Genomic DNA, 56,327 nt, shown 5'->3' on the forward strand with positions numbered 1-56,327 from the left:
GGTAGCGGACCGACACCTCGTCGCTGGTCTCGGCGGTACCGACGTAGTGTTCGACCTTCAGGCTGGCGAGGTCGTCCAGCCCGAGGAAGTCACAGAGGCAGCGGCCGGCGAACCAGCCGCCCCGAGCCAGCGCGACGACCACGTCCGGCTCGAAGTCGGCGGCTTTCACGTCGTCGGCGACTGCCCGACACCGCCCGTAGATGTACTCCCAGTTGGTGATGGTACACGAGAACTCGTCCGGTAGCTCGCCCATACGGGGTGGCGGGTGCGCGCCGACTTAACCGTTTCAGGACGGCCAGCGGTCGTGCGCGGCCACGGGGAACAGTTAACCCGGCGCTGGCACAACCCGGAGCCATGGAGACCAGAGCGGTCGCACTCGTCGACGCGTTCACGACGGAGCCGACGGCGGGCAACCCCGCCGGCGTGGTGCCCGATGCCGAGGGGTTGACCGACGACCAGATGCAGGCCGTCGCCGCCGAGTTGGGGGCCAGCGAGACGGCCTTCGTCCGGCCGAGCGAGGAGGCCGACCGCCGGCTGCGCTTTTTCACCCCCGAGCGGGAGGTCCCCCTCTGCGGGCACGCCGCGGTCGCGGCCCACGCGCTCTTACGCGAGCGCGGCGTCGTCGACGACGGCGAGCACACGATGACGACCGGGACGGGGACGCTGGCCGTCGAGACGCAGGCCGACGGGACGGTCTGGACCGAGCAGGGCGTCGCGGAACTGACCGAGGTCGACCTCGAACTATCCGCGGTGGCCGACGCGCTGGGACTGGACGTGGCGACGCTGCGGGACGTGGGTGCGGACCTGCCGCTCGTGACCGCGGACACGGGGGTCCCGTGGCTCGCGGTCCCGGTCAACTACTTCGAACACCTGAGCGACGTGTCGGTCGACACGGCGGCCGTCGAGCGGCTCTGCCGGCAGGCAGACGCGACGGGGCTGTACGCCTTCACGTTCGACACGCTGAGCGGCGACGCGACGTTCCACGGGCGGGCGTTCGCGCCGCTTGCGGGCGTGCGCGAGGACCCAGTCACCGGCACCGCCGCCGGGGCCGTCGCCGCGTACGTCCGCCGGTACGGGGCCATCGACGGGACGGTCGAGCCCGTGGTCGCCGAGCAGGGCCACTTCCGGAACCGGCCCGGCACCGTCGAGGTCGACACCGACGGCCACGAGGTGTGGATAGGCGGCCGGGCGGTCACGACGCTGACCGGCGAACTGACCGTTCCGGAGGCCGCGAGCGACGACGGCATCATCGAAGCCTGAATCACTCGAATTCGAGTGAATCGGCGCTCGGGTAATGTCGTAATCGGAAGCTCCTTATCCATCGTTCGTGATTTTCCGAACGAGTCCATGCCAACACTGTGGCTCGATGATATCGACGCCGACGACCTCGATACGGTCGGCGGCAAGGCGGCGTCTCTGGGCGAATTGACCGCTGCGGGACTGCCGGTCCCGTCGGCGTTCGTCGTCACGGCGGACACGTATCGCTCGTTCCTCGAAACGACCGGCATCGACGAGGAGCTGTTCGAACTCGTCGACGTCGACAGCGACGACTCGCGCGCGCTGGCCGAGGCGGCCGAGCGCGCGCAGGAACTGATTCTGGAAACCGACACGCCCCCCTCGGTCCGCGAGGACCTCCTCGCGGCCTACGACGAGATGGGCGACGAGGACGTGGCGGTTCGCTCCTCGGCGACCGCCGAGGACCTGCCCGACGCCTCCTTCGCGGGCCAGCAGGAGACCTATCTCAACGTCTCGCGGGCCGACCTCCTGCGGCGCGTCAAGGAGTGTTGGGCCTCGCTGTTCACCCAGCGGGCTATCTACTACCGCAACGAGCAGGGGTTCGACCACGACGTGGTGGACATCGCGGTGGTCGTCCAGCAGATGGTCGACGCCGAGAAGTCCGGCGTCCTCTTCACGAGCCACCCCTCGACGGGCGCGCCGACGGCCATTATCGAGGCCGCGTGGGGACTGGGCGAGGCCGTCGTCTCGGGCTCGGTCTCCCCGGACAACTACGTCGTCGACCGCGAGAGCGGCGACATCGACGAGGTGACCGTCGCCGAGAAGAAGGTGATGTGCGTCCGCGACGAGAACGGCGAGACCATCGAGCGGGCCGTCCCCGAGGAGAAGCGCTCCGAGCGGGTCCTCTCGGCCGACGAGGTCCACCGCCTCATCGAGGTGGGCGAGCGCGTCGAGAACCACTACGGCGAGCCCCAAGACGTGGAGTGGGCCATCTACAAGGGCGAGGTGTACCTCCTGCAGTCCCGGCCCATCACCACCATCGACGAGGAGGCCGCCGCCGCGGAGGCCAGCGACGAGGGCGGCGTCGCCGACGGCGGCGCGATGCAGTCCGAGGCCGACACCGTCCGCCTCGACGGCATCGGCTCCGCGCCCGGCACCGCGACCGGAACGGTCCGCATCGTCGACAAGCTCGACAACCTCGACAAGGTCGAGGACGGCGACATCATCGTCGCCGAGATGACGACCCCCGACATGGTGCCGGCGATGAAACGCGCCTCCGGCATCGTCACCGACGAGGGCGGGATGACCAGCCACGCGGCCATCGTCTCCCGCGAACTGGGCGTCCCGGCCGTCGTCGGGACGGCCGACGCCTCGACGCAGCTCCGGGACGGCCAGACGGTCACGCTCGACGGAGAGCGCGGCGTCGTCGAGGAGGGCCCCGAAACCGAGAGCGAGGGCGAGGCCGGCGACGCCGAGGAGGCGGACGACGGGCCGACGCGGGAGCGTGCCGTCGACACGGGAACGACGGCCCACTCGCCGGTCAAACCCATGACCGGGACGGAGGTGAAGGTCAACGTCTCGATTCCGGACGCGGCCGAGCGCGCCGCCGAGACGGGGGCCGACGGCGTCGGCCTGCTGCGCATCGAGCACATGGTGTTGTCGACGAACAAGACGCCGGCCCGCTACGTCGAGGACCACGGCGAGCGCGCCTACATCGAGGAGCTCGTCGAGGGCATCCGGACCGTCGCCGACGCGTTCTACCCGCGGCCGGTTCGGGTCCGCACCCTCGACGCCCCCAGCGACGAGTTCCGCCAACTGGAGGGCGGCGAGGACGAGCCCAACGAACACAACCCGATGCTGGGCTACCGGGGCATCCGCCGGTCGCTCGACCGCCCCGGCGAGTTCAAGCTCGAACTCCGGGCGTTCCAGCGCCTGTGGGACCTCGGCTACGACAACGTCGAGCTGATGCTCCCGCTGGTGACCGACGCCGAGGACGTCCTGCGGGGCAAATCGCTCATGCAGGAGGTCGGCATCGACCCCGAGAAGCGCGACTGGGGCGTGATGGTCGAGACGCCGGCCAGCGCGCTCGGCATCGAGTCCATCTGCGAGGCGGGCATCGACTTCGTCTCGTTCGGGACGAACGACCTCACGCAGTACACACTGGCCGTCGACCGCAACAACGGGGCCGTCGCCGACCGGTTCGACGAGCTTCACCCCGGCGTACGGGACCTGATGGCGCAGGTCATCGGTACCTGCCGCGAGCACGACGTGGCGACGAGCATCTGCGGACAGGCGGCCTCGAAGACCGAGATGGTCGACTTCCTCGTCGACGAGGGCGTCACGTCCATCTCGCCCAACATCGACGCGGTCCGTGACGTGCAACACGAGGTCAAGCGCGTCGAACAGCGCCTCCTGCTCGAATCCGTCCGCTGACGCGGACGCCACGCTTTTGCTGTCGCCCGCCGTCGGTCCGCTATGGATTCTCCCACCGCACCGGCGGCCAAGAGCATCAGCGAGGGGGTCTCGTACATCCCCTTCGGCGTCCCGGGTCTGGACGGTCACGTCCGCGGGATTCCGACCGGGAGCGCCGTTTTGCTGGCCGGCGCACCCGACGCCGGAGGTGACGCCTTCACCTATACGAGCCTCGCCACGCTGATGCTGGCGAAGCACGAGCCGGAACTCGTCCCGCGGTCCGTCTCGGAGCGGCGAGACCGGATTCCCGACTCGGTGACGTACGTCACGCTCTCGCACGACCGCGAGCACGTCTACAGCGAACTCGACGCGGTGCTCGACGGTCACCAGTTCGAGGCACTGACCGAACACCTGACCGTCGCGGACTTCTCCCAGCGGTTCATGGAACTGCTCCCGGTCCCGCCGGCGCTGTTCGACGCCCGCCGGCGAACCGACGACATCGAGCGGGCGGAGGACGGCGCGGCCGACGACGGCGAGCCAGACGTAGCGACGTTCCAGAGCCTGCTGGACGACGTGAGCGAGCGCATCGCCGACGCCACCGACGACCTCGTCGTCGTCGACTCGCTGTCGTCGCTGGAGCGGGCCGTCCAGTTCGGCCTGCCGAAGGGCCACGAGGTCGCCTTCCTCGTGGGGCTGCGCGAGGCGGTCGTCAACTGGGGCAACGTCGCCTACGTCAAACTCGACCGCCCCGCGGCCGCCGTCCGGGAGGACAGCCTCGTCAACGGTCTGTTGCACGGCGCGGTGTACTTCTACTCCAACGACAAGGGGTTCGAGACCTACCGGACGATGCGGGTCGGCTCCTTCGGCGGGGCGCTCGACGCGGAGCGCCAGACCGTCTTCGAGTCCCTCGTCGGCCCGACGGGCTTCCGGGCGAAAGCGACCAAGAAGGTCGGGCCGTCGAACTGGTGAGCGAACCGGTCCACCGAGGCCGGGCCGAACACAACGGCTAAACCGCTCGCTCTCGTGGGCTCGCGTAGGAATGCTCCAGCGGGCCGAGCCACAGGCGTTCGAGCGCGTCCTCTCCTCGATGTGTACCGAACCACATCCGGCGGCCCGCGAGGCGGCCGAGCGCTTCCTCGCCACGAACCCCGGCGACCCCGGCACCTACGAGACGGTCGCCGACCTCGAACGCGAGGCCGTCGACTACTTGGGTGACCTGACCGGCCTCGCCGACCCCGCCGGCTACGTCGCCTCGGGCGGGACCGAGGCCAACATTCAGGCGGTCCGTGTCGCCCGCAACCGCGCCGACACCGACGACCCCAACGTCGTCGCGCCGGTCCACGCCCACTTCTCGTTTACCAAGGCCGCGGACGTGCTGGGCGTCGAGTTGCGGACCGCGCCCGCCACGGACCACCGGGCCGACCCCGACGCGATGGCGCGGTTGGTCGACGAGGACACGGTGTGTGTCGTCGGCGTCGCCGGCTCGACGGAGTACGGCTTCGTCGACCCGATTCCCGCCATCGCCGACCTCGCGGCCGACGCCGGCGCGCTGTGTCACGTCGACGCGGCGTGGGGCGGCTTCTACCTCCCCTTTACCGACCACGACTGGCACTTCGGCCACGCCGACGTGGACACGCTGACCATCGACCCCCACAAGGTCGGACAGGCGGCCGTCCCCGCCGGCGGCCTGCTGGCCCGGGACCGCTCGCTGCTCGACGACCTCGCCATCGAGACGCCCTACCTCGAATCGACGAGCCAACTGACGCTGACGGGCACCCGCTCGGGCGCGGGCGTCGCCTCCGCCGTCGCCGCGATGGAGGCGCTGTGGCCCGGCGGCTACCGCGAGCAGTACGAGCGCTCGATGGACAACGCCCGGTGGCTGGCCGACCAACTCGACGCCCGCGGCCACGCCGTCGTCGGCCCGGAGCTCCCGCTGGTCGCGGCGGACCTCTCGGTACCGATGACCGACGAACTCCGCGAGCGGGGCTGGCGCGTCTCCAAGACCGGGGCCGGCGAGATGCGCGTCGTCTGCATGCCCCACGTCACGCGGTCGATGCTTCGGTCGTTCGTGGCCGACCTCGACTGGTACTGAGCGGACGGGCCGCTCGCCGACGGCCAGCGGGTCGCTGTCGCCTCCTCTCGGTGTGGACCCGGCAGCGGTAGGGAGCGCTCCCGAGAGAACATACCAAAGCTTACCACCCGGTACTAGCTATGGAGCGGTGTGGACCCCGTCGCCCCGATACCGTTGGTCGCGTTCGTCGGCGAATGTACGTCCTCCGGGACGGCGCTGTCCCCGTTGGAGGAGGCCGTCTGCACGGCGACGGGGCCGACCGGACTCGGAATCATCGCCGTCTACTCGTTTCTCATCGCCTTCGTCCTCCCGCTCCCGAGCGAGGTCGTCCTCGTGCCGGCCGAGACGCTCCGGCTGGGTCTCTCGACGACGGGCAACATCGCCGCCATCGTCGTCGTCAGCGCCCTCGGCAAGGCCGCCGGGAGCCTCTTCGCGTTCCACATCGGACAGGAGGCCAAGGAGTACGGCCCGCTCGTCCGGCGAATCAAGCAGTCGCGGTTCGACCTCATCGAGTGGTCCGAGCGCAAGACCGTGACGCTCGCCAAACAGTACGGCTACGTCGGGCTCGCGCTGGCGCTGTGTGTCCCCTTCTTCCCCGACACCCTCTCGATTTACGCCTTCACCGTCCTCGAGGAGGACTACGGTCGATTCGCCGCCGCGACCTTCGCCGGCAGTGCCGGCCGTCTGGTCGTGACGCTCGGGCTGGCCGGCGGAACGCTGGCGCTGCTGTAGGGTCGAGGCGAAACCAACCGCCTTTTGACCCGCCGGTGGTTCAGACGGAGGTATGAGCCACGACGAGTTCCCGACCGACCGCCCGGCGGTGGTCACCTGCGGGCTGCCCTACGCCAACGGCGACCTGCACGTGGGTCACCTCCGGACGTACGTCGCCGGCGACGCCCTCTCGCGGTCCCTGCGTCGCATCGGCCAGCAGACGGCGTTCGTCTGCGGTTCGGACATGCACGGGACGCCGGTCGCCGTCAACGCCGCCGAGGAGGGCGTCGAGCCCCGCGAGTTCGCGCTGGAGTACCACGAGAGCTACGCCGAGACGTTCCCCCAGTTCAACGTCGAGTTCGACAACTACGGCCACACCGACGACGAGACCAACACCGAACTCACACAGGAGTTCGTCCGCTCGTGGGTCGACAACGACCACGTCCACGAGAAGGAGATTCAGGTGGCGTGGGACACCGCCGAGGACCAACCCTTGCCCGACCGCTACGTCGAGGGCACCTGCCCGTACTGCGGCGAGCAGGCCCGCGGCGACGAGTGCGACGAGGGGTGTCAGCGCCACCTCGAACCCGGCGAGATAGAGGACCCCGTCTCGACGCTGACGGGCAACCCCGCCGAGTACCGCGAGCGCGAACACGAGTTCCTCCGACTCGCTGACTTTCAGGAGTACCTGCAGGGCTTTCTCGACCGGCTTGAGGGGACCGACAACGCACAGAACCAGCCCCGCGAGTGGGTCGAGGGCGAGCTACAGGACCTCTGTATCACGCGGGACATGGACTGGGGCATCGACTACCCCGCCCGGGAGAGCGAGGGGGAGACGACCGAGGACCTCGTGTTGTACGTCTGGGTCGACGCCCCCATCGAGTACGTCGCCTCCACGAAGCAGTACTCCGAGCGGGTAGGGGCCGACGAGTACGACTGGGAGGACGTCTGGAAGGTCAACGGCGAGACCCGCCACGGCACCGCGTGGGACGACGCGTGGGACGACACCGGCGAGATAGTCCACGTCATCGGTCGGGACATCATCCAGCACCACGCCGTCTTCTGGCCGTCGATGCTGCGCGGGGCGGGCTACAACGAGCCGCGGGCCATCCTCGCCAGCGGCTTCGTCGGCATCGACGGGAAGGCCCTCTCGACCTCGCGCAACCGCGCCGTCTGGGCCGACGAGTTCCTCGACGCCGGCTTCCACCCGGACCTGTTTCGCTACTACATCGCGGCCGGCGCGGAACTGGATTCGGACGTGGACTTCTCGTGGGACCGCTTCGGACAGCGGGTCAACGGCGAACTGGTCGGCAACGTCGGCAACTTCATCTACCGCTCGCTGCTGTTCGCCGAGCGCAACTACGACGGCACGCCCGACGTGGCCGTCAGCGACGACGTGCGCGAGCGCATCACCGACGCCATCGACGAGTTCGAGGCCGCGGTACGGGCGTACAACGTCCGGGCGCTGGCCGGCGTCGCCGTCGACCTCGCCGACTTCGGCAACGAGTACATCCAGCGCAACGAGCCGTGGAACCTCGTCGGCGACGACCCCGACCGGGCCGCACAGGTCATCCGCGACTGCGTCCAGCTGACCAAGGCCGTCGCGGTCCTGATGCAGCCAGTCCTGCCCGGCAAGGCCGAGCGCCTGTGGGGCCAACTGGGCGAGCAGGGCTCGGTCGCCGACGTGACCCTCGACACCGCGCTGGAGGCCCCGCCGGCGTCGTTCGACCCGCCGACGGAGCTGTTCGAGCAGGTGGAGGACGACCACGTCGCGGCGCTGAACGACCAGCTCCAGTCCCGGGTCGCGGCCGCGAGCGAGGCCGACGCGGACGGCGACGGCTCGGACGAGGGCGACGCGGACACCCCCGACCTCGAACCGCTGGTCGAGGAGCGCCTCGCCTTCGACGACTTCGAGGGCGTCGACATGCGCGTCGGCGAGATAGTCACCGCCGACCCCGTCGAGGACGCCGACAAGCTGCTGCGTCTGGAGGTCGACATCGGCCACGAGGTGCGACAGGTCGTCGCCGGCCTCGCTCAGCTACACGACGCCGCGGACCTGCCCGGGACGCGGGTCATCCTGTTGGCGAACATGGAGAAAGCGGAGCTGTTCGGCATCGAGTCCAACGGGATGGTGCTGGCCGCCGGCGACGAGGCCGACCTGCTGACCACCCACGAGGACGCCCCGCTGGGGACGCGCGTGAAGTAGACGGCGGGTTCTTTTGTAGCCCCGCCACGTACGCCGGGTATGGACGACGACGGAGGCGACGACGGGCCGGTCGACGGTGACGCCGAGTCGCGCGTCGAACCGACCGACGACGACGCCGAGACGGACTCGTTCGTCGAGGAGTACGAGTACGCCACCGAGGCCGACGTCATCCGCGTCGAGGACGACGAACCCGAGGAGGCCGTGGCGGGGTCGTTCTCGCCCGACGTGGCCGTCGACCCCGGTCGGCCGGCCCCCGAAAACGTCCTGTTCGTCGCGCTAGGGGTCTACGTCGGCATCCTCGCCATCGGCGGCATCCTCGGGTCGGCGCTGTACCGGCCGACGACGCTCGCCGTCCTGACGGCCGCCGTCGCCGTCGGGACGCTCCTGTTGTACGGGCTGTTCGTCCGAACCGACCCGGACACTTAATCCCGCGCCGCCCCTACAGTAGCGTATGGTTGGCCCGCTGACGATTGCCGCCCTCGCCCCGGCGCAGGTCGGGTCGCTGTTCAACACGTCGCTGTCGCTACTGCTGTTTCTGGCCGGTGCCGGGCTCATCGTCGCGGAGGCACTGGCACCGGGCGCGCACTTCATCGTCCTCGGCGTCGCCCTGCTGACCGCGGGGCTGGTGGGACTGTTCATCCCGGCGAGTCTGGGCATCTTCGCGCCCGTCATCCTCACCGTCGTCGTCCTCGCCACCACCGCGCTGACGCTGTGGGGCTACCGGCAACTGGACTTCGCCGCGTCGGGCCGCGGGCAGACGCTCAGCTCTGACTCCCTGCAGGGCCAGTTCGGCACGGTCACCGAGCGCGTCACCCGCGACGGCGGCGAGGTCAAACTCGAAGACGGCGGCTTCAACCCCTACTATCAGGCCCGCAGCGGGCGGGGCCCCATCGAGGAGGGGACGGAGGTGATGGTCGTCGACCCCGGTGGCGGCAACGTCCTCGACGTAGAGCCAGTCGCCGCCGGTGACGACATCGACCGCGCGCTCGAACGCGACCGCCAGCAGTCGGCCGACGACGCCCCGACCGACACCGAGACGGAGTCCGAACGGGCCTGAAATCCCGGCGCGTGTGCGACGCTGGTGTGTCACACTCACACAGAAGTCTTTTCTTTCGGCGACCCCGAAGTCCGGACGTTATGTTCCCCGCGTTCGCACCGCTACAGGTGTTCGGAGGCATCATCGGCTTCGTGGCGGTGATATTCCTCCTCATCGCCATCGCGCTGGTGTACTCGAGCGTCGTCATCATCCGTCCCTACCAGAAGGGAGCCTACACCGTCCTCGGGACGTATCGCGGCATCCTCGACCAAGGGATTCACTTCGTCTATCCCTTCGTCTCGGACGTGACGCGCTTCGACATGCGCACACAGACGCTGGACGTGCCTCGACAGGAAGCCATCACCCGGGACAACTCGCCGGTCACCGCCGACGCCGTCGTCTACATCAAGGTGATGGACCCCAAGAAGGCGTTCCTCGAAGTCGACAACTACGAGCGGGCCGTCTCCAACCTCGCCCAGACCACCCTGCGGGCCGTGCTGGGCGACATGGAACTGGACGACACGCTCAACAAGCGACAGGAGATAAACGCCCGCATCCGGAAGGAACTGGACGAACCGACCGACGAGTGGGGCGTCCGCGTCGAGAGCGTCGAGGTCCGCGAGGTCAACCCCTCGAAGGACGTCCAGCAGGCCATGGAGCAACAGACCTCCGCCGAGCGGAAACGCCGCGCCATGATTCTCGAAGCGCAGGGTGAACGGCGCTCCGCCATCGAGACCGCGGAGGGTGACAAGCAGTCCAACATCATCCGCGCGCAGGGTGAGAAACAGAGCCAGATTCTGGAGGCACAGGGTGACGCCATCTCCACCGTCCTCCGCGCGAAGTCCGCCGAGTCGATGGGCGAGCGTGCGGTCATCGACAAGGGGATGGAGACGCTCGCCGACATCGGCGGCTCCGAGTCGACGACGTTCATCCTCCCACAGGAACTCACCTCGCTGGTCGGCCGCTACGGCAAGCACCTCACCGGCTCCGACGTCAAGGAGAACGGCCACGTGCTCGACGGCTTGGACTTCGACGACGAGACCCGCGAGATGCTCGGCCTCGACGACATCGAGGAGATACTCGGCCAGATAGACGAGGAGGCCGAGGTCGACGTGGAGGCCATGGAGGAGGAGGCCCAGAAAATAAAGCAGGGCGAGGACGCCGGCCTCGACAGCGCCGACGAGGTCATCGAGGAGATGGACGCCGAAATCGACGGGAGCGGCGGCAGCGACGTCGCTGGCGGCCCGGACGACACCCGCGACGGACAGGCCTAGTCGAAGACGTTTTACCGCGGAATCTCCTCCCTCCGACTATCGATGAGCCGCGAGGGCGACGTCGACGAGGACAAGCGGGCGACGCTGCGCCGGTTCGCCGCCCTCGGCGCTGCGAGCCCGCTCGCCCGCTTCACCGACGACGGGAGCGACAGCGACGCCCCAGACGCCATCGCCGGCTACGTCTCTGCCCACCCCGGTACCCACTTCTCGAAGCTCCGGGACGACCTCAAACTCGGGACCGGCGAGGCCCAACACCACCTGCACCGACTGGAGAACGACGGCGTCGTCGCCTCCCGCAAGGACGGCGACTACCGACGGTACTTCGCGGCCGGCCAGTTCAGCGAGTTCGAGCAGACGGCGCTCGGGTACCTCCGCCGGGCGACGCCCCGGGGGATGCTCGTGGCCCTGCTTCGGGACCCCGACGCGACCGCCTCGACGCTGGCCGACCGACTCGACGTCTCGGCCCCGACTATCAGCAACTACGCCGGCGACCTCGAAGCGGCGGGCCTGCTCTCCCGGACCGGTGGCTACGCCGTCGCCGAACCGGAGACGGTGCTGACGCTGCTCGTCCGCTACGCGGACTCCTTCGGCGGCGACGCCGCCCGGCTGGCGAGCGAGGCCGACTCGCTGGTCACGTACGACCCGTAGGCGTCGTCGTGGTCGAGACTTCGCAGTCGAGAGCGGAGCAACCGGCCCGCGGACCCGTCTCAGGCGTCGACCATCCACGTCGTCGACGAGGAGTAGCCCCACTTCTCCACGTCCGGGCCGTGGTCGCTGTCGGCGATGGCGGTCATGTTCGTCCCGACCTCCTTGGCCGAGAGGCCGAGTTCGTCGCCGATGAGCCGCGACTTGAAGTACGTCTGGTCGTCGGCGTTTGCCCGCAGGTAGTCGAGGATGCGCCGCTGTTTCTCCGACAGCGCCCCGCTGGCTCGTGCGCTCGCGCTCATTGGTACAGGCTTACGTAGGCGCAAGCCGCCCTTAGTGAGTTTGGTACAGTCGGTTAACCGGCCGCAGTCGTGCGGTTCTTCGCTGCCGGGTCGCTGTATCGACAGCCCCTCGGGACACTGACCGCCGCGGTTGGTACAGCCGGGAAACCGGACGGCCCGACTGTCCCCCGCTCCGGCAGTACTTTAGTCGTGGCGGCTCATTACGGCGAACGGAGGTCTACTACAGTGGAAATCTCGGACGAACTCCTGTGTCTGTTCAGCGCCGACGTGACCGACGAGGGCGACCGGTACGTCGTCGAGGTCCCTCGTCGTGAGGTCGAGACGGGTGCTATCGAGGCCGGCGACACCTACCGCGTCGCGCTCATCTCCGCGGAATCGGCCGACGGCGGCGAGCAGGAATCGACGGCGGAGACACCCCCCGACCAGCCCCAACCGCCGGTCGAACCCGGCGAGACACGCTACGTCGAAATCGAGGATATCGGCAAGCAGGGCGACGGCATCGCGCGCGTCGAACGCGGCTACGTCATCATCGTCCCCGGGGCCGACATCGACGAGCGTGTCAAGATAGAGGTCACCGAGGTCAAGTCCAACTTCGCGGTCGGCGAGATTCTCGACGCCGACGTCTGACTCACTCGTCGATAGCCGTCCCGTCGGGCCGTTTCGCTCCCTCCGAATCGTGGACGACGACGCCGTCGGTCTCGACCGGCGCGTAGTTGTCCCGGACACCGATGGCTTCCTCCAGTTCTCGGACCGCACGCGTTTTGAGCGCCGCCGCCAGCTCCTCGGCGTCGGCCCGGGAGATGTCCCGCCCCAGTCCCTCGCACTCGTGGGCGCGGACCAGTCCCTCGCCGTCGACGGCCTCGCCCATGGGTTGGCTCGTCCCGCCGAGCGCGACGCTGAACGGGTAGGTCCGACAGATGAGCGGCCGGTCCCCGTGGACTGTGCAGGCCCCGGTTCCGTCGGTCTCCTCGTAGAACGTGCAGTCCCCGCAGTCGTCGGTCCGGAGCGCCCACTCGAACGTCTCGCCTTCAGGGCCATCGGGCGTCTCGGTCAGCCCGTAGGGCATCGGCCGGGCCACGTCGCGGAAGTCGTAGTCGCCCGCCGCCGTCAGCCGCCGTATCTCGTCGGGAAACACCGTGGCGGTGTGGGCGTCGCCCGTCGCGTCGCCTTCGCCCGCCGCGTCCCCATCGCCGTCCGTCGCGTCCGGGCTCTCTCCACACCCGCCGTCGGCGGCCTTACAGCAGGCTCCACAGCGCGTACACTCGAAGCCGATGGTCTCGATGGCGTCGGCCAGCGACGCCACGTCGAGGTCGCGGGCGCGGGCGAGTTCGGATTCGAGCGACTCCACGCCCTCCCTTTCGCGTCGAGCGGCAAAAGCGACGCGGCGGACGCGCCGTCCACCTCGACCCCCGAACGGGGAGCGCCGTTCACGCGACCGGGCGGGCGCGCTCGCCGTCCCAGTCGAGGCGGTCCTCGACGGCGAGTTTCGCTAGGTGCGCCCGTGCAGTCGCCCGCGCGAGGTCGCGGACGCCGTCCAGCGACTTCCCGTAGGCGGCGTCGACTACCGCGTCGAGCGTCGCCGCGCCGTTCTCGACCGCCTCGCGGACGCGACGCTCCCGGTCGAGTCGGTGCGCGAGCAGGCGCTCGCAGGTGCCGGCGGGGTCCTCGATTACCGGGCCGTGGCCGGGGAACAGGCGCGGCGGCGCTCGCGCCCGGACGCGGCGCAGCGAGGTCAGGTACGCGCGAACGTCGCCCTCGGGCGCGCCGACGACGACGCTGCCCTCGGCGACGGCGAGGTCGCCGGCCACGAGGCCGTCAGCGGCGTCGAACGCGACGTGTTCCGGCGCGTGACCCGGCGTGTCCAGCACCGTCACCGGCCCGTCGTCGGTCGGTATCACCGTCCCCTCGGCGAAGGTCCGGTCGGGGGCGACCCCCGTCGCGGCCTCGAAGTCGTCGGCGCGGCCACGACGCGCCCACACCGTCGCGTCCGCACCGTAGCGGGCCACCGCACCGACGTGGTCCGGGTGGTGGTGCGTGACGGCGACGTGGGCGAGCGAGCGGTCGGCGAGCGCGTCGTCGAGGGCCGCGTCGGGGGCGGCGGGGTCGACCAGCAGGGCGCGCTCGGTCCCGCGCAGGTACGCGGCGGTCCGGCCGGTCGGTGCGCGCGTCGCGACGGGGACGCCGATGCGGGTCCAGCCCATCGGCCGACGCTACGTCACGCCGTCAGAAAGTAGACCTGCTTTCGGGCGTCGGTGAAGCTGTACCGGGAGTCAATGAGGTCGGACTCCTCCAGCCGGTTGAGCGCGTACCGCACCGTCCGGTCGGGGAGCAGGGAGGCGTCGGCGAGTTGGCCCTGCGAGAGCGGTTCCTCGTCTTCTAGCACCTTGGCGACGAGTTTCGCGCTCGGGGGCAGCTCCCGCAGTCTGTCGCGAAAGTCCTTGTCGGTGAACGGGGCCGCCTTCGCCTCGTCGGTAGTCGTACTCATACTGCACGATATTCCAAGTCTACTGGTAAAACTTGGCTATATGTGTGACCAAACAATACTGAGTGTTTTGTTTGTTTAATGAGGCCTTATACATCGCGGCGACGGGCCGCCGCGCTCGTCGGACCGGCGGCCGAGCGTCCACGGGGCTGGGATTCCAGTATCGTTTTATCCTCCCGGCGGTGACCGTGCAAGCGTGAAAGGGCAGGAGTGGTACCAGGCCGACACCGTGGCCGAGGAGTACGAGGCCAAGCGCTTCTCCCGGGGCGGCCGACTCATCGACCGCCGGGAGAAGCAGGCCGTCCTCGACGGCATCGGTCCCGTACAGGACAAGAACGTCCTCGAAGTCGCCTGCGGGACCGGCCGGTTCACGGTCATGCTCGCCGAGCGCGGTGCCGACATCGTCGGCTTGGACATCTCGGGGCCGATGCTCCAGCAGGGCCGCGAGAAGGCCCGCGCCGCGGGCGTCGCCGACCACGTCGAGTTCATGCGCGGGGACGCCGCGCGCTTGCCGTTCCCCGACGACTACTTCGATACGGTGTTCGCCATGCGCTTTTTCCATCTGGCCGACACCCCGGCGGCGTTCCTCTCGGAGATGCGTCGCGTCGCCAAGGAACAGGTCTTCTTCGACACGTTCAATCGCTTCTCGACGCGCTCCATCTACAACTGGGCGCTCCCGATGGGGTCGCGGCTCTACTCCCGGTGGGAGATAGACCGGTTGCTCGACGGGGCGGGACTGGAACTGACCGCGTCGGACCACGACTGGATACTCCCCTACGGCTTCTACCGGAAGATTCCCAACGAACTCGCGGCGTCGTTCCGGTCGCTCGACGCGGCTATCGGCGGGACGCCGTTGGGGGACAAGCTCGCGTCGGTCTCGTACTGGGATACGCACGTCTAGGTATCGACGCGTCCGTTCGCCCGCGACTTTTAAGCGGTTCCGGGGTGCTACCCAGAGGTATGGAGCTCTCGGTGGTGGTCCCGACGCTGAACGGCCGGGAGGAGCTGGCCGGCTGTCTGGACGCGCTCGCCGAGGAAGCGCCCGACGCGGAGGTGGTCGTCGTCAACGGCCCCTCCGCCGACGGGACGACCGGGATGGTCCGGGACCGCGACGACGTGGACGTGCTCGTCGAGGTGGCCGACCGCTCGGTCACCGTCTCGCGGAACGCGGGCATCGACCGCGCGACCGGCGAGGTGGTCGCGCTGGTCAATCAGGGTCTCGCCGTCGAGGCGGGGTGGGCGGCCGCGGTGGCCGACGCCATCGACGGGGCCGCGGCCGTCACCGGCCCGACACACGAGCGCCTCGCCGCCGGCGTGACGACCGAGTCGGCCGAAGAGCGCACCATCGCCGGCCGCGACGTGACGTACTTCAACCCCGGCAACGTCGCCTTCCGCCGAGCAGTACTCGACGCGCTCGACGGCTTCGACGAGTACCTCCCCGTCGGCGGCTCCCGCGACGTGGCCCACCGGCTCGCGACGACCGGTCACGAAGTGGTCTGGGACGGCGGGATGAGCGTCGGCCGGGAGTTCGAGGCCGACGGCGGCATCCGCGAGACGGACTGGAACTGGAAGTACCGCTCGCTCACCTACCGGCTGGTCAAGAACTACGGCGTCCGTCCGACCGTGGCCCGCCGCGTCGCCAGCCACGCGGTCCGGGACGGCGTCGAGGCGCTGAAGGACGTCGCCCGCGGCGAGACCCAACTGTCGCAGTGGACCGGCACCGGGCGGCAGGTGGTCCGCGGCGTGGCGTCGGGCGTCAAAGACGGGCTCGGTGCCCGGTTCGCCGACCGCTCCGAGCGGCGCAACCCCAACGGGCGGTCGGACCGCGCCGACCGGGCCGTCGCCGTCTACGACCGCCGGTAGTCAGGGGCCGAGTTCCGGGACGACCCGCCCGGGGTTGTTCGAGAAGGCCTTCGTCATCGCGTCCTCGGGCACGTCCAGCGTGAGTATCTCCATGACGGCCACGTTCGGGTGGGACTGTGGCGTCCCGCTGCCGAACACGACGCGGTCGGGGTGTTTCAGCAGCGCCCGTTCGAGGTAGTTCCGGTACCTGACGACGCTGGTGTCGAGATACAGTTCGTCGTGGCTGTCGAGCAGTTCGATGGCCTCGTCCATCAGCTCCGTCCGCAGCGGGTGCGCGCCGAAATGCGAGAGGACGACGGGGAACTCGTAGTCGAGCAGGTGCTCGGCGACCGCCGCCGGCGGGAACGATTCGCCGCCGTGGACCAACACCGGCAGCGACACCTCGGCCAACTCCGCGAGTACGTCCTCGTCGGGCAGGCCGTCGGCCGGCGGGTGGAGCTTGAACCCGCAGAACCGGTCGTCGTAGGCGTACTGCTCGATATCTTCGGGCGACGTGTGTTCCTCGGTCCGGTTGGTGGTGAGGTTCCGGAGCGTCGACCCCGGGCCGCTCCCGGGGTCGCGCGCGCCGTTGACCCGCGCGAACGCCACCAGCGGTCGGCCGACGGTCATCCGCGCGACGGCGTTGTTCGCCGAGAGGTAGCTCCCCTCCCGCGGTGCCGGGTGGACGACCGCCCGGACGACGCCGGCTTGGTGCATCTCGCGTTCGAGCTGTTCGGGGCCGCCAAAGCCCTCGCGGGGCCGCCGCTGCTCGTCGGGTTCGAGCTGCGCGTGTACGTCGACCACCCGGAACCCGTGTTCCAGCTCGAGCATCTACCAATAGGTGGATGCAACCGCCTAATAAATCATCGGCTGTGGTCGGCCCGCTCGGGGCTGCCCGCCTCGCGGACGCCGTGGGTCATAGTCACGGACGCCGGGGCGGTGCGTTAGAAAGGTTTATATAGAACCGCTTACGATGATTTAGGTGAGGTTACACAGCTATGTCATCCGGCCAGCGCCGCATGGGCGGCCAGCCTCTCTTCATTCTCGACGAGGACGCCCAGCGCACACACGGAAAGGACGCACAGTCGTCGAACATCTCCGCCGGTAAGGCCGTCAGCGAGTCCGTACGGACGACGCTTGGCCCCCGCGGGATGGACAAGATGCTCGTCTCCGACGACGGCGACGTCGTCATCACCAACGACGGGGCGACCATCCTCTCGGAGATGGACATCGAACACCCGGCGGCCCAGATGATAGTCGAGGTCGCCGAGACACAGGAGGACGAGGTCGGCGACGGCACCACGACCGCCTCCGTCCTCGCCGGCGAACTGCTCGCCAAGGCCGAGGACCTGCTCGACGACGACGTCCACCCGACGACCATCGTCGAGGGGTACTCCGCCGCCGCGCAGCTGGCACAGGAGTCCATCGAGGAGTCCACCCTCGACGTCGACCTCGACGACGACACGCTCGTCGAGGTCGCAGAGTCCTCGATGACCGGGAAAGGTACCGGCGACGTCGAGGCCGGCCGACTCGCCGAGGTCGTCGTCGAGGCGGTCCGACACGCCAAGTCCGACAACGGCGTCGTCCGTGACAACATCGAGGTCCACACCCAGACCGGTGCCGCCACGTCCGCGACCGAACTGGTCGAGGGCGTCATCATCGACGAGACGCCGGTCCACGACAACATGCCGACGACGGCCGAGGACGCCGACATCGCCGTCCTCGACGCGGAACTCGACGTCCGCGAGAGCAACGTCGACGCCGAGTACAACGTCTCCAACGTCGACCAGCTCAACGCCGCGCTGGACGCCGAGGAGTCCGAACTGGCGGGCTACGCCGACGCCGTCGTCGACAGCGGTGCCGACGTGGTCTTCGTCACCGAGGACGTGGCCGACCGCGTCGCCTCCCGGCTCGCCAAGGAAGGCCTCTTCCTCGCCGAGAGCGTCAGCTCCTCGACGGCCAAGGACATCGTCGAGGCGACCGGTGCCAAGCGCGTCGGCTCCGTCGACGCGCTGGACGCCGACGCACTGGGCCACGCCGACAGCGTCGCCGTCGAGAAACACGACGACGAGGCGACGGTCATCACCGGCGGTGCGACCGCCGAGTCCGTCACCGTCTTCGCCCGCGGCTCGACCGACCACGTCGTCGACGAGATAGAGCGCGCGCTCAACGACGCGCTCGACGTCGTCGTCGCCGCGCTCGACGCGGGCGGCGTCGTCCCCGGTGCCGGCGCGACCGAAATCGCAGTCGCCGACCACATCCGCTCGGAGGCCGCTTCCGTCGAGGGCCGCAAGCAGTTGGCCGTCGAGGCCTTCGCCGACGCCGTCGACGTACTCCCGCGCACGCTCGCCGAGAACACCGGGCTCGACGCCATCGACGCGCTGGTGGACCTCCGCTCGGAACACGAGAGCGAGGGCATCGCCGGCGTCATCAGCGAGGGCCAGACGGGCGTCGTCGGCGACCCCGTCGAGTACGGCATCCTCGACCCCGCCGCGGTCAAGCGCGAGGCCGTCGACTCCGCGACCGAGGCCGCGACGATGATCGTCCGCATCGACGACGTCATCTCGTCGAGCTAACGCCGTCTCACACCACCAACCGCTTTCTTTCGCGCGCCGCCGGCCCGTAGCGGCGGCTGTCGCGCCGCTCGGCCGCGAACACAACACCTAAGTCCCTCAGCGCCGGTGACACGACTATGCGACGGCCACGCGCTGTAGCGCCCGCCCCTGCGGCCGGCGAGTGGGCCGTCCCCGCGCCGAAACGCGAACCCAGTTTCTAGGCTCGCGGCGGGCGTGGCGCTCCCGTCCCGGGCCGGTCCCGTCTGCACCGGCAACCGGACGACCTATCCCCACCCGACACCACACACCCAGCAATGACGACACTCGACTTCCGCGGCGTGTACCCCGCGATGTGCACGCCGTTCAACGGCGACGACGACCGCAGTATCGACTTCGAGACGCTCAGAGAGAACGCGCAGCGACTGGAGGCGGCCGGCGTCGACGGCCTCGTCCCCGTCGGCTCGACCGGCGAGTCGGCGACGATGACCCACGACGAGCACATCGACGTCGTCGAGGCGGTCATCGACGCCGTCGACGACGTGCCGGTCATCCCCGGCACCGGCTCGAACAACACCCGCGAGGCGCTCTCGCTGTCCCAGCGGGCGGCCGACGCCGGCGCGGACGGCCTCCTGCTCATCTCGCCGTACTACAACAAGCCCGAACAGCGGGGGCTGGTCGACCACTTCGAGACCATCGCGGACGCGGTCGACCTGCCCCAAATCGTCTACAACGTCCCCTCGCGGACGGGGCAAAACGTCGCGCCGGCGACGGCCGCCGAACTCGCGTCCCACGAGAACATCCGGGCGTACAAGGCCGCCAGCGGCGATATGAACCAGATTTCGGAGATTATCGAGCGCACGCGCGAGGAGGACTTCGCCGTCCTCTCGGGCGACGACGGCATGACCGTGCCGATGCTGTCGGTCGGCGGGCAGGGCTGTATCTCCGTGGCCGCCAACGTCGAACCCGAGCGCACGGGTGCGATGATAGGGGCGGCGCTGTCGGGCGACTTCGAGCGCGCCCGCGAACTCCACCACGAACTCGGCCCGCTCTTTCGCGCCCTGTTCGTCGAGACCAACCCCATCCCGGTCAAGGAGGCCATGGGCATCCGCGGTTACAGTCAGCCCCACCTCCGCTCGCCGCTGACACGGCTTTCCGACGAGCACGTCGGCCACCTCGAAGACGTGCTGGCGGCGCTGGCCGACGACGCGTTCGAGTCGCCCGCCGCGGAGGCCGGGCGATGACGCGGGTCGCCGTCAACGGCATCACCGGGCAGATGGGCGCGGCGGTGCTGGCGACGGCGGCCGACCGCGACGCCGAGGTCGTCGTCGGGTTCGCAACCAGCGGCGTCGACGCGGTCGAGGGCGTCCCGGTGGCACACCCCGACGACGCCGCTGCCGCGCTGCGCGAGCACGACGCCGACGTGGTCGTCGACTTCGCCGTCCCGGCGGGCGCGCTGACGGTGGTCGAGGCCGCCGCCGAGGCCGGCGTCCCCGCCGTCGTCGGCACCACCGGCTTCGACGAGGCCGGCGTCGAACGCCTGCGCGCCGCCAGCGACGACGTGGCGGTCCTGAAGGCGACGAACTTCTCGCAGGGGATACAGGTCCTCCAGCGGGTCGTCCGGGAGGCCGTCGGGGCGCTCGACGGCTACGACCTCGAACTGACCGAGTCACACCACAACCGGAAGGTCGACGCGCCATCGGGCACCGCCAACAGCATCCTCGACGTGGTACAGGAGGAGCGGGACGTGGAGCCGGTGTACGGCCGCGAGGGCCACGCGCCCCGGAGCGACGACGAGATCGGCGTCTTCGCCCGGCGGGCCGGCGACATCCGCGGCGAGCACGAACTCCTCGTGGCGGGCAACGACGAGGTGCTGTCGCTGTCGCACCGCGCCGAGGACCGCGGCGTCTTCGCCGCCGGCGCGCTGGACGCCGCGGCGTGGCTCGTAGGCCGGGAACCCGGCTGGTACGACTTCGGGACCGTCGTCGACGCGTGACCGCCGGCGCGTCGAAGGGCGTATTACCGTCTTAATACTGCTTCGAGAATATGCCGGATAGCCTTATACCCGGTGAGCGGCCACTATCGCGTATGGCTACGAACCAAGGCGTACACGCACCGGTCGGCGACTGCCCCCACTGCCACGGCGAATTCGAGACGGCGGGGGTCCTCGCGCAGTGCTCGCGGTGTGGCTACCTCGCCGGCCGCGGGGCCGACTGAACGGCGCGAACCACAGACGTATAGCCCCGGGGGGCGCAACCGCGAGGTATGAGCCTGCAAGCAGACGTCGAAACCCTCTGGGAACGCAAACAGGACGGACTGACGGCGGCCGACGCCACCGACGACCACCTGTCGACGCTCGACGAGTTCCTCGCCGCGCTGGAGGCCGGCGAGGTCCGGGCCGCCGAGAAGTCCGGCGGCGAGTGGGACGCCAACGAGTGGGTCAAGCAGGGCATCCTGCTGAACTTCGGTCTTCGCGAGACGGTCGCCCGCGAGTACGGCGGCGTCGACTACCACGACGTACTCCCGCTGCGCGAGACCGACGACTTGGGGGCCCGTGGCACCCGCAACACGCCCGACGGCACCGCCGTTCGGCGGGGCGCGTACCTCGGCGAGGACTGCATCATGATGTCGCCCTCTTTCGTCAACATCGGCGCACACGTCGGCGACGGGACGCTCGTGGACTCCTGTGACACTGTCGGCTCCTGCGCTCAGATCGGCGAGAACGTCAAACTCGGCGCGAACACGCTCATCGGCGGCGTCCTCGAACCCGTCGAGGACGCGCCGGTCATCGTCGAGGACGACGTGTCGCTTGGGGCCGGCTGCCGGGTCACCTCCGGGTTCGTCGTCGGCGAGGGCAGCATCGTCGGCGAGAACACGCTCCTGACCCCGCGCATCCCCGTCTACGACCTCGTCGAGGAGGAGGTCCTCTACGGCGAACTGCCCCCCGAGCGGCGCGCCTTCCAGCGCTTCGTCGACTCCTCGGTCGGCGACCACGACCTCATCCCCGGCGGCGCGTACAAGCCCGCCGTCGTCGCCACCGACGTCGAGGAGGAGACGCTGGAGGCGACGGAGCGAGAGGACGCGCTGCGAGAGTAGGGCGGGCCCGAGCGAAGCGAGGGGCCGCCAGAAGCGAGCGGGGAGGAACGACCCGCGAGCGAGCGGAGTCGCGGGCGACGAGAGTGGCCGAGCGAAGCGAGGGGCCGCCAGAAGCGAGCGGGGAGGAACGACCCGCGAGCGAGCGGAGTCGCGGGCGACGAGAGTGGCCGAGCGAAGCGAGGGGCCGCCAGAGAGCGGAACCCTTGTTAGCCGCCGTCGCCACCCTCGTGGTAATGAGTCACGACTCGCCGCCGGTCCGCCGTCTCGCGGACTGGGACCACGACCGCCTCGAATCGCTCGCGGCGGCTCACGGGACGCCGCTGTACGTCGTCGACCTCGACCGCGTGGCCGCGAACTACGAGCGGTTCGCGGCGGCGTTTCCCGACGCCCACGTGATGTACGCCGCGAAGGCCCACACCGGGCGGGCGGTGCTCTCGAAACTGCTCGAAACCGGCGCGGACATCGAGTGCGCCGCGTGGGGCGAACTCCAGCGGGCCATCGATGCCGGCGCGGACCCGAACACGCTCCAGTACACCGCGGTCAATCCGCCGGACCGGGACCTCGACTACGCGGTCGACCTCGCCGACGAGAACCCCGGGCTGACGATAACCGGCGGCGCACGGGACACGTTCGACCGCCTCGAAGCGCGGGGGTACGACGGCCGTATCGCCGTCCGCATCAACCCCGGCATCGGCACCGGCCACCACGAGAAGGTGGCGACGGGCAAGGACGCGAAGTTCGGCATCCCCTACGACGAGGTGCCCGAACTCGCCGCCGAACTGGCCGACCGGTTCGAATTGGTCGGCATCCACGCCCACGCCGGCAGCGGCGTCCTCCACGACGACCTCGACGACCACTGCGAGGCCATCGGCAAGGTCGCGGACATGGGCCGGACCGTCGAGGACCGCGTCGGCGGCTTGGAGTTCGTCGACTTCGGCGGCGGCTTCGGCGTCCCCTACCGCGAGGACGAGGCTCCCCTCGACATGCCCGCCGTCGGCGAACGGGTCCGCGAGGCCGTCGGCGACCTCTCGGCGCGGGTGAAACTCGAACCCGGGCGCTACGTGGTCGCCGACGCCGAGTGCATCCTCACCGAGGTCAACACCATAAAGGAGACGCCCGCGGCCACCGTCGTCGGGGTGGACGCCTCGCTGGCGACGCTCATCCGGCCGGCGATGTTCGGCTCGTACCACCCGATTCGGAACGTCTCGACACCGGACCGCGGGGCCGAACCGGTCTCGGTCGGCGGCCCCTGCTGTACGAGCGCGGACGTGTTCTGCACCGACCGGCCAGTCGCCCGACCGGAGCGCGAGGACCTGCTGGCCGTCGGCAACGCCGGCGCGTACGGCTACGAACTCGCCAACCAGTTCCACTCCCAGCCCCGGCCCGCCGAGGTCGCCGTCGAGGGCGGCGAGACGCGGGTCGTCCGGGCCCGCGAGACGCTGGCGGACGTGACCCGCATGGAACGATGAGCTTCGACATCGAGACGTTCCACCGGCGGGCCGTCGAGACGCCCTCTCACGAGTCCGTCGACGAGATGCGGGACCTGCTTGTCGAGACGCTGACGGCCGCCGACGCGGACCCGACCGTCGACGACCTCGGGAACGTCCTCGCTTCGCGGGGCGCGCCCGACCACGCGGCCGCCGCGGCCGCCGACGGGACTCACCTCCTCCTGAACACCCACATCGACACGGTGCCGCCCCACCTCCCCTACGAGCGCCGCGGGTCCCCGCCCGGGCCCGACGCGACCGTCGACGGGACGGGCGGGAGCGGCGGCGACGTGGTCTGTGGTCGCGGGGCCTGCGACGCGAAGGGGCCGCTCGCGGCGCTGCTCGACGCCTTCCTCACCGTCGACCCCGACGGTGGCGCGGTGACGCTGGCGGTCTCTATCGACGAGGAGACCACCCAGACCGGCGGCGCGCACCTCGCCGAGACCGTCGCCGCCGACGCCTGCGTCGTCGGGGAGCCGACCGGGCTGGACGTGTGTACGGCCGCCCGCGGCCAGTTCGAGGGGACGGTCACTATCCACGGAGAGAGCGCCCACGCCGCCGACGACGGGGCGGGGCGAAACGCCGTCCGCGCCGCGGCCCCCGTCCTGCAGGCCATGGAGAGCTACGACGAGCGCGAGGGGCCGCCGCCACACGACACGCTCGGTCGCCCGTCGCTCACCGCCTCGATGATAGAGGGCGGCGAGGCGACCAATCAGGTGCCGGCCGAGTGTACCGTCACCTTCGACCGGCGGTCGGTCCCGCCCGAAACCAGTCGCTCGTTCGTCGACGCCTTCGAGGCCCACCTCTCGGGATGGCTCCCCGACGCCATGTCCCTCGACGTGGCGCTCATCCGGCCGGACACGCCCTTCCCGGAGGCGTTCGCCACCGACCCCGACGCCGAGGTGGTTCAGACGCTGCGGGACGCCAGCGGCGGCGACGTGCGCCCCTTCGGCGCGGCGACGGAGGCGTCGTACTTCGCGGCGCGCTACCCGACGGTCGTGTTCGGCCCCGGCGTGTTGAGCGACGAGACGGGCGCGGTCGCGCACTCCGAGCGCGAGTACGTCAGGCTCGCGGACGTGCGGACGGCCGCCCGGGCGGTCCGGGAGACGGCCGAACGGCTGGTCTGAGGGTGTGTGGCGGGTCTGACGACGTGACTCAGTCCTGTGGCGCGGCGCTCGCGTCCTCGACCGTCAGCGTCTCGGAGACCTGTGAGTACGTCAGGACCAGCGCGACCGCGGCCAGCGCGGCCCCGACGGTGAAGGGCGTGCTGAAGCCCCCGAGGTTGTAGAGGACGCCGGAGGCCAGCGGACCCACCGCCACGCCCAACCCGAACGCCATGGTCAGCACCGACAGGGTCGTCCCGGAACCGCGCTCGCCCGCGAGGTCGCCGGCCAGCGCGAGCGAGGGGGCGAAGACCAGCGCAACGGCGATGCCTTGGACGAACCGCGCGGCCAGCATGAGCCACGGGTCGGTGACGACGCCCTGTGCGAACACTGACGGCACGAGGACGACGAAGCCGGCCACGACGAAGGGCCGCCGACCGAACCGGTCGCTGGCCCGGCCGACGGGGACCTGCAGGACGACGTTGGCGATGACGACGGCGGCGAACTGGACGCTGAACATGAACGTCGTCTCGTCGAGGCGGGTCCGAATCGGCCCCTCCAGCGTGGCAAAGAGCGCGATGGTCGTCGCCATCAGGAAGGTGCCGACGCCGAGGACGAACACGGAGTCGAGCCCCCGGCCGTCGGGGTCGAAGACGGCGATAGAGAGGTCCTTCCCGGCCGCGTCGTCGGCGGTCGGCGGGTCCTCGATGAGCAGCGCCACGAGGACGAAGCTGACAATCGCGCCCAGCACGGCGACGGCGAAGGCCGCGGTGAACCCCGAGAACGCGACGCCCAACAGCGAGTACTCCACGACGCCCTCGCCGGCCAGTCCCCCGGTGACGACGACGCCGGCGATGATGGGGCCGAAGCCGAAGCCGACGAGCCGGAACGTGTTGAACACGCCGAAGTTTCCCCCGCGCTCGCTGTCGCTGGTCGCGTAGTCGTTGACCAGCGCGATGGTCGCCGGGATGGTAAAGGCCGCCCCGACGCCCTGTAGTGCCCGCGCGGCCAACACGGTCCAGTAGCTCGACAGGAACGGATAGGCCGCGCTCCCGATGCCGAACAGCACCAGCCCGGTCAGGACGAACGCGCGCCGGCGACCGCTCCGGTCGGAGAGGCGGCCGGTCAGGGGCTGGCCGAAGCTGTTGAGCAGGCCGAAAAGCGAGAGGACGAGGCCGATGAGCGTCTCCTCGCGGAAGACGAACCCGAACAGCTCCGTCCCGGCGATGCCGGTCAGCGTTATCTCCCCGCTGGCGATGTACAACGGCAAGACGATGATGAGAAAGGAGTTGCCGAGCGCGTCGGCCATCCGGGCGAACGCGAGCGTCAGAATCCGCGAGTCGGTGCCGAGGACCATCTACTCCGCCGGAGGACCGCCACGCCCCTGAGGGTTCCGTTCCCGTCGTGCGGCCCTTACTGATGAGGTATCACAGGGTAGGTGGTGCGGGCCGCAGCTAGGGTATGTCCGAGCCACCGGCACTCCGGGACGCCCACCGGCAGCAGGCGAACGTCGTCATTCAGGACCTGCGCGGGTGGGACGGCGAGGCGGCCGGACTGGCGACCGTCGACGCCGAGTGGGTCCGCCACGCCCGCCAGCCCCACATCACTGCGGCGGTCACCGAGTTCGGCGACGACGCGGGGTTCGACCGGGAGACGGCGGCCCGGTTCGCGGACCGGTGGAACGACATCGCGGACGGCACGGCGGTCGAGCGCATCGCGTTCGTCGCTCCGGGCGTCGAGGAGCGGGCGGTGAGTCGGGGCCGAGATACCGACCGGGCGGTGCGAGCGTTCGCGTCGCGGTCGGCGGCGCTGGCGTGGGCGCGGGCCTAGTCGTCGACGCCCTCGGCCATCGACTCGGCGACGCCGACGTAGCCGGCGGGGGTCAGTGCTTCGAGTTCGGCCCGCACGTCCTCGCTCACGTCGAGGTCGGCGTACATCTCGCGGAAGTCCTCGATGGTGACCTCCCGGCCCCGGGTGGCCGCCTTGACCTGTTCGTAGGCGTCGGCGACCCCCTCGCGCCGGAGGATGGTCTGGACGGCCTCGCCGATTATCTCCGGGGTCGATTCGAGGTCCTCGCGCATCACCTGCTCGTTGGGGACGACCTTCGCCAGCCCGTTCTGGCACTTGCCGTAGGCGACGAGACAGTGCGCGAGGGCCGCGCCGACGTTGCGCTTGACCGTCGAGTCCGAGAGGTCCCGCTGGAGGCGCGAACTCGTCACGTAGTCCCCGAGGAAGACGAGGTCGGAGTTGGCCTTCGAGAGATTCCCCTCGCTGTTCTCGAAGTCGATGGGGTTGACCTTGTGGGGCATCGTCGACGACCCGGTCTCGCCCTCGACGGTCTCCTGCCCGAGATACCGGTCCGAGACGTAGAGCCACATGTCGCGGTCCATGTCCAGCAGGACGTTGTTCGCGCCCCGGACGGCGTCGAAGAGCGTCTGGAGGTCGTCACAGGGGTTGACCTGCGTGGTCAGGGGCTCGTGGTCGAGGCCGAGGCCGGCGACGAACTCGCGGGCGAACGCCGGCCAGTCAACGTCCGGGTACGCGGCGTGGTGGGCGGCGTAGGTCCCCGACGCGCCGGCGAGTTTGCCCGAGAGGCCGTCGGCGGCACGCTCGATTCGGCCGATAGCCCGACCCAACCGGGCGGCGTAGACGGCCATCTCCTTGCCGAACGTCGTCGGCGTCGCCGGCTGGCCGTGGGTGCGGGCCAGCATCGGCACGGCGGCGAACTCGTGGGCCATCCCGACCAAGGCGTCCCGAATCTCGCGCAGTTCCGGGACGAGCACCGTCTCGACAGCGGGCTTGACGAGCAGGCGGTGGGCGAGGTTGTTCACGTCCTCGCTGGTCAGCCCGAAGTGAATCCAGTTGTCGACGTCGAGGGCGTCGGGCGCGCCGAGCCGGACGAAGTACTCGATGGCCTTCACGTCGTGGTTCGTCGCCGCGTAGCCGCCGTAGCCCTCGGTCTCCAGTTGCTTGACCACGCGGGCGTCCTCGTCGTCGAACCCCTCGTAGAGCGCCCGCAACGCCGCGCGCTGGTCGCCGTCGACGGACAGCGGCGTGGCGTCGAGGTCGGCGAGCGCCAGCAGGTACTCGACTTCGACCTCCACGCGGGCGCGCATCAGCGCCCGCTCGCTGGCGTACGGGACGAGCGGTTCGGTGTAGCGGGCGTAGCGGCCGTCGAGCGGCGAGACGGCCGAGAGTGGCCCTCTGTCGGTCATGCGAACGTCTCCGCGGGAGGCGCGAAAAAGCGTGTCGACTCCCGCTTAGCTCCCGGTCGCCCGCTGGTAGTGCGAGCGATAGCGGCTCACCTTCCGGTACAGCAGGTAGCCGACGGCGAGGTCGAAGACGACGACGAAGCCGACGAACGAGAAGCCCGGCAGCGGGAGATAGGTGACCGACGTGTTGTAGACGGCGTGGATGAGCGCCGCGACGAGGATGCCCTTGACGACGATGGGACCGGCGTTGTCGCTGTTGAACTTCGCCAGCCCGAGGTAGTAGCCGGCAAAGGCCGAGTAGAGGACGTGGCCCGGGCCGACGAACGCCCGGGAAGTCGCCGTCCGGAGCGCGGCGGCGACGGGCTGGCTGCTCTGGGCCGCCATCGCCTGCGTGTACCCCTGCGAGATGTACAGCGCGTTCTCGATGGTGGCAAAGCCTAGGCCGGCGACGGCACCGTAGACGACGCCGTCGACGACTGCGTCGATGGTGTCGAACGCGCCGACCCGAATTGCGAGCCACTTCACCGTCTCCTCGATGGGGCCGACGACGACGAAGAAAAACAGCGCCGTCCCGACGACGGGGACGATGCCGAACAGCGGCTTGAGCAGGGTGTTGACCAAGGCGGCGATGCTGGCAAACAGGATGGCGAGGACGAACGTGACCGCCAGCGGCTCCAGCGGTTCACGCATCGTCGGGTCGCCGTACCACAGGTAACCGACGATAGCCAGCGCCGGCACCGCAGACAGCGCCGCCAGCACGCCCAGCGAGGGCTGGCGGACGGCCAGCAGTATCGTCCCCGCCAACTGGGCGACGAACAGGAGAACGGCCAGCAGGATTAGCAGCCAGCGCCGCGAGGCGTGCAAGACACCGTAGAGGCCCACCGCGACGCCGTCGAGCCGTGACCGCGGCTCCCACGACGCGATGTCGTAGAGGTCCGTCGAACTACCCAACGCGTCACCGACCGGGTCCGTCTTCTCGTCTGGCACAGGGGACCTATCGCCGTGCGAATACGTCAGGCTTGCGGCGTCACCCGAGCCAGCCGTACTCGGCGTCGGCGTCGCCAAAGCGGCCGTCGGGCGGGTCGTGCCGATAGACGTCCGTGCCCAGCGCGACCCACGCCAGCCCGTAGGGGACCGCCAACGCCGGCACGGAGTTGAAGCCCAGAAAGAGCACCGCGCCGACGCCCAGCAGGACGCCCAGCCACGGGGGCTGGACCCGGGTCCGGACGACGCCGGCGGCGACGGCGACCCCGCCGGCCACCAGCGCGAGGACGCCGACGGCCACCGGCACCTCCCCGGCGATGCCGACGAGTCGGAGCGACTGCCCGAGGGCGAAGCCGAGCGCCCCCAGCGCCCCCAGCCACGCGCCGGCGACCCCGGGCCGTTCCAGCCGCGCCCCGTAGAAGTCCTCGACGGCGTAGTGGCCCGCGAACACGCCGACCGCCGAGACGACCGTGGCGGCGAGGACGGTCGGCGGCCGCGCTCCGCGCAACGCCACGGCGACGGCCCACGCTGCCCAGACGAGGCCGCCGACGGCGGCGACGCCGCCGGCCACCTGACACCGCGCTCTCGTCATGGCCCAGACTGGGGCGGCCGGCTACTAAGGGACACCGACTGCACCACCGCCGGCGCTCCGACGGCGTCCCGATGCCGACTGCGCCACCGAGTGGCGCGGACGCCGGGATTCGCAACTACTTTGCGCGCGCCGGCCCCTCAGTCGCACATGAAAATCGCCGGCATGGCCAGCAACCGCGGCCGGAACCTGCTGAACGTCGCCGACCGCGCCCCGGGCGGGGCCGAACTCGCCGTCGTCCTGACCAACGACGCGGACGCGCCGGTCCTCGAAGCGGCCGCCGAGCGCGGCGTCCCGACCGAAGTCGTCGAGCGCGACGCCGACGAGGCCCGCGAGGCCCACGAGGAGCGCGTACTGGCGGCCCTCTCGGAGTACGACTTCGACCTCGTGGCGCTGGACGGCTACATGCGCGTCCTGAGCGAGACGTTCGTCGAGGCCGCGCCGACGACGCTGAACGTCCACCCCTCGCTGCTCCCGAACTTCGCCGGGATGGACGCCCACGAGCAGGTGCTGGAGGCGGGCGTGAAAGTCACGGGCTGTACCGTCCACGTCGTCGACGAGACGGTCGACGGCGGCCCCATCGTCACGCAGGAACCCGTCCCGGTCTTCGACGACGACGGCCTCGATGACCTGAAAGAGCGCGTTCTCTACGAGGCCGAGTTCACGGCCTACCCGCGGGCCATCGAGTGGTTCGCCGAGGACCGCGTCGCGGTCGACCACGACGCCGGTACCGTCGCCGTCGAGGGCGACGACGGCGGCCAGTTCCCCGCCCGGCGGCTGGCCTCCGACGACCGCGCCGCCGACCTCCGGTACGGCGAGAACCCCCATCAGGACGCCGCGCTGTACGCCGACGCGACCGTCTCCGAGGCCAGCGTCGTCCACGCCGACCAGCGCAACGAGGGGGCGAAGGCGCTGAGCTACAACAACTACAACGACGCCGACGGCGCGCTGAACCTCATCAAGGAGTTCGAGGAGCCCGCCGCGGCGGTCATCAAACACACCAACCCCGCGGGCTGTGCGACGGCCGACTCGCTGTCGGCAGCCTACGAGCGGGCCCTCTCGACGGACCCGATGAGCGCCTTCGGCGGCATCGTCGCGCTGAACCGCGAGTGCGACGCCGCCACCGCCGAGCGGATAATCGACTCGTTCAAGGAGGTCGTCGTCGCGCCGGGCTACACCGACGCCGCGCTGGACGTGCTCTTCGAGAAGGAGAACCTCCGCGTCCTCGACGTGGACGGCGAGTTCGAGGTGACCGAACCCCTGACCGAGAAACCCCTCGTCGGCGGCCGCCTCGTCCAAGAGCGCGACACCCAGCACCTCACCGCCGACGACCTCGAAGTCGTCACCGAGCGCGACCCCACCGACGAGCAGGTCGAGTCGATGCTGTTCGCGTGGCACACGCTCAAACACGTCAAGTCCAACGGCATCCTCTTCGCCAAAGGGACCGAGACGGTCGGCATCGGTATGGGGCAGGTCTCCCGCGTCGACGCCGTCCGGCTGGCGGCGATGAAAGCCGACGAGCACGCCGAGGGCAAGGACGCCGACGGCGCGGTGATGGCCTCGGACGCCTTCTTCCCGTTCCCCGACGGCATCGAGGCGGCCGCCGACGCCGGTATCGAGGCGGTCATCCAGCCCGGCGGGTCGAAAAACGACGAGAGCGTCGTCGAGGCCGCCGACGAACGCGACATGGCGATGGTCTTCACCGGCCAGCGCAGTTTCCGACACGACTGAGCGACTGTCGTCGCGTTCTCACGGTTTCGTGGCCCGGGACCGACGACGGGCCACACGGATTCGGTCGCGGGACGGCTGAGGACGCCGGCCGTCGGCCGCGCTCCCGACACGGTTATACCCGTGGGCGGCTCGTACCGACTATGCCGAACGACTCGGACAGGGAACGCGCGGTCCGTGACGCCGTCGACCGGTCCCGGAGCGGGGCGCCGGCCGGGGGCAGCGTCATCCGGGACCGGTTCTCGGCCGACGAGATATTCCAGCGCATCGTCGCCGCGGCCGACCACGAGGTGACCGCGAGCAAGCGAGAACTGCTCGCGAGCGGCCTCGCGGCCGGGTTCGCCATCACGGTCACCTTCCTGCTGTACGCGTCGCTGTACGCCTCTACCGACGGCGACCCCGTCCTGAGCGCGCTGTTGTACCCGCTCGGGTTCGTCTTCATCATCCTCGGGGACTACCAACTCTACACCGAGAACACGCTCCCGCCGGTCGCGCTGACGCTCGAACGGCTCTCCAGCCTGCCGACGCTGCTGCGCATCTGGGGGCTGGTCCTCGTCGCTAACCTCGCCGGCGGGCTGTTGGGCGCGCTGGCGCTCTCCTCGACGGGCGTGCTCTCGACTGGCGCGGCCGCGGCCGCCGAGGGGTTCGCACAGACGGCCATCGAGACGCCGTGGTGGACGCTGTTCTCGAAGGCCGTCTTCGCCGGCCTCATCGTCGCCGGCGTCGTCTGGGTCGACTACTCCCTGCGGGACAGCATCTCCCGACTGGTACTCGTCTACGTTGCCTTCCTCGCCATCCCGTTCGGGAACCTCTACCACGTCGTGGTCTCGGCGACGGAGATGTTCTACTTGGTGTTCGTCGGCGACCTCGCGCTGTCGGTCGGGCTCACCCAGTTCGTCGTCCCGGTCCTGCTCGGCAACTCTCTCGGCGGGGTCGTCCTCGTGACGGTGGTCAACTACTTCCAGACGACCGAGCGCCGGCTCGAAGCCGCCAGACAGAGCGGGCGGAAACGACAGTTGACCGTCCGCGAGTGGCTGCTCGGTCGGTTCTCCGACTCCGGGCGCTGGTACGTCCCGGCCAACCGCGACTACGACTGACCCGACACGTCTTTGCGGCCGTCGCGTGAACGTCGGATGTGTTCGCCGACAACCGCCACTGGGTGCTGTTCGCGGCCCTCGTGCTGTCGACGCTCGGGACCGTCGGCGTCGCCGCCGTGGGCCTGCTGACGACGGCCGGTGCGCTGCTGGCCGGCGGGTCACTGCTGGTCCCGCTCTCGGTGCTGTTTCTCGGGACCGCGCTCTTTCTCGGACTGGACGCCGTGCTCGTGGCCGCGCTGGTCCGCGAACTGGCCCGCCGCGCGTCGCTCCCACGGAGCCAGCGCCTCGCGGACGCGCTTCGGCGCGTCGAGGCCGCGGTCCCGGCCGTCGCGTCGCTCGGCCTCGCCGAACGGTTCGAGCCCCGCGGGCCGACCGTCGAGGAACGCCGCGAGGCGCTGGCCCAGCGGTACGTCGACGGCGAACTCACGGAGGCGGAGTTCGAGCGACGGCTCCAAGACCTGCTGGGCTCGGCCCCGTCCGAAGACGGACCGGCGTCGGCCGAGCGACGGGACGCGGCGACGGACCGGGACCGCGAGGCGACCGAGGAGTGAGCCGACAGTGTTTACCTTAGAAATCGGGGTTGTTGAGAGTCAGAAAGCCCCGGCTCCAGCGCCTAACTAAACACACCCACCGCCGCGCAGTTTTAATGCCCTGCCGGCCGAGGCATCGCGTATGGGCGAATACACCTTCCTCCGGGTGGCGGTCGACAGCCGCGTCGTCGCGGCCGTCCTCGACTCGCTCCCGGGCGTCGCGGTGGTCGACGACCCCGAGGCCGTCGCCGGCGACACGGGGGCGGAGCCGCCGTCGGCCGACGACTCGGCGCGGGCGAGCGCCGACGTAACCACGCCGGTGGGCGACCGAGGCGAGGACACCACGGCACCGACCGACCAGCGGAGCGACGACGACTCGGAGCGCGCCGCAACCGAGGAGAGCCGTGCGGTCGCGCTGTGGCGCGAGTGGGGCCTGCTCGGTCTCGGGCTGGCGATGGCCGCGCTGGGGCTGGCGACGGTCGGTCTCTGGTGGTACCGCCGCCGGAGCGCCGACGAGTCGCCCGCCGAGACGGGCGGTGTCGATGCCGTCGGCACTACCAGTACCGACGCGGCTGGGACGCCACCGGTCGGCGAGACCGAACTCGGCGGCCGGACCGACGAGCCGAGCGTGGGCGGCGGGTCGCCCGTCCACGGCGCGGCTACCGACGACGCGGCGGTCGGCGCGGACACCCCGGCCGACGACGCGGACGACGACCGGGCAGGCGAGGGAGCCGACGACGCGGCCGACGCGAGCGACGCGGTCATGGACGAGGGAGAGACGGCGACAGACGATACGGAGGAGGCGGCGGAGGCGGACGCAGACGAGGCGGCCGACGATACGGAGGAAGCGGCGGACGCGGACGCAGACGAGGCGACAGACGACGGGGCGACGGACCGCGGCGACATCGACGCGGCACCGCTGTTGGGCGCGGCGTTTCTCGCTCTCGCGGGCGCGCTCGTCCGGTGGACGCGGGCCGAGGGGTAGGTCCGACAGGCTAAAGCGCGCGGCTACGGGACGTGCGTGCATGGAGTTCCACGAGGCCGCGAACTTCCTCTTCGAGTTGCGCCGGTTCGCCATGCGACCCGGCACCGACGCCACGGACGGGCTGTTGTCGACGCTGGGCGACCCCCACGAGGACCTCCGCTGCGTGCAGGTCGCCGGCTCCAACGGGAAGGGCTCGACCGCCCGGATGGTCGAGCGGAGCCTCCGGGAGGCCGGCCTCGATGTCGGCCTCTACACCTCGCCCCATCTGGCCGACGTACGCGAGCGCGTCCGGGTCAACGGCCGGAAGGTTCCCGAATCGAGCCTCGTCGAGTTCGTCGAGGCGGTCCGGCCGTACGTCACCGAGCGGGGGGCCGACGGCGAAGCACCGACCTTCTTCGAGACACTGACGGCGCTGGCCCTCTGGGAGTTCGACCGCCAAGACGTGGACGTGGCTGTCCTCGAAGTCGGTATCGGGGGCCGCTACGACGCGACCAGCGTCGTCGACCCCGTCGCCAGCGCCGTGACGACGGTGACGCTCGAACACACGCACATCCTCGGGGACACGGTCGCCGAGATAGCGACCGACAAAGCCCACGTCGCGCCCGACGACGCCCCGCTGGTAACGGGCGCGACCGGCGCGGCCCGCGAGGCCGTGGAGGACGTGGCCGGCGACGTGGTGACCGTCGGCGGGGCCGACGCCGACGTGGCCGTCACCTACGGCGGCCGCGAGGGGTTGGAGGGAGCGGTGACCGTCGACGGCCCGGACTGGACCGTCGACACGCGCGTCCCGCTGCTTGGCGCGCATCAAGCGACCAACGCGGGCATCGCGGCGGTGCTGTGCCGACAGGTCGCCGACGTGGACGACGCCACGCTGGCCCGGGGGCTGCGCAACGCCCACTGGCCCGGCCGCTTCGAGGTGATGGGCCGGGACCCGCTGGTGGTGTTAGACGGCGCGCACAACCCCGGCGGCCTCGAACGGGCGGTCGAGACGCTCGACTCCTTCGATTACGAGGACTGTCACGTCGTCGTCGGCGCGATGGTCGAGAAGGACCTCGACGGGATGGCGACCGCGCTCTCGGCGGCCGACCGGGTCGTCGCTTGTCGGCCGGCCGTGGACCGCGCGGAGTCACACGACGTGGTCGCGGCCGCGATGGCCGAGGCGACCGACGCGACCGTCGAGCGCCGCCGGGCGGTCACCGACGCGCTGGACGCGTCGCTCTCGGCCGCCGGCCCCGACGACGCGGTGCTGGTCACCGGCTCGCTGTACACCGTCCGCGAGGCGCGCACCCGGTGGGCGCGGACGGTGGTCCCGAAGCGCGTCGACTCGGCCGCGGACGGTCGGGAGACGCTCGCTGCCGCACACGTCGCCGAGAGCGACGCCGAACGGATGGCCGGCGACGCCGTCCACCGCGTCCTCCGGACGCAGGTGCGGCCGGGGCAGGCGCGGACCCTGCGGGCCGAGCTGCTCGCCGTCGGCGGCGAGTGCGCCGTGTCGGCACTGGCCGCCCAAGACGAGGAGGCCGTCGACGTGGTGTTGCAGGCGACGCTGGCTCAGTACCGACGGCTCGTCGAGCGCCTCGACGACGCCGGCGACGGCCTCGCCGCGCTGGCCGCCGACCTCCGGACGCGGCTGGGCTTCGCGTCCGAACCGGCGGGACAGGCGGAGCGGACGTACCCGTGGACCGACGGGACGGCGGTCATGGGCATCCTCAACGTCACGCCCGACTCCTTCCACGACGGCGGCGAGTACGACGCCGTCGACGACGCCGTCGCCCGGGCCGAGGAGATGCTGGCGGCCGGCGTCGACATCGTCGACATCGGCGGCGAGTCGACCCGGCCCGGGGCCGAACCGGTCCCCGCGGCCGAGGAGCGCGACCGGGTCGTCCCGGTCGTCGAGGCGCTGGCCGACCACGACGTGGCCCTGTCGGTCGACACCCGCAAGGCCGCCGTCGCGCGCGCGGCGCTGGACGTCGGGGCCGACATCCTCAACGACGTGTCAGGGCTGGAGGACCCCGAGATGCGGCTCGTCGCCGCCGAGTACGACGTTCCGGTCGTGGTGATGCACTCCATCGACACGCCGGTGGACCCCGACAGCGAGGTCCGCTACGACGACGTGGTGCGGGACGCGCTCGACCAACTCACCGAGCGGGTCCTGCTGGCCGAGAAGGCGGGGCTCGACCGCGAGCAGATAATCGTCGACCCCGGCATCGGCTTCGGGAAGTCGCCGACGGAGGACTTCGAGCTACTCGACCGACTGGCCGAGTTCCAGTCGCTTGGCTGTCCGGTGCTTTTCGGTCACTCCCACAAGTCGCTGTTCGGGCTCGTGGGCGAACAGCCCGGCGACTGCCTGTCGGCGACCGTCGCCGGCACGGCGCTGGCGGCCCAACGGGGTGCGGACATCGTCCGCGTCCACGACGTGGCCGAGAACGTCGCCGCCGTCAACGTCGCCGCGGCCGCCGACGACCCCGAGGCCTTCCGCGATTAGGAGAAGCCGAGGACGATGTCACAGGCGGCGCAGTGTCGCAGCGTCACCGTCTCCGAGCGGTCGACGCTCACGGCCCCGTCGTCGGCGACCGAGAGGCGATGGACGCGCCGGCCGGTGACGAGGTCGCCGTCGGCGTCTATCGCGGCCCCGCAGTCCGGACAGGTCATGGGAAGGGCCATGGCATACGTTAGTACTCCGCACACATAACCGATTTCGACGGTTTCCGAACACGTACGGGGCGGTTCGTCGCCGCGCCCGTCACTCTCCGCTCTCGGCGGCCGCGTCGGTACCCGACGAGTCGTCACCCGGCGGGTCGACGGCCTCGGCCTCGGTCTCGGTGACGCGGATGCCCTTCGAGGCGAGGTGGCGCATCTGCCGGCGGACGAAGTCCTCCTCGGTCGTCCCGCGGGTGGCGAGGACGACCATCCGCGCGTCGCCGGCGGGCCGCATCGTCCGACCGGCCCGCTGTGCGCCCTGCCGGCGGGAGCCGCCCAGTCCGGAGGCGACGACGGCGAGTTCCGCGTCGGGGAGGTCGATACCCTCGTCGCCGACTCTGGAGACGACGAGCGTGTCCCGCTCGCTCCGGCGGAACTCGTCGAACAGCCTCTCCCGGCGGGCGTGGGGCGTCTCGCCGCTGATAAATGGGGCGTCGAGGGCCTCGCTGATGGCCTCGCCGTGGTCGATGTACTCGACGAACACCAGCGCCTTCGCCGCCGGGCGCTCGGCGAGGGTGTAGCGTATCTCCGCGACCTTCCCGGCGTTCTCGGCGGCGGCCTGCCGGCGGCCGTGGCCCGACGCGGCGGCGTACTCGCTGCGTTCCGCGTCCGTGCCCCACGGCACGAGCCGAATCTCGACCTCCGGCTCGGCGACGTACCCCTCGTCGAACAGCTTCCCCCAGTCGGTGCCGATGGGTGGGCCGACGAGCGTGAAAATCTCCTCCTCGTCGTCGCTCTCCCGGGTGGGCGTCGCCGTCAGTCCCAGCCGGTGTTTGCTCTGGAGGTCGGCGCTCCGGCGGAAGACCGGCGAGGGGATGTGGTGGCACTCGTCGTAGACGATGAGGCCCCACTTGCGCTCGTCGAACAGCTTCCGGTGGCGGTCCATCCCCGCGGTCCGGTAGGTGGCGACGGTGACCGGCCGTATCTCCTTGGTCCCGCCGTGGTACTCGCCGACCTCGTCGTCGGTCAGCGAGGTGTGTCTGACCAGTTCGTCGCGCCACTGGCTCGCCAGTTCGCGCGAGGGGACCAACACCAGCGTCTCGCCGCCGACGGCGGCCATCGTCCCCATGGCGGCGACGGTCTTGCCCGACCCCGGCGGGCCGACGAACACGCCCGAGCCGCGGTCGAGGAACCGCTCGACCCAGTCGCGCTGGTAGTCCCGCAGGCGCAGGCGCAGTTCCACGTCCAAGGCGTCGCCGGTCTCCAGTTCCCGGTCGTCGCGCACGGGGTAGCCGGCCTCGTACAGCGTCCGTTTGAGCCGGGCCGTCTGCTCCTCGTTGACCCACGACTCCGCGTCGGAGATGGGGGCCCGCAGGAGTTCGTCGTCCAGTTTCGGCCGGGCGACGTTACCCATCAGGTCGTCGCTCTCGGCTTCGAGAACGGTGTAGCCGTCCTCGTGGGTGTACAGCCGGAACTTCCGGGCGCGCTCCCACTGGCTCGTGACCCACTCCTCCAAGTGCGGCGAGCGCTCGCCGAGTACGTCCCGCATCGTCGCCAGCAGGTCCGACAGCGACTCGTGTGGCGCGGCCCAGATGTCGTCTTCCCGGAGTTCGTAGACGTAGCCGCCCGAGCGGTTGGTGTCCAGCAGGCGGGCGAACTGCGAGAGTTGCGCGCGCGTGAACTGCTCGGGGTGTTCGACCACGACCTCGCGGCGGTCGGGGAACAGGACGACCCGCTCGCGGTCGGTCACCTCGGTCACGTCCGTCGGGTACCAGACGGCGTCGACGCCGCTCACGTCCTGTCGCCGGATGTCGCCGGCCTCGGCGAGCGCCGCCAGCGCCTCGCGGGCCGCCTCGGGCGTCAGGTCGGTCTTGCGGGACAGTTCCGTCGCCGTCAGGTGGGGCCGCCCGACGGCGTCGATAGCGTCGTACACCGCGTCGAGTTCGAGCGCCGGGTCGCTTCCGTCGCTCTGGGTGGCCTCGTCGTCCCGCTCGCTCCCGTCGGCTGACTCCTCCGGTGTCACTACCGGAGGCAAGCGCCCGACGGGCAAACGGGTTTCGTCTGGCCGCCCGCCGAGCGTCGCCGGCAATACTCCCGCGGTGGGAAGGGGATTTACGTCTCAGCCCCTAACGCGACAGTGTGGCGACCCCCTACGAGATTCTCGGCGTCGACCCCGACGCGGACGACGGCGAGGTCGTCGACGCCTACCGCGAGCGGGTCAAGGAGGTCCACCCCGACCAAGGCGGGTCCGCGAGCGAGTTCCAAGCGGTGCAGGACGCCTACGAGCGCATCGTGGACGACGACGCCGACGCCGTCGAGCGCGACCCGCGGCCCCGCGAGGGACCGTCCCGGAGCGAGCGCACCGAGCCGTCCCGGGACGGCGACGACGACGAACCGGACGCGGACGACGAGGCAGACGACGAGGACCTGCTCCGCGTCGAGTACCTCAACTACGAGGTCGTCGCGGAACAAGGGTGGGAACTGGACGACCCGGACCTCTTCGAGAGGGCGGCCGAAGCCGGCCTCGACGACGCGGACTACGGCTCGTTTCGCGCCGAACCCGACGACTCGCTGCTCGCGGCGGCCGAGGCCGCCGACCACGCGTGGCCCTTCGCCTGCCGGGGCGGGGCCTGTACCAACTGCGCCGTGGCGGTCGTCGACGGCGACGTGGCCTCGCCCCAGAGCCACGTCCTCCCGCCGGACCTCGTCGAGCGGGGCATCCGGCTCTCCTGTATCGTGACGCCGGTCTCCGAGGACATGCAGGTCGTCTACAATCTCCGGCACATGCCCGAGGTCGGCGAACTCCTCCTGCCGGCCAGCCGGTTCGACGGCGCGACCTCCGACTAGAACAGGCCGTGGCCGTCGACGAGTGACGCGTAGCGCTCGGCGTACCGACCGGCGACGGCGGCGTGGTCGAACTCGGCGAGGGACTCGTCGACGGTGCGGTGGTCCAACTCCGCCGCGGCGACGATGCGGTCGGCTATCTCCTGTGGCGTCGTCACGCGGAACGCCCGGTCGCGGTGTTCGACGAGTTCGTGGGCGCTCGACTCCGCTTGGTACTCGACGACGCCGATACAGCCACAGGCGAGCGCCCAGAGCAGTTCGGTGGCGAACACCTCGCGGAAGGCCGTCTGGACGAAGACGTGTGCCCCCTTGTAGATGGAGACCCGCCGCCGTCGGTCGCAGGCCCCGACGAACTCCACGCGGTCGTCGATGCGCAGGTCGGCGGCCTCCTGCTCGTAGGCCGCCCGCTCGGGGCCGTCGCCGACGACGGTCGCCGACCAGTCTTTCCCCCGGAGTTCGGCGAGGGCGAGAAACAGCGACTCGACGTTGGCGCTCTCGTCCAGCGGGTGGGCGTACACCACGTCCACCTCGTCGTCGGCGTCGACCTCCCTGACGAGGTCCATGTCGACGCTCTCGGGCAACACCGCCGTCCGGTCGTCGGTGACCCCGCGCTCGCGGACGCGGGTGCGGACGAGTTCCGACGGCGTGACGACGCAGTCGGGCGCGCGGACCGCCCGGTCGCCGACCCCGTTCTCTGGCAAGGGGTCGTCGCCGAACCACTCCATCACCAGCGGGGCGCGGGCGAGGGTCGCGCCGACGCTGGCCGCGAGCGCCACGCTCGCCGGCGACGGGTAGACGTGGACCACGTCGGGCCGGTAGGCCGCCAACAGGCCGGGGAGCCGCACGGCGAAGGCCGGTTCGGTCGGCGAGACGGTGACGCCCCGGTAGGTTATCGGGCCGTCGCGGGCCCGCCGCTCGTGGCCGGGCCACCACTGCGAGCAGAAGACCGACACCTCGTGGCCGTCGTCGGCCAACCGGTCGGTGACCCGCTCCAGTCGTCGCCGGCCCACCGTGTCCCGGTAGTGACTCGTCTCCATGGCGACGACCGCGATACGCATACCCATCGGGACGACGGGGGCGCTCAAAAAGCCACCCGTTCCCCGCAAAGGGTTTTGCCGGTGTGGGGTCTCCGTGTCGGTGTGTACGACTACGCCCTCGAACGGTACCTGAACGTCCGGCGGGCCTACGGGGCCTCGTTCGCCCCCGACGGCCGCCTGTCGTTCCTGCTGGACGCGACCGGCGTCGGACAGGTCTGGACGCTCGACGAGCCCCGCGCGTGGCCCGAACAGCGCACCTTCTACGACGAACCGGTGAGCTTCGTCGACTACTCGCCCGAGCGGGCCGAACTCGTCTTCGGGATGGACGAGGGCGGCAACGAGCGAGCGCAACTGTACCGGCTGGACCGCGACGGCCGGGTGACCGACCTCACCGTGCGGCCCGACACCAAACATCGCTGGGGCGGCTGGTCGCCCGACGGCGAGCGCTTCGCGTTCGCGTCGAACCGCCGCGACGAGGCGGTCTTCGACGCCTACGTCCAGCACCGGGACGCCACCGGCGACGACGCCGAGTTAGTCTACGAGGGCGACGGCTGGTTCACCGTCGGCGGCTGGTCGCCCGACGGCGACCGACTCGTCCTCAGCGAGGCCCACTCCAGTTTCGACCAAGACGTGTACGTGCTGGACCTCGACAGCGGCGAGCGGACCCACCTCACGCCACACGAGGGGTCGGTCCGGTACACCAGCGCCTCGTGGGGGCCCGACGGCGAGGCGCTGTATCTCGTCACCGACGCCGACGGCGACACGCTCTCGCTGGCCCGCCTCGGCCTCGACGGAAGCCTCGAGACGGTGGTCGACGGCGGCGAGTGGAACATCGACGGCGTCTCGGTCGACCGTGACAGCGGCCGACTGGCGTACTCCCGGAACGTCGAGGGGTACACCGAACTGACCGTCGCCGAACTGTCGGGGCCGACCGAACTGACCGAGTTCCCCGCGCCGGACCTGCCGGGCGGGCTGGCCGGCGGCGTCGCGTGGGGGCCCGATGCCGAACGGTTCGCGGTCAGCGTCACCGGCCGGCGGACCAACACGAACGTCTTCGTCGTCGAGACGGCCACCGGCGAGAGCGAGCGCTGGACCGCCGCCGCCACCGCCGGCATCCCGCGCGAGACGTTCGTCGAGCCCGAAGTGGTCCGGTTCGACTCCTTCGACGACCGGGCGATTCCGGCGCTGTTCTCCCTGCCGCCCGGGGTCGGCGACGCCGCGGACGACGAGACATCGGCGGGCGGTGGCGAGGCGGCCGCCGGCACTGTGGGAGCGGCCGGGGACGGCGTGCCCGTCGTCGTCGACATCCACGGCGGCCCGGAGAGCCAGCGCCGCCCCTCCTTCGCGGGGCTGACCCAGTACTTCCTCTCGCAGGGGTACGCCGTCTTCGAGCCGAACGTCCGCGGCTCGACGGGCTACGGGAAGGCCTACACGCACCTCGACGACGTGGAAAAGCGGATGGACGCGGTGCGTGACCTCCGGGCCGGCGTCGACTGGCTCCGGGACCACCCCGCGGTCGACCCGGACCGCATCGCCGCGATGGGGGGCTCCTACGGCGGGTTCATGGTGCTGGCGGCGCTGACGGAGTACCCCGACATCTGGGCGGCCGGCGTCGACGTGGTGGGCATCGCCAACTTCGTCACGTTTCTGGAAAACACCGGAGAGTGGCGGCGCGAACTCCGCGAGGCCGAGTACGGCTCGTTGGCGACCGACCGGGACTTCCTCGAATCCATCTCGCCGGTCAACAACGTCGAGTCTATCGCCGCGCCGCTGTTCGTCCTCCACGGCGCGAACGACCCCCGAGTCCCGGTCGGCGAGGCCGAGCAGATAGCCGCCGAGGCCGGGGAGCGCGTCCCGGTCGAGAAGCTGCTATTCGACGACGAAGGCCACGGTATCAGCAAACGCGAGAACCGCATCGAGGCCTACACCCGCGTCGTCGACTTCCTCGACGAACACGTCTGAGTGCCTGCGGGGCGCGGGGCGGTCGAACGCTCACCCCACGCTCGAACCGTCCCGACCGGCGTTCTCGCGGTCGAAAACGATGCCCCGGATTTATCCGGGGGGCCTCCCAGTGACTGCCCATGGACGCTGCCGAACGCTCCCGCACGCTCGTCGAGGAGCGACTGTCTAATCTGGAGGCGGAGTTCGGGTCGGTGTCGGTCAACCAGACGACGTTCTCCGTCGGCGCGGACGCATACGAGCGGGCGCGCGAGCGGGCGCGAGAGGGGACGGTGGACGTACACGTCGTCGTCCGTAACGACGCCGGCGACGTGTTGCTCCGCGAGGGCGACGGCGAGTGGACGGTCCCGCGTGGCCGAACCGACCCTGACGAGTCTCTCGCCGCGGCGTCGGAACGCGCCGTCCGGGAGGGTGCAGGCGTCGACTGTACTGTGGAAGGAGCCGAACAGGCCACCATCTCCGGCGTCCGCAACGGCGACGACCCGGAGGCCGAGGCGGTCTACCGACTCAGCGTCGTCTTCACCGCGACCGTCGGGGACGACGCGACCGCCGAGGGCGACGCGGTCCGGTGGGACGCGGACCCCGAATCGCTCGAAGCTCTCGTTTAGACGACACCGGTGACCGTCGCTACCTCTCGGGCGGCGGCCTCGCTCATCCCGTCGCCCAGAATCGTGTAGCGGTCCCGTATCTCGTGGGCGGTCGTCAGCGCCTCAACGACCGTCGCCTCGTCGATTCCCAGTTCCCCGGCCGTCGTCGGCGCGTCGATGGACGCCAGCGCGTCGCGCACGTCGCGCCACTGGCCCTGTGGCCCGCTGTGGAGGTACTCAGTCATTATCGAACCGACGCCGACTTGGTGGCCGTGCAGCGCCGGTTCGGACCCGATACGGTCCAGTTGGTGCGAAAAGAGGTGTTCGGCACCACTGGCGGGCCGTGAGGAGCCGGCGATGGACATGGCGACGCCGGAGGCGACTAGCGCCTTGACCACTATCCACGACGACTCCTCTAACCCGCGGCGGATGGAGTCGGCGCTCTCGACGAGCATCTCGGCGGTCATCCGGGAGAGCGCCCCGGCGTACTCGGAGTAGGGGACATTTTTCAGCCGGTGGGCCAGCTCCCAGTCCCGGACGGCGGTGTAGTTGGAGATGATGTCCGCGCAGCCGGCGGTGGTCAGCCGCCACGGGGCCTCGGCCAGCACCGCGGTGTCGGCGACGACGGCCAGCGGCGGCTCGGCGGCAACGCTATGGCGCGTGTCGCCCTCGGGAACCGACCCCCGACCGGAGACGATGCCGTCGTGGCTGGCCGCCGTCGGGACGGAGACGAAGCCCAACCCGAGGTCGTCGGCCGCCATCTTCGTGATGTCGATGGCCTTCCCGCCGCCGACCCCCAGCAGGAAGCCCGCGTCGACCGCCTCTGCGTGGGCGATGACGCGCTGGACGGCGTCGAAACTCGCCGTCTCGACGACGATTTCGGCGGGGTCGTAGCCGGCGTCGGCGAACTGCTCGACGACGCGCTCCCCGGCGACCTCGTAGGGTGTCGGGCTAGCGACCACGAGGGGCCGCCCGCCGAGGTGGAGTTCCTCGACGGCGTCGATGGCCTCCGAGAGGACGCCGTGGCCCACCACGACGTTTCGCGGGAGCCGTATCCACGTCGATTTCTCGAACATACCGGTGTTCCACCCCGTGACGAGAAAGGGCTTGCGACGGGCGGCGCGCCCCGCTCAGTCGTCGGTCGACGCGACGAAGTCGGCCTCGGCGGCCTCGGCCGCGGCGTCGGCGGCGGCCGGGGGCTCGTTGCGCACGTCGTCGCGCTCGCGGTCGGAGATGACCTCGGCGTAGGCGTCGGGCATCACCTTCGTGAAGTTGTCCAGTTCGGCGTCCCAGTCTTCCAGCAGCGTCTTGGCACGCTCGGAGTCGGTGTAGGCGGCGTGGTTCTCGACGAGGCGGGTGACCATCTGGCGGTCCTTGCCTTCGAGGGAGTCCTCGATGGATACCATACCGGTGTTGGCCGAGTCGGCGAAGGTGCCATCGGGGTCGTAGACGTAGGCGACGCCGCCGGACATGCCGGCCGCGAAGTTCTTGCCCGTCTCGCCAAGCACCACGATGGCACCGCCGGTCATGTACTCACAGCCGTGGTCGCCGACGCCCTCGACGACGCCTTTGACCCCGGAGTTGCGGACGGCGAAGCGCTCGCCGGCCATCCCGTTGACGTAGGCCTCGCCTTGGGTCGCACCGTACAGCGCGACGTTGCCGATGACGATGTTCTCCGTCGGGTCGAACGGTGCCTGCTCGGGCGTGTTGACGACGAGCTTCCCGCCCGAGAGCCCCTTGCCGACGTAGTCGTTGGCGGTGCCGGTCAGGTCCATCGTCACGCCCTGTGCGAGGAACGCGCCGAAGGACTGGCCGGCCGTGCCGTCGAAGTCGACGCGGACGGTGTCGTCGGGCAGCCCGTCGCCGCCGTGTTCGCGGCAGATGCGGTTCGACAGCGTCGCGCCGACCGCGCGGTCGACGTTGTCGATGTCGGTGTCGATGGCGACGGGGTCGCCGCTCTCGATGGCGTCCTCGGCGGCGTCGATGAGGTCCCAGTCGAGCTGCTCGTCGACCTCGTGGGTCTGCTCGCGTTGCTTGTAGCGGCCGTCGCTGTCCGACGGCGACGCGATGACCGAAGAGAGGTCGAGCTTCTGGGCCTTGGGCTGGGAGACGTCGTCGCGCTGGGCCAGCACCTCGGGACGGCCGATCATCTCCTCGACGCTCTCGAAGCCCAGTTCGGCCATTATCTCCCGGAGCTCCTGTGCGACGAACGTCATGTAGTTGACGACGTGCTGGGGCTCGCCGGGGAAGCGGTCGCGGAGGTTCTCGTTCTGCGTGGCGACGCCGACCGGGCAGGTGTTCTCGTGGCACTGGCGGGCCATCACACAGCCGGAGGTGACCATCGAGGCGGTCCCGAACGCGAAGCCCTCCGCGCCCAGCAGCGCCGCGACGGCCACGTCGCGGCCGGTCTTCATCCCGCCGTCGGCGTTGATGCGGATGCGCGAGCGCAGGCCGGTCGCACGGAGCATCTGGTTGGCCTCGGCGACGCCCAGTTCCCACGGGAGGCCGGCGTTCTTGATTGAGGTCTTGGGCGAGGCCCCGGTGCCGCCGTCGTGGCCAGAGATGTGGACCACGTCGGCGTTGGCCTTGGCGACGCCGGCCGCGACGGTGCCGATGCCGTCCTCGGCGACCAGCTTGACGTTGATGTCAGCCTCGGGGTTCGCGGCCTTCAGGTCGTGGATGAGCTGTTTGAGGTCCTCGATGGAGTAGATGTCGTGCAGCGGCGGCGGCGAGATGAGGCCGACGCCCGGCGTCGCGTACCGGACGTGAGCGATCATCTCGTTGACCTTCTTGCCGGGCAGGTGGCCGCCCTCGCCGGGCTTGGACCCCTGTGCCATCTTTATCTGCAGTTCGTCGGCCTCAGCGAGGTACTCGGAGGTGACGCCGAAGCGGCCGGAGGCGACCTGCTTGGTCGTACACTCCTTCTCGGTGCCGAATCGCTCGGGGGGCTCGCCGCCCTCGCCGGTGTTGGCGTTGGCCCCGAGCCGGTTCATGGCGATGGCGTTGTTCTCGTGCATCTCCGGGGAGAGCGACCCCAGCGACATCGCCGCCGTCTCGAAGCGCTCGACGACTTCCTCGACCGGTTCCACGTCCTCGATGGGGATGGACTCGCGGTCGGTGTCGAACTCCAGCAGCCCTCGCAGGGTCTGGAGTTGCTCGTTCTGGTCGTTGACCAGTTCCGCGAACTCCTTGTAGGTCTCGTAGTTCCCCGTCCGGACGGCCTGTTGGACCTTCCCGACCGTGTTGGGGTTCCACTGGTGGTGGATGCCGTTCGAGCGGAACTCGTACTCGCCCTGTCGGGGCATTTTGGGCTCTTCCTCGCTCCACGCCACGTCGTGGCGCTGGTGCAGGTCGTCGGCTATCTCATCGATGCCGATACCCTCGGTCCGGCAGGTCGTCCCCTCGAAGTACTCGGCGATGAAGTCCGAGGAGAGGCCGACGGCCTCGAAAATCTGGGCCCCTTGGTAGGACTCCACGGTAGAGATGCCCATCTTCGCCATCGTCTTCAGCAGGCCGTCCTCGACGGCGGTGATGTAGGCGTCGATGGCCTCCGCGAGGTCCGCGCCGTCGGGACCGGCCACGAGGTCCTCGATGGTCTGGTAGGCCAGATAGGGGTTGACCGCGCCCGCGCCGTAGCCGATGAGCGTGGCGAAGTGATGGACCGCACGCGGGTCGCCGGACTCGACGACGAGGCCGACGTGGTTGCGCAGGCCGTTGCGGACGAGGTGGTGGTGGACGCCGCCGACCGCCAGCAGCGACGGGATGGGAACACGGTCCTCGCCAGCGTTGCGGTCAGAGAGGACGACGATGTCGTGTTCCTGTGCGGCCGCGTCGGCCTCCTGCCGCACGGCCTCGATAGCCGCCCGGAGGTCCGTGCCGCGCTCGTAGGTGATGTCGACGACCTTCGTCGACATACCGTTCTCGCTCAGGTCCTTGATGGCCGCCGTCTCCTCGTCGGTGAGGACCGGCGAGTCGAGCACCAGTTGCCGGGCGTGGTCCCGGCTCTCGTCGAGCAGGTTCCGCTGGAAGCCCAGCCGCGACTCCAGCGACGTGACCAGTTCCTCGCGGATGTAGTCGAGCGGCGGGTTCGTCACCTGCGCGAACAGCTGTTTGAAGTAGGTGAACAGCGGGCGGTTGAACTGCGACAGCACCGACAGCGGCGTGTCGTCGCCCATGGAGCCGACGGGGTCTTTCCCCTTCTCGGCCATCGGCTCGATGAGGTGGTCCACCTCGTCGTAGGTGTAGCCGTACATCGCCTGATGGCTCCGGAGGCCGCCGACCTCGTCCCGGGGCGTGTTGTCGGCGCGTTCGGCCACGTCGTCGATGTCGACCTGTTCCTCGGCGACCCACTCGCCGTAGGTCTCGTCGGTGATACCCTCGAAGACCTCCTCGTCGGGGATGACCCGCCCCTCCTCGGGGTCGGCGAGGAAACACTGGCCCGGCTGGAGGCGGCCGCGCTCGGCGATGTCGGCGGCGTCGTGGTCCAGCGCGCCGGCCTCGGAGGACATGACGAGCGTGTTGTCCTCCAGGACGTCGTACCGGCAGGGGCGCAGGCCGTTGCGGTCCAGCACCGCACCGATGCGGTCGCCGTCGGTCGCGGCGACGAGTGCCGGGCCGTCCCACGGCTCGACCAGCGAGGCGTGGTAGTCGTAGAACTCCCGCCGGTCGCCCGAGACGTCGTTCATCTCGCCGCGCCACGCCTCGGGGATGAGCATCCGCAGAGCGTGGGGGAGGTCACGACCGCCACGGAGCAGCAGTTCGAGGGCGTTGTCGACGCTCGCGGTGTCTGACTGTTCGGGGTCGTCGATGATGGGCTTTATCTTCCCCAAGTCGCCCTCGAACTCGTCGCTGTCGATGTCCGTCTCGCGGGCGCGCATCCAGTTGATGTTGCCCTGAATGGTGTTGAACTCGCCGTTGTGGATGATGCGGCGGTATGGGTGTGCGAGGTGCCACGCGCCCAGTGTGTTCGTCGAGAACCGCGCGTGGACCATCGCGAAGGTCGACCGCATCCGGTCGTCGGACAGCTCCGGATAGTACTCGGGGAGCTGTTCGGCCGTCAGCAGTCCCTTGTAGACGACTACGTCGGTCGCCAACGAGACGACGTAGAACCGCCCGTGACCCGGCGGCTGCTCCTCCTCGACGGTGTTTTCGAGGACCCGGCGGCCCACGTACAGTCGGTCCTCGAAGTCGCCCTCGGCGTCGGCCCGCGGGGTGACGAAAAACTGGACCACGTCGGGCTCGGAGTCGAGCGCCGTCTGCCCGAGGTCGCTGTTGTCCGTCGGCACCGACCGCCACTCGACGACTTCCAGCCCTTCGCCGGCCAGTTCGGTCTCGACGAGGTCTTTCAGGTTCGCGGCGTCGGCGTCGTCCTGCGGGAGAAAGAGCGTGCCGACGGCGTACTCCCCGGGTTCGGGGAGGTCGGCGTCGAGTTCGTCCTGAAAGAAGGCGTGCGGGACCTGAAACATGATGCCGGCCCCGTCGCCAGTGTTTTGCTCGGCTCCGGTCGTGCCGCGATGTTCGAGGTTCTCGAGGAGTTCGAGACCGTCCGATACCACCCAGTGGTCGCTGTCGCCGTCGAGGTCCATGACCACCCCGACGCCGCAGTTCGACCGTGTGTCAGTCGGGTCCGCGAGCCCGGCCTCGCTCGCGGATTCACCAGTCGGTCGCTCAACCATGTGTACTCGGCTAACGACTACTCCTACAAATGAGTGTCCCTCAAAGGCTAAGGGCGTGTTAATGCCAAATTAGGAGATATTAACATCTTAGTGTGTTAGGGGGTGTCTATAATTATTGTTCGAACGCGACGACGGCCCCGCTTCTGACCTCCCTCTCGGGGTCGAATCCGGCCGCCGTCTGCCGTTCGTATGACCGGAGTCTGACGGTACTTTATATATCACCGGCGGGCATGCTCTCGTGGGGGCACGGAGAAACGTCACACGCTCCCCGACCCCATTTCCGGGGACAGCGGCGTCCCGCGCCGCCGATGCCTGACTCTCAATGCGATATCGCCGGGTCGTTTCAGAACCAGAAACCTCTGGTGCTGTTATAGGGGTGTCCCCGCCCACGCCTACGGTACAGACTGGTATCGATGTCCGGACGAACTATCTCCCCGACCGGGACCGAGACGGCCGACGACGAGCGCACCGCGACCGACCGTGACGCGGGCGACGCGGAACCGCCCGACGACGAGTCGCCCGACGACGCCGGCTACGACGCCGCCTTCGACGACGAGGCCGTCACGTCGGTCATCGACGACGCGTGGCGCGACTACACCGGATGAGGCGACGGACCGGCCGGCGGGACGCCGCGACGGCGCGTGAGACGCCCCGGTGGCCGGAGTAGCCGTCTTTATCTACCGGTCGCTACAATCCCGGGACATGTCCACCCCTCCACAGCGACAGGACGCCGCCGCGACGCTCCGAACCGCCGTCGGCTGGCTCCGCGAAGCCCCGGCGCTCATCGGCCTGTTTCTGGCGTTGGCGCTGGCTAACGCCGCCGGCCAGATACAGGTACTCGTCTCGCTGCTGGGCTCCCTGTTCGGCCTCATCTGTGCCGGCGTCGCCCACCGCTACGCGGCCGACTTGGTCGCGGACCGGACGCCGGAACTGGCCGCCCACGCCGCCACCGTCGCCGGTCGCCTGCTGTCGCTGTTGGGCATCGCCTTGCTCACCGGTATCGCCGCCGGCATCGGCTTCGTCTTCCTCGTCGTCCCCGGCGTCTACCTCGCCCTGCGACTGGCGCTCGCGCCGGCCGCCTGCGTCATCGACGACCTCTCGGCCGGCGACAGCCTCTCTGCCAGTTGGGAACTGGCAGAGGGAAACCTGCTGAAGCTGTTCGGTATCAACGTCGTGACCAACGGTATCTCGGTGGCCGTCGCCCTCGCCGTCATCCTCGGGGGCGGCTACGTCGACCCGCTACTGCAGGGGAACCAGCAGGCGCTGTTCGAACTGTTTCTCGTACTCGCACCGGTCAGCGCCGTCGTCGGCCCGGTCGGCCAACTCGCCGTCGCGCGCGTCTATCTGGAGAACCGCGACGGCGGCGACGACGCCGAGGCGGACCTGACCGCCCAGCCCGGCGACGCGGGCTGGGACGTGGAGTAGCCCGCCACGGCCGGCGGCCGGCCACTCAGTAGCTCTTCGCGAAGTACGCGGTCTCCTCGGCGGCCTCGCCACAGATGGCGCAGTCGTCGTGGATGGGCTCCTCGTCGCGGTCCAGCGGGACCATCACGATTTCGGCGGCGATGGCCTCCTTGATGGGCTCTTCGCAGGCCTCGTCGCCGCACCAGCCGGCCTTGACGTAGCCGCCGTGCTGGCCGATGGTGCCCAGAATCTCCTCGCGGGAATCGGCCTCGCGTATCTCGCCGTCCAGCGTCTCCTCGGCGCTCGCGTACAGCTTCCCGTGGACGGTGTCGAGGTGGTCCTGTACCGTCTCGGCGACGCCCTCGCGGGCGACGGTCTCGCTCTCGCCGTCGGGGCGGTGGACTAGCGTCGCCTCGCCGTCCTCGACCTCGTGGGGGCCGATTTCGACCCGCAGCGGGACGCCGTGCAGCTCGTGTTCGTTGAACTTGAAGCCGGGGTTTCGGTGTTCGCGGTCGTCGAGTTCGACGCGGACGCCGGCCTCGTCCAGTTCGGCGGCGAGGTCGGCGGCGTACTCGACGACTGCCTCCTGATTGTCCTCCTGCCAGATGGGGACGACGACGACTTGGTCGGGCGCGAGCGCGGGCGGGAGCACCAGCCCTTGGTCGTCGGAGTGGGTCATGATGAGCGCGCCCATCGCGCGCCACGAGAGGCCCCACGAGGTCGTGTGGGCCGTCTGCTCCTCTTCGTTTTCGCCGGCGTAGGTGATGTCGAAGGCCTCGGCGAAGGAGGTCCCCAGATAGTGGGAGGTCGCGGCCTGCACGCTCTTGCCGTCGGGCATCAGCGCCTCGACGGTCGTCGTGGTGTGTGCGCCGGGGAACTTGTCGTGGTCGGGCTTGCGACCTTTCAGCGGCGGCATCGCCATCACGTCCTCGTAGAGGCGGGCGTACTGGTCCAGCCGGGTCATCGTCTCGTCCCACGCGCCGTCCGCGTCCTCGTGGGCGGTGTGGCCCTCCTGCCAGAGGAACTCTTTGGTGCGGAAGAAGGGCTTGGTCTCGGTGGCCTCCCAGCGGACCACGGAACACCACTGGTTCAACCGCATCGGCAGGTCGCGGTGCGAGCGGGTCCAGTCGGCCATGAACGGGGCGATGATGGACTCGCTGGTGGGCCGGACCGCCAGCCGCTCCTCCAGTTCGTCGTGGCCGCCGTGGGTCACCCACGCCACCTCGGGGTCGAACCCCTCGACGATGTCCTTCTCGCGTTCGAGGAACGACTCCGGGATGAACATCGGGAAGTAGGCGTTCGTGACGCCGGTGTCCTTGAACCAGCCGTCGAGGTGGTCCTGAATCCGCTCCCAGACGGCGTAGCCGCGGGGCTTGGTGACGATGAACCCGCCCATCGGCGCGTAGTCCGCGAGGTCGGCCTTCTGGACGACTTCGGCGTACCACTCCCCGGGCGAATGCTCCTTGCTCTCTGTGATTCCCAGCTCTTGCTCGCCGCTCATTACCGGAAGGGTGGCCCACGCCGCTAATAAACTCCCCGAAGGGGCGTCACGTCCCCGTACGGCGGCGTCGGCGGTCGAGCGCCCACACGGCCAGCGCCGCGGCCGCAGCGACGAGGCTCGGCCACACGTCGGAACTCAGATACAGGCCCGCCGACGGGAACTGCGCCCACGTGAACGGGTAGAGGTACGGGGGCGACGCCCCGCCGGCCCGGACGACGCCGTAGTCCAGCGCGACGTGGACGGCGACGCCGCCGACGAGCGCGGCCAGCACCGGTCGTCGCTCCCGGCGGGTGACCGCGAGCGAGGCGAAACCGGCCGCGAGCAGCCCGACACCGAGAGTCTGGAGTGCGAGCCAGCCGATGTCGACGCCCAGCACCGTCGAGCGAAGCGAACCCAGCAGGAGGTACACCTTCGCGGCGTCGGGCAGGACCGCGCCGACGACGGCGAAGGGGACGTGCCGGCGACCCAGCGGGAGCACCCACGTCGCCACGGTGGCGAGGACGTACCCCGCCAGCGCGTGGGTCAAGAGGTCGGTCACGGCCACCGCCCTCCGGCGTCGGCTCCGCCGTGACCGTCAGTTCCGTTCTCCGTCTCACCGCCGGCGTCCGCGTCGACCCCATCGTCGCGGGGCACCAGCGCCCACGCCGAGCGGTCGAGTCGCCACCGGGCGAACACGAACAGGCCGGCACCCAGCAGCGCCAGCGCCGACACGGCGTACATGTACCACCGGTTCGCGGCGTCGACGACAGAGATTCGACGGACGTCGACGACGCGGCCGGGGCGGGCCGTGCCGGCCACCTCGACGGAGTCGCCCGCGTCGACCGACGGCGGGACCGGCGTCGTCCACACGGTCCAGCGGCCGTCGGTGAACTCGCCGTCGTCGACCGCCGTCACTTCCAGCCAGACGACGACCGTCTCGCCGTGGAACGCGGCGTAGTCGTCGGCGAGTTCGGCCTGCGTGGGGTAGGTCGCCTGCTGGTCGACGGTCGCCGCGTAGTCGGCCGCGAGCAGCCCCGCCGCGGACAGAAGCGCAATCGCGAGCAGGAGGCGGCGGGCGACCGAGCGCATCGCCCGCGCCTACCGCCGCCCGGCGAAAACCGTTTGCGGTCGAGGGGGCGCGGTGCGGGCCGGCCGACGGCGAGAACGTCCCACTCAGGGGCCGATGGTCGTCAGCGACGCCACCGAGTCCGCTACGCGCCGCCCCATCCCGGTCCCGGTGAAGCTCGGTGCCGGGTCGGCGTCGACGGCGTAGTAGCCGTCGGTGCCCTCGACGAAGGTGACCGCCAGCGCCCGCGCGTCGAACCGGTCGAGCAGCTCCCGGACCCGCGTGGCGAGGGTCACGTCCACGTCGGCCTCGCCGACGAGTTCGTCCGGCCCGGTCAGCTCCGAGCGGACGGCGAGCGCCCGCAGGTGGGTCTCGCGGCCGTCGTCGACGGCGTAGTACTTGTACTCGACGGGGTCGGTACGGACCCGCTCCTGATAGAACTCGCCGCCCGCGCCCCACGCGTAGCGGGACCTGACGACAAACTCCCCGTCGAGGGGGTCGACGCCCACCGCGGGGACGCGACAGCCGACGGCTTCGAGCGCGCCGAGCGCGACCAGCCGACACGACAGCGCCGTCGTCGGGACGAACCCGTTCCACGTGGGCACGCCCGCCCGGTCGGCCGCCCGGAGCGCGGCGAACGCCGACGGGCGCAGGGAGCCGTTGACCAGCGCCGCCGTCGCCTCGACTGCGGCCGGTGCGACCGGGTCCGCCGGCGGGAAAAAGCGGACCTCGAACCCACGCGCCGCAAGCCGCTCGGCGACCGGCCAGAAGACGGCGTGGTCCGGCTCACAGACGAACCCGATGGTGTCCATGCGGTCGCGTCGAACGGAGGCAGTAAAAAAGTGGGTCCGCACGGGCGGGTCCGGGGCCGCCCTCCCCCGGTTATTTCAGGGTCGAGCGGCGCTCGGGTCGGGCCCGCCCGCGCCCAGTCGGCCGACCAACGTCGGTTGGCCGGCCCCAGGCCCGTCGAGGGACCGCTTTCGTCGCGCGCACCAGAACCCAGTTGTACCTCCACCCCCTAGCGATGCCGATGACCGGACGCGGAATCTCTCGGCGCGAGTTCGCCAAGAGCGCCGTCGCCATCGGCGGGACGGCGGCGCTGGCGGCCTGCCTCGACCGCGGCACGCCGGACGTGCCCGAAGGGACCGACGACCCGGCCGCGCTGCCGGCCCGCCAGCACGCGTGGAACGACGCGTTGGCGACCGACGACGCCGGCAACGTCCGGATGCCGCGCCACCACGTCCTGCTGTTGCTCGACTACGAGCGCGACGGCGTCCCGACGGCGGCCGACCGCGAGCAGGTCGAGTCGGCGCTGCGCTCGCTGGAGCGGGCCTACGAGCGAAGCACGGACGGCCTGCTGTTCACGCTCGGCTACGGCCCGACCTACTTCGACCGGTTCGACGCCGACCTCCCCGTGGACCTGCCCGCACCCGAGCCGCTGGCCCCCTTCGAGGACCCCGAGCCCGACACTCCCGACGCCCTGTTGCACCTCGCCAGCGACCACGAACACGTCGTCCTCGCGGCGGAGGAGGCCCTGAAGGGGACCCGCGATACCGTCAACGACCACGAGCCGACGGCGACGTTCGAGGGCGTGTTCGCGCAAGCGAGCCGCCGGACGGGCTTCATCGGTGCGGGGCTGCCGGCCGACAATCAGGACGTCGACGGCGTCCCCGACTCCGAGCCGGTCCCCGAGGAAGCCCCGCTGTTCATGGGGTTCAAATCGGGATTCGACGGCAATCAGGCCGGCGAGGACACCGTCTCCATCGCGTCGGGGCCGTTCGCAGACGGCGCGACCCAACACCTCTCGAAGATACGGCTCCACCTCCAGCAGTGGTACGAGCAGGACTCCCGGGAGCAGCGGGTGGCGAAGATGTTCTGTCCGGCCCACGCCGACGGCGAGACCGTCGAGGGCGTCGGCGAGAACCTCGGGACCGACAGCGGCATCGACGACTGCGCCGAGGACGTCGTCGAGAGCAGCCGCCGCGAGGGCGTCGCCGGTCACTCCCAGAAGCTCGCCCGCGCCCGCGAGGACGACGAACCACGCCTCCTCCGCCGCGATTTCGACTCGACCGACGGCGGGGAGGCCGGCGTCCACTTCCTCTCGCTCCAGCGCTCTATCACCGACTTCGTCGAGACCAAGCAGGCGATGAACGGCACCGACGTGGCCGCCGAGTCGGCGGTCGGCCAGCGTGTCAACAACGGCATCCTCCAGTACATGACCGTCCGGCGGCGGGGGAACTACCTCCTACCGCCCCGGTCGCTCCGCGCGCTCCCCCCGGCCCGGCCCGACCGGTAGCGTCCCAGCCCGTCCCTCGTGGCTGGCGACGCCGCTGTCCCTCGTGGCGGGCGACGCCGCCGCCGTCCCCCTTTCGTCGGCCGTACCAGAACGGTCTTTCTACCGGAGTCGCTAGGACGGGTATGAACCGCAGGCAGTTCCTCGCCGGGACCGGACTCGCCGGTGCGACGGCGCTCGCCGGCTGTGGAATGCTCGAGACGCAGTCGACGCGCGCGCCGCCGCTGGTCGAGGACCGGCCGGACGCGACGTACAAACCGACCCACGCCGAGGGGATGGGGATGGTCGGCATGGCCGAGGCCGGGGACTACATGGTCGGACTGACCTACTCTTTCCCCCACCGCTTCTGGACCGTGACCGGGACGACCGCCGAGCAGGTCGCCATCCGCCAGCAGGACAGCCTCCACCTGATGGCGACCGTCTGGGACCCCGACACCGGCATGGTCCTCCCCGTCTCCGCGGGGGTCTCGCTCACCGTCGAGCGCGACGGCGAGACGGTCGCCGACAAGTCCCCGTGGCCGATGGTCTCGCAGAACATGGGCTTTCACTACGGCGACAACTACGCGCTGGACGGCGAGGGCGTCTACACCGTCCGCGCCCGCGTCAACGCCATGACCGAGCGCCGACTCGGCGCGTTCGCCGGCCGCTTCGGCTCGGCCGGCGAGACCAGCGTCGAGTTCGAGTTCGCACAGTCCCGGTTGGAGGGGCTGTCCTACGAGGAGTTCCCGGAGACACAGGGCGACCGCACCGCCGTCGGCCTGATGGAGATGGAGATGCTGCCGACCTCGCAGGCCCCGTCGGTCGACGGCCTTCCGGGGACGGTGCTCGGCACGGCCAAGGGCAGCGACGCGGTGTACGCCGCGACGTGGCTCCGGGACGCCGACTTCCTCGCCGACGGCGAGTCGTATCTGGCCGTCTCGGTGCGAACGCCGTACAACCGCGTCCCGCTGCCGATGATGTCCCTCGACGCCACCGTCGAGGCCGACGGCGAGACCGCCTTCGACGACGCCCTGAGCGCCGCCGTCCACCCCGACCTCGGCTACCACTACGGGGCCGTCGTCCCGACGACGACGGCCGAACCCTCCGCCAGCGTCGCTGTCGTCGCGCCCCCGCAGGTCTCACGCCACGAGGGCTACGAGACCGCCTTCCTCGGGACGCCGACGCTGTCGTTCTGACGCCCGTCACTCCGAGGGCTCGACGGCGAACGGACTCGCCGACGCCCGCCACGACCACCCCGGGAGCCGCGTCTGGACGCCCGCCGCCAGCGCCGCGTCGAGGTCGTCGACCCCCGCCGCGCCGTCGCTGTGGGTCCGCACGTCCGCGACGTGGAACGTCGCCTCCGCGAGCAGTCGCAACGGCTGGTCGCCCGCAACCATCGCCGCCAGTTCCCGCCCGAGCAGTTCGTCGACGACGAACCCCGGATAGTCCCCCACTACGTCGAGGTCCCGGAGGAGTGCGACCAGCGCCGCGACGTTGACCGCCCGGTCGCCGTCCGCGAACACCACGTCGACTGCGGCGGCGTACTGGTCGGCCTCGACGGCGGCCACGTCGGCGTCGAACTCCGCGCCGAGGTACGCACGCGTGTCGTTTATCAGCGGGACGACGGTGTCCGCGCGGGCGCTGACCCACTGGTACTCCTCGTGGACGGCGGCCGGTGTGAGTCGCATACTGTGGGGTGGGCGGCAGATGACTTGCAAGTGACGCCCGTCGACGGCCCGTCTGAAACGTTCAACTACGGTGCCGGCGGGAACCCCCAGTCGAC

The 56,327-nt window shown here is 70.3% G+C and carries 53 protein-coding genes (1 of these 53 only partly in view); 33 read left to right on the forward strand and 20 right to left on the reverse strand.

Translation table 11 applies throughout. The annotated features are described in order from the left end of the window. A protein-coding gene (locus ACV7JO_RS10180; RefSeq protein WP_470353300.1) for a phosphoribosyltransferase crosses the window boundary here: on the reverse strand, positions 1 to 253 show its start. 443 nt of this gene lie to the left of the window's left edge; only the first 253 of its 696 coding nucleotides appear in the window; the start codon lies at positions 251 to 253; its stop codon lies beyond the left edge, outside the window. Positions 254 to 354: 101 nt separating this feature from the next. Here ACV7JO_RS10180 and ACV7JO_RS10185 point away from each other — a divergent pair, with 101 nt between their 5' ends. The 10 genes from ACV7JO_RS10185 (at position 355) to ACV7JO_RS10230 (ending at position 11,594) form a co-directional block, all read left to right on the forward strand. Further along, complete coding sequence (locus tag ACV7JO_RS10185) at positions 355 to 1,260, forward strand: PhzF family phenazine biosynthesis protein (RefSeq protein WP_470353301.1); 906 nt, start codon at positions 355 to 357, stop codon at positions 1,258 to 1,260. Positions 1,261 to 1,347: 87 nt separating this feature from the next. Continuing rightward, the gene (ppsA, locus tag ACV7JO_RS10190) at positions 1,348 to 3,669 is read left to right on the forward strand and encodes a phosphoenolpyruvate synthase (RefSeq protein WP_470353302.1); all 2,322 of its coding nucleotides are present in this window, start codon (positions 1,348 to 1,350) and stop codon (positions 3,667 to 3,669) included. A gap of 42 nt (positions 3,670 to 3,711) precedes the next feature. Next, entirely contained in the window at positions 3,712 to 4,617 is a 906-nt protein-coding gene (locus ACV7JO_RS10195) for an RAD55 family ATPase (RefSeq protein WP_470353303.1), read from the forward strand. Between the two features lie 70 nt (positions 4,618 to 4,687). Then, a complete protein-coding gene (mfnA, locus tag ACV7JO_RS10200) occupies positions 4,688 to 5,740 on the forward strand; it encodes a tyrosine decarboxylase MfnA (RefSeq protein WP_470353304.1) in 1,053 nt (350 codons plus the stop codon). A gap of 129 nt (positions 5,741 to 5,869) precedes the next feature. Then, a complete protein-coding gene (locus ACV7JO_RS10205) occupies positions 5,870 to 6,451 on the forward strand; it encodes a YqaA family protein (RefSeq protein WP_470353305.1) in 582 nt (193 codons plus the stop codon). A 52-nt stretch (positions 6,452 to 6,503) separates the two neighbouring features. Then, complete coding sequence (metG, locus tag ACV7JO_RS10210; RefSeq protein WP_470353306.1) at positions 6,504 to 8,636, forward strand: methionine--tRNA ligase; 2,133 nt, start codon at positions 6,504 to 6,506, stop codon at positions 8,634 to 8,636. A 39-nt stretch (positions 8,637 to 8,675) separates the two neighbouring features. Beyond that, positions 8,676 to 9,062, forward strand: a complete 387-nt coding sequence (locus ACV7JO_RS10215) for a DUF7312 domain-containing protein (protein WP_470353307.1) — start codon at positions 8,676 to 8,678, stop codon at positions 9,060 to 9,062. Between the two features lie 25 nt (positions 9,063 to 9,087). Beyond that, positions 9,088 to 9,693, forward strand: a complete 606-nt coding sequence (locus tag ACV7JO_RS10220; protein ID WP_470353308.1) for an NfeD family protein — start codon at positions 9,088 to 9,090, stop codon at positions 9,691 to 9,693. A gap of 80 nt (positions 9,694 to 9,773) precedes the next feature. Beyond that, positions 9,774 to 10,946 (forward strand): SPFH domain-containing protein, encoded by a 1,173-nt coding sequence (locus tag ACV7JO_RS10225; protein ID WP_470353309.1) that lies wholly within the window; start codon positions 9,774 to 9,776, stop codon positions 10,944 to 10,946. Between the two features lie 42 nt (positions 10,947 to 10,988). Continuing rightward, complete coding sequence (locus tag ACV7JO_RS10230; RefSeq protein ID WP_470353310.1) at positions 10,989 to 11,594, forward strand: winged helix-turn-helix transcriptional regulator; 606 nt, start codon at positions 10,989 to 10,991, stop codon at positions 11,592 to 11,594. Between the two features lie 59 nt (positions 11,595 to 11,653). Here ACV7JO_RS10230 and ACV7JO_RS10235 read toward each other — a convergent pair whose 3' ends face one another. Further along, positions 11,654 to 11,893, reverse strand: coding sequence for a DUF7123 family protein (locus ACV7JO_RS10235; protein ID WP_470353311.1), 240 nt, complete (start codon positions 11,891 to 11,893; stop codon positions 11,654 to 11,656). Between the two features lie 225 nt (positions 11,894 to 12,118). Between ACV7JO_RS10235 and ACV7JO_RS10240 the strand changes: the two genes are divergently transcribed. Then, a complete protein-coding gene (locus ACV7JO_RS10240) occupies positions 12,119 to 12,520 on the forward strand; it encodes a TRAM domain-containing protein (RefSeq protein ID WP_470353312.1) in 402 nt (133 codons plus the stop codon). A gap of 1 nt (position 12,521) precedes the next feature. On the opposite strand, the gene ACV7JO_RS10245 is transcribed toward ACV7JO_RS10240, so the two are convergent. From ACV7JO_RS10245 to ACV7JO_RS10255, 3 genes are all read right to left on the reverse strand, one after another. Then, positions 12,522 to 13,241, reverse strand: coding sequence for a YkgJ family cysteine cluster protein (locus ACV7JO_RS10245; RefSeq protein WP_470353313.1), 720 nt, complete (start codon positions 13,239 to 13,241; stop codon positions 12,522 to 12,524). Between the two features lie 79 nt (positions 13,242 to 13,320). Continuing rightward, on the reverse strand, positions 13,321 to 14,094 hold the full coding sequence (locus ACV7JO_RS10250; protein WP_470353314.1) for an MBL fold metallo-hydrolase: 774 nt from the start codon (positions 14,092 to 14,094) through the stop codon (positions 13,321 to 13,323). A 14-nt stretch (positions 14,095 to 14,108) separates the two neighbouring features. Beyond that, positions 14,109 to 14,378, reverse strand: a complete 270-nt coding sequence (locus tag ACV7JO_RS10255; protein ID WP_470353315.1) for a MarR family transcriptional regulator — start codon at positions 14,376 to 14,378, stop codon at positions 14,109 to 14,111. Between the two features lie 193 nt (positions 14,379 to 14,571). Between ACV7JO_RS10255 and ACV7JO_RS10260 the strand changes: the two genes are divergently transcribed. Beyond that, positions 14,572 to 15,276, forward strand: coding sequence for a class I SAM-dependent methyltransferase (locus ACV7JO_RS10260; RefSeq protein WP_470353316.1), 705 nt, complete (start codon positions 14,572 to 14,574; stop codon positions 15,274 to 15,276). 59 nt (positions 15,277 to 15,335) lie between these two features. Beyond that, on the forward strand, positions 15,336 to 16,238 hold the full coding sequence (locus tag ACV7JO_RS10265) for a glycosyltransferase family 2 protein (protein ID WP_470353317.1): 903 nt from the start codon (positions 15,336 to 15,338) through the stop codon (positions 16,236 to 16,238). Here the strand turns inward: ACV7JO_RS10265 and ACV7JO_RS10270 are convergent, their stop codons facing one another. Continuing rightward, positions 16,239 to 17,048, reverse strand: a complete 810-nt coding sequence (locus tag ACV7JO_RS10270; protein ID WP_470353318.1) for an amidohydrolase family protein — start codon at positions 17,046 to 17,048, stop codon at positions 16,239 to 16,241. It abuts the gene before it with no gap. Between the two features lie 188 nt (positions 17,049 to 17,236). On the opposite strand from ACV7JO_RS10270, the gene thsA reads away from it, so the two are divergent. The 7 genes from thsA to ACV7JO_RS10305 all read left to right on the forward strand — a co-directional run bounded on the left by thsA (position 17,237) and on the right by ACV7JO_RS10305 (position 24,479). Beyond that, a complete protein-coding gene (thsA, locus tag ACV7JO_RS10275; RefSeq protein WP_470355769.1) occupies positions 17,237 to 18,793 on the forward strand; it encodes a thermosome subunit alpha in 1,557 nt (518 codons plus the stop codon). Between the two features lie 293 nt (positions 18,794 to 19,086). Next, entirely contained in the window at positions 19,087 to 20,013 is a 927-nt protein-coding gene (dapA, locus tag ACV7JO_RS10280; protein WP_470353319.1) for a 4-hydroxy-tetrahydrodipicolinate synthase, read from the forward strand. Beyond that, entirely contained in the window at positions 20,010 to 20,765 is a 756-nt protein-coding gene (gene dapB, locus ACV7JO_RS10285) for a 4-hydroxy-tetrahydrodipicolinate reductase (protein WP_470353320.1), read from the forward strand. The genes dapA and dapB overlap by 4 nt, the downstream gene beginning before the upstream one ends. Positions 20,766 to 20,857: 92 nt before the next feature. Further along, entirely contained in the window at positions 20,858 to 20,986 is a 129-nt protein-coding gene (locus tag ACV7JO_RS10290) for a hypothetical protein (RefSeq protein ID WP_470353321.1), read from the forward strand. A gap of 48 nt (positions 20,987 to 21,034) precedes the next feature. Beyond that, entirely contained in the window at positions 21,035 to 21,865 is an 831-nt protein-coding gene (locus ACV7JO_RS10295; protein WP_470353322.1) for a 2,3,4,5-tetrahydropyridine-2,6-dicarboxylate N-succinyltransferase, read from the forward strand. A 233-nt stretch (positions 21,866 to 22,098) separates the two neighbouring features. Then, positions 22,099 to 23,334, forward strand: coding sequence for a diaminopimelate decarboxylase (gene lysA / locus ACV7JO_RS10300; RefSeq protein WP_470353323.1), 1,236 nt, complete (start codon positions 22,099 to 22,101; stop codon positions 23,332 to 23,334). After that, positions 23,331 to 24,479 carry a M20 family metallopeptidase gene (locus tag ACV7JO_RS10305; RefSeq protein ID WP_470353324.1) on the forward strand — a complete coding sequence of 383 codons (1,149 nt, stop codon included), beginning with the start codon at positions 23,331 to 23,333 and terminating at the stop codon, positions 24,477 to 24,479. Before lysA ends, ACV7JO_RS10305 begins: the two co-directional genes overlap by 4 nt. A 28-nt stretch (positions 24,480 to 24,507) precedes the next feature. Here the strand turns inward: ACV7JO_RS10305 and ACV7JO_RS10310 are convergent, their stop codons facing one another. Continuing rightward, complete coding sequence (locus tag ACV7JO_RS10310; protein ID WP_470353325.1) at positions 24,508 to 25,812, reverse strand: MFS transporter; 1,305 nt, start codon at positions 25,810 to 25,812, stop codon at positions 24,508 to 24,510. Positions 25,813 to 25,916: 104 nt separating this feature from the next. Here ACV7JO_RS10310 and ACV7JO_RS10315 point away from each other — a divergent pair, with 104 nt between their 5' ends. Then, positions 25,917 to 26,285, forward strand: a complete 369-nt coding sequence (locus tag ACV7JO_RS10315) for a hypothetical protein (protein WP_470353326.1) — start codon at positions 25,917 to 25,919, stop codon at positions 26,283 to 26,285. Here the strand turns inward: ACV7JO_RS10315 and purB are convergent. From purB to ACV7JO_RS10330, 3 genes are read right to left on the reverse strand one after another with little or no spacing between them, the layout of a single operon-like run. Continuing rightward, entirely contained in the window at positions 26,282 to 27,670 is a 1,389-nt protein-coding gene (purB, locus tag ACV7JO_RS10320; RefSeq protein ID WP_470353327.1) for an adenylosuccinate lyase, read from the reverse strand. The genes ACV7JO_RS10315 and purB overlap by 4 nt on opposite strands. A 45-nt stretch (positions 27,671 to 27,715) precedes the next feature. Continuing rightward, positions 27,716 to 28,654, reverse strand: a complete 939-nt coding sequence (locus tag ACV7JO_RS10325) for a PrsW family intramembrane metalloprotease (protein WP_470353328.1) — start codon at positions 28,652 to 28,654, stop codon at positions 27,716 to 27,718. Between the two features lie 40 nt (positions 28,655 to 28,694). After that, positions 28,695 to 29,243, reverse strand: a complete 549-nt coding sequence (locus ACV7JO_RS10330) for a hypothetical protein (protein WP_470353329.1) — start codon at positions 29,241 to 29,243, stop codon at positions 28,695 to 28,697. A 147-nt stretch (positions 29,244 to 29,390) separates the two neighbouring features. On the opposite strand from ACV7JO_RS10330, the gene purH reads away from it, so the two are divergent. The 5 genes from purH (at position 29,391) to folP (ending at position 36,065) form a co-directional block, all read left to right on the forward strand. Next, positions 29,391 to 30,971, forward strand: coding sequence for a bifunctional phosphoribosylaminoimidazolecarboxamide formyltransferase/IMP cyclohydrolase (gene purH, locus ACV7JO_RS10335; protein WP_470353330.1), 1,581 nt, complete (start codon positions 29,391 to 29,393; stop codon positions 30,969 to 30,971). Between the two features lie 140 nt (positions 30,972 to 31,111). Then, positions 31,112 to 32,065, forward strand: coding sequence for a formate/nitrite transporter family protein (locus ACV7JO_RS10340; RefSeq protein WP_470353331.1), 954 nt, complete (start codon positions 31,112 to 31,114; stop codon positions 32,063 to 32,065). A gap of 38 nt (positions 32,066 to 32,103) precedes the next feature. Continuing rightward, positions 32,104 to 32,616: an SHOCT domain-containing protein gene (locus ACV7JO_RS10345; protein ID WP_470353332.1), complete on the forward strand. Its 513-nt coding sequence runs from the start codon at positions 32,104 to 32,106 to the stop codon at positions 32,614 to 32,616. A gap of 121 nt (positions 32,617 to 32,737) precedes the next feature. Then, positions 32,738 to 33,580 carry a hypothetical protein gene (locus ACV7JO_RS10350; protein ID WP_470353333.1) on the forward strand — a complete coding sequence of 281 codons (843 nt, stop codon included), beginning with the start codon at positions 32,738 to 32,740 and terminating at the stop codon, positions 33,578 to 33,580. Positions 33,581 to 33,620: 40 nt separating this feature from the next. After that, entirely contained in the window at positions 33,621 to 36,065 is a 2,445-nt protein-coding gene (folP, locus tag ACV7JO_RS10355) for a dihydropteroate synthase (protein ID WP_470353334.1), read from the forward strand. Here folP and ACV7JO_RS10360 read toward each other — a convergent pair. Together ACV7JO_RS10360 and ACV7JO_RS10365 are read right to left on the reverse strand one after the other, a co-directional pair. Next, positions 36,062 to 36,244, reverse strand: a complete 183-nt coding sequence (locus ACV7JO_RS10360) for a hypothetical protein (RefSeq protein ID WP_470353335.1) — start codon at positions 36,242 to 36,244, stop codon at positions 36,062 to 36,064. The genes folP and ACV7JO_RS10360 overlap by 4 nt on opposite strands. A 79-nt stretch (positions 36,245 to 36,323) precedes the next feature. Beyond that, entirely contained in the window at positions 36,324 to 38,243 is a 1,920-nt protein-coding gene (locus ACV7JO_RS10365; RefSeq protein WP_470353336.1) for a DEAD/DEAH box helicase, read from the reverse strand. A 116-nt stretch (positions 38,244 to 38,359) separates the two neighbouring features. Here ACV7JO_RS10365 and fer point away from each other — a divergent pair, with 116 nt between their 5' ends. Continuing rightward, entirely contained in the window at positions 38,360 to 39,067 is a 708-nt protein-coding gene (gene fer / locus ACV7JO_RS10370; protein WP_470353337.1) for a ferredoxin Fer, read from the forward strand. On the opposite strand, the gene ACV7JO_RS10375 is transcribed toward fer, so the two are convergent. Beyond that, complete coding sequence (locus ACV7JO_RS10375) at positions 39,064 to 40,122, reverse strand: glycosyltransferase (RefSeq protein WP_470353338.1); 1,059 nt, start codon at positions 40,120 to 40,122, stop codon at positions 39,064 to 39,066. The two genes, fer and ACV7JO_RS10375, sit on opposite strands and share 4 nt — an antisense overlap. An 81-nt stretch (positions 40,123 to 40,203) precedes the next feature. On the opposite strand from ACV7JO_RS10375, the gene ACV7JO_RS10380 reads away from it, so the two are divergent. Both ACV7JO_RS10380 and ACV7JO_RS10385 read left to right on the forward strand, forming a co-directional pair. Next, positions 40,204 to 42,063 carry a S9 family peptidase gene (locus ACV7JO_RS10380; RefSeq protein WP_470353339.1) on the forward strand — a complete coding sequence of 620 codons (1,860 nt, stop codon included), beginning with the start codon at positions 40,204 to 40,206 and terminating at the stop codon, positions 42,061 to 42,063. Between the two features lie 119 nt (positions 42,064 to 42,182). Next, positions 42,183 to 42,668 (forward strand): NUDIX domain-containing protein, encoded by a 486-nt coding sequence (locus ACV7JO_RS10385; RefSeq protein ID WP_470353340.1) that lies wholly within the window; start codon positions 42,183 to 42,185, stop codon positions 42,666 to 42,668. On the opposite strand, the gene ACV7JO_RS10390 is transcribed toward ACV7JO_RS10385, so the two are convergent. Beyond that, complete coding sequence (locus ACV7JO_RS10390; RefSeq protein ID WP_470353341.1) at positions 42,665 to 43,723, reverse strand: NAD(P)-dependent glycerol-1-phosphate dehydrogenase; 1,059 nt, start codon at positions 43,721 to 43,723, stop codon at positions 42,665 to 42,667. The two genes, ACV7JO_RS10385 and ACV7JO_RS10390, sit on opposite strands and share 4 nt — an antisense overlap. 54 nt (positions 43,724 to 43,777) lie before the next feature. After that, positions 43,778 to 48,322, reverse strand: a complete 4,545-nt coding sequence (gltB, locus tag ACV7JO_RS10395; protein ID WP_470353342.1) for a glutamate synthase large subunit — start codon at positions 48,320 to 48,322, stop codon at positions 43,778 to 43,780. A 413-nt stretch (positions 48,323 to 48,735) separates the two neighbouring features. Here gltB and ACV7JO_RS10400 point away from each other — a divergent pair, with 413 nt between their 5' ends. After that, positions 48,736 to 48,927, forward strand: a complete 192-nt coding sequence (locus tag ACV7JO_RS10400; RefSeq protein WP_470353343.1) for a hypothetical protein — start codon at positions 48,736 to 48,738, stop codon at positions 48,925 to 48,927. A 97-nt stretch (positions 48,928 to 49,024) separates the two neighbouring features. After that, the gene (locus ACV7JO_RS10405; RefSeq protein ID WP_470353344.1) at positions 49,025 to 49,747 is read left to right on the forward strand and encodes a DUF7847 domain-containing protein; all 723 of its coding nucleotides are present in this window, start codon (positions 49,025 to 49,027) and stop codon (positions 49,745 to 49,747) included. Between the two features lie 25 nt (positions 49,748 to 49,772). On the opposite strand, the gene proS is transcribed toward ACV7JO_RS10405, so the two are convergent. From proS to ACV7JO_RS10425, 4 genes are all read right to left on the reverse strand, one after another. Continuing rightward, positions 49,773 to 51,227, reverse strand: coding sequence for a proline--tRNA ligase (proS, locus tag ACV7JO_RS10410; RefSeq protein WP_470353345.1), 1,455 nt, complete (start codon positions 51,225 to 51,227; stop codon positions 49,773 to 49,775). 46 nt (positions 51,228 to 51,273) lie between these two features. Further along, positions 51,274 to 51,765, reverse strand: a complete 492-nt coding sequence (locus ACV7JO_RS10415; RefSeq protein WP_470353346.1) for a metal-dependent hydrolase — start codon at positions 51,763 to 51,765, stop codon at positions 51,274 to 51,276. Then, entirely contained in the window at positions 51,762 to 52,295 is a 534-nt protein-coding gene (locus tag ACV7JO_RS10420) for an OB-like fold-containing membrane protein (RefSeq protein WP_470353347.1), read from the reverse strand. The genes ACV7JO_RS10415 and ACV7JO_RS10420 overlap by 4 nt, the downstream gene beginning before the upstream one ends. An 84-nt stretch (positions 52,296 to 52,379) precedes the next feature. After that, positions 52,380 to 53,084 (reverse strand): hypothetical protein, encoded by a 705-nt coding sequence (locus ACV7JO_RS10425; RefSeq protein WP_470353348.1) that lies wholly within the window; start codon positions 53,082 to 53,084, stop codon positions 52,380 to 52,382. 218 nt (positions 53,085 to 53,302) lie between these two features. Here ACV7JO_RS10425 and ACV7JO_RS10430 point away from each other — a divergent pair, with 218 nt between their 5' ends. Then, positions 53,303 to 54,568 carry a DUF7405 family protein gene (locus ACV7JO_RS10430; protein ID WP_470353349.1) on the forward strand — a complete coding sequence of 422 codons (1,266 nt, stop codon included), beginning with the start codon at positions 53,303 to 53,305 and terminating at the stop codon, positions 54,566 to 54,568. Between the two features lie 122 nt (positions 54,569 to 54,690). Next, positions 54,691 to 55,740, forward strand: coding sequence for a DUF7350 domain-containing protein (locus ACV7JO_RS10435; protein WP_470353350.1), 1,050 nt, complete (start codon positions 54,691 to 54,693; stop codon positions 55,738 to 55,740). 6 nt (positions 55,741 to 55,746) lie between these two features. Here the strand turns inward: ACV7JO_RS10435 and ACV7JO_RS10440 are convergent, their stop codons facing one another. Then, positions 55,747 to 56,232: a DUF7984 family protein gene (locus ACV7JO_RS10440; protein WP_470353351.1), complete on the reverse strand. Its 486-nt coding sequence runs from the start codon at positions 56,230 to 56,232 to the stop codon at positions 55,747 to 55,749. Positions 56,233 to 56,327 lie beyond the last annotated feature (95 nt).

This window comes from Haloarcula sp. MBLA0138 (assembly GCF_055632455.1).

Excerpts from the sequence above, each read along its gene's own strand:
- ACV7JO_RS10185 (WP_470353301.1), top strand. The coding sequence starts at position 355 with ATGGAGACCAGAGCGGTCGCACTCGTCGACGCGTTCACGACGGAGCCG.
- ppsA (WP_470353302.1), top strand. The coding sequence starts at position 1,348 with ATGCCAACACTGTGGCTCGATGATATCGACGCCGACGACCTCGATACG.
- ACV7JO_RS10195 (WP_470353303.1), top strand. The coding sequence starts at position 3,712 with ATGGATTCTCCCACCGCACCGGCGGCCAAGAGCATCAGCGAGGGGGTC.
- mfnA (WP_470353304.1), top strand. The coding sequence starts at position 4,688 with ATGCTCCAGCGGGCCGAGCCACAGGCGTTCGAGCGCGTCCTCTCCTCG.
- metG (WP_470353306.1), top strand. The coding sequence starts at position 6,504 with ATGAGCCACGACGAGTTCCCGACCGACCGCCCGGCGGTGGTCACCTGC.
- ACV7JO_RS10215 (WP_470353307.1), top strand. The coding sequence starts at position 8,676 with ATGGACGACGACGGAGGCGACGACGGGCCGGTCGACGGTGACGCCGAG.
- ACV7JO_RS10220 (WP_470353308.1), top strand. The coding sequence starts at position 9,088 with ATGGTTGGCCCGCTGACGATTGCCGCCCTCGCCCCGGCGCAGGTCGGG.
- ACV7JO_RS10225 (WP_470353309.1), top strand. The coding sequence starts at position 9,774 with ATGTTCCCCGCGTTCGCACCGCTACAGGTGTTCGGAGGCATCATCGGC.
- ACV7JO_RS10230 (WP_470353310.1), top strand. The coding sequence starts at position 10,989 with ATGAGCCGCGAGGGCGACGTCGACGAGGACAAGCGGGCGACGCTGCGC.
- ACV7JO_RS10235 (WP_470353311.1), bottom strand. The coding sequence starts at position 11,893 with ATGAGCGCGAGCGCACGAGCCAGCGGGGCGCTGTCGGAGAAACAGCGG.
- ACV7JO_RS10250 (WP_470353314.1), bottom strand. The coding sequence starts at position 14,094 with ATGGGCTGGACCCGCATCGGCGTCCCCGTCGCGACGCGCGCACCGACC.
- ACV7JO_RS10255 (WP_470353315.1), bottom strand. The coding sequence starts at position 14,378 with ATGAGTACGACTACCGACGAGGCGAAGGCGGCCCCGTTCACCGACAAG.
- ACV7JO_RS10265 (WP_470353317.1), top strand. The coding sequence starts at position 15,336 with ATGGAGCTCTCGGTGGTGGTCCCGACGCTGAACGGCCGGGAGGAGCTG.
- ACV7JO_RS10270 (WP_470353318.1), bottom strand. The coding sequence starts at position 17,048 with ATGCTCGAGCTGGAACACGGGTTCCGGGTGGTCGACGTACACGCGCAG.
- thsA (WP_470355769.1), top strand. The coding sequence starts at position 17,237 with ATGGGCGGCCAGCCTCTCTTCATTCTCGACGAGGACGCCCAGCGCACA.
- dapA (WP_470353319.1), top strand. The coding sequence starts at position 19,087 with ATGACGACACTCGACTTCCGCGGCGTGTACCCCGCGATGTGCACGCCG.
- dapB (WP_470353320.1), top strand. The coding sequence starts at position 20,010 with ATGACGCGGGTCGCCGTCAACGGCATCACCGGGCAGATGGGCGCGGCG.
- ACV7JO_RS10290 (WP_470353321.1), top strand. The coding sequence starts at position 20,858 with ATGGCTACGAACCAAGGCGTACACGCACCGGTCGGCGACTGCCCCCAC.
- ACV7JO_RS10295 (WP_470353322.1), top strand. The coding sequence starts at position 21,035 with ATGAGCCTGCAAGCAGACGTCGAAACCCTCTGGGAACGCAAACAGGAC.
- lysA (WP_470353323.1), top strand. The coding sequence starts at position 22,099 with ATGAGTCACGACTCGCCGCCGGTCCGCCGTCTCGCGGACTGGGACCAC.
- ACV7JO_RS10305 (WP_470353324.1), top strand. The coding sequence starts at position 23,331 with ATGAGCTTCGACATCGAGACGTTCCACCGGCGGGCCGTCGAGACGCCC.
- ACV7JO_RS10310 (WP_470353325.1), bottom strand. The coding sequence starts at position 25,812 with ATGGTCCTCGGCACCGACTCGCGGATTCTGACGCTCGCGTTCGCCCGG.
- ACV7JO_RS10315 (WP_470353326.1), top strand. The coding sequence starts at position 25,917 with ATGTCCGAGCCACCGGCACTCCGGGACGCCCACCGGCAGCAGGCGAAC.
- purB (WP_470353327.1), bottom strand. The coding sequence starts at position 27,670 with ATGACCGACAGAGGGCCACTCTCGGCCGTCTCGCCGCTCGACGGCCGC.
- ACV7JO_RS10330 (WP_470353329.1), bottom strand. The coding sequence starts at position 29,243 with ATGACGAGAGCGCGGTGTCAGGTGGCCGGCGGCGTCGCCGCCGTCGGC.
- purH (WP_470353330.1), top strand. The coding sequence starts at position 29,391 with ATGAAAATCGCCGGCATGGCCAGCAACCGCGGCCGGAACCTGCTGAAC.
- ACV7JO_RS10340 (WP_470353331.1), top strand. The coding sequence starts at position 31,112 with ATGCCGAACGACTCGGACAGGGAACGCGCGGTCCGTGACGCCGTCGAC.
- ACV7JO_RS10350 (WP_470353333.1), top strand. The coding sequence starts at position 32,738 with ATGGGCGAATACACCTTCCTCCGGGTGGCGGTCGACAGCCGCGTCGTC.
- folP (WP_470353334.1), top strand. The coding sequence starts at position 33,621 with ATGGAGTTCCACGAGGCCGCGAACTTCCTCTTCGAGTTGCGCCGGTTC.
- ACV7JO_RS10360 (WP_470353335.1), bottom strand. The coding sequence starts at position 36,244 with ATGGCCCTTCCCATGACCTGTCCGGACTGCGGGGCCGCGATAGACGCC.
- ACV7JO_RS10375 (WP_470353338.1), bottom strand. The coding sequence starts at position 40,122 with ATGCGTATCGCGGTCGTCGCCATGGAGACGAGTCACTACCGGGACACG.
- ACV7JO_RS10385 (WP_470353340.1), top strand. The coding sequence starts at position 42,183 with ATGGACGCTGCCGAACGCTCCCGCACGCTCGTCGAGGAGCGACTGTCT.
- ACV7JO_RS10390 (WP_470353341.1), bottom strand. The coding sequence starts at position 43,723 with ATGTTCGAGAAATCGACGTGGATACGGCTCCCGCGAAACGTCGTGGTG.
- gltB (WP_470353342.1), bottom strand. The coding sequence starts at position 48,322 with ATGGTTGAGCGACCGACTGGTGAATCCGCGAGCGAGGCCGGGCTCGCG.
- ACV7JO_RS10400 (WP_470353343.1), top strand. The coding sequence starts at position 48,736 with ATGTCCGGACGAACTATCTCCCCGACCGGGACCGAGACGGCCGACGAC.
- ACV7JO_RS10405 (WP_470353344.1), top strand. The coding sequence starts at position 49,025 with ATGTCCACCCCTCCACAGCGACAGGACGCCGCCGCGACGCTCCGAACC.
- proS (WP_470353345.1), bottom strand. The coding sequence starts at position 51,227 with ATGAGCGGCGAGCAAGAGCTGGGAATCACAGAGAGCAAGGAGCATTCG.
- ACV7JO_RS10420 (WP_470353347.1), bottom strand. The coding sequence starts at position 52,295 with ATGCGCTCGGTCGCCCGCCGCCTCCTGCTCGCGATTGCGCTTCTGTCC.
- ACV7JO_RS10425 (WP_470353348.1), bottom strand. The coding sequence starts at position 53,084 with ATGGACACCATCGGGTTCGTCTGTGAGCCGGACCACGCCGTCTTCTGG.
- ACV7JO_RS10430 (WP_470353349.1), top strand. The coding sequence starts at position 53,303 with ATGACCGGACGCGGAATCTCTCGGCGCGAGTTCGCCAAGAGCGCCGTC.
- ACV7JO_RS10435 (WP_470353350.1), top strand. The coding sequence starts at position 54,691 with ATGAACCGCAGGCAGTTCCTCGCCGGGACCGGACTCGCCGGTGCGACG.
- ACV7JO_RS10440 (WP_470353351.1), bottom strand. The coding sequence starts at position 56,232 with ATGCGACTCACACCGGCCGCCGTCCACGAGGAGTACCAGTGGGTCAGC.